The organism is Immundisolibacter sp. (assembly GCF_014359565.1).
In the GTDB taxonomy this organism is placed as follows: Bacteria; Pseudomonadota; Gammaproteobacteria; order Immundisolibacterales; family Immundisolibacteraceae; genus Immundisolibacter.
Genome location: NZ_JACIZD010000003.1, coordinates 280,329 through 323,657 on the forward strand (window position 1 = coordinate 280,329; position 43,329 = coordinate 323,657).

The window sequence follows — 43,329 nt, forward strand, 5'->3', positions numbered from 1 at the left end:
GGCCGCTCAGGCTGAGTGCAACCATCGCCCGGTAATAGTCCGCAAGCTCGCGTCGCTCCGTGAGCAGGCCCGGCGCGAGCGGCACATAGACCCACAGCGAAACGTACAGCCACAGGGCGCCCGGCCAGAAGCCGATCCAGCGATCAGGTGCGGTGACCGGCATCCACGTGACCGGCCACAGGGGAGCCTTGAGCAGCAGGAAGTAACAGGGGAAGAAGCCCAGGGCGAGCAGCCAGGCACAGAACATCTTGAGCCAGAAATGCGCCTTGAACCCGCGCCACAGCTCACCCGCCCAGTTCGTTTGGGCAGCCACGTCAGGGCCGGGATGCCGGTTGCGGTGTCGCCGCAGCGCCGGCCTTGCGGCACACGAGGATGATCTCCGCCACCTTGTCGTCGTCGATCAGACCCGGCACCAGCGCGAGTTTCTTCTGGAAGCGCACGCCCAGCGGCATGAAGACATGGTTGTACCACCACATGGCGCGTTCGCGCCGATGCACCAGGTGCCACATTCCAAGGTCCAGCAGGCGCGAGGATTTCGGCTGCATGCCGTAAACCGCGCTCTGGTCCACCACGAATCCATGCTCGGCGAGTTTCGAGCGCAGCCGCTGTGGCTCGTAACGGCGGCGGTGGCCGACGAAATCGTCGAAGGCTGTCCACTGTGCCGGGTGCAGCGGCACCGACAGCAGCAGCGCGGCGCCCGGCGCCGCCACGCGGGACAGCTCGGACAGGGCGCCGTCGTCATCGTCGACATGCTCGACGATATCCAGCGCACAGACCAGATCGAAGGCGCCATCCGGAAAGGGCAGGGCGGTGATGTTGCCCTGCGTCGCCCGCCCGCCGCGCTCGCGCAGCCGCGCCAGTGCCGGTGCGCTGATATCGACGAACTGCGTGCCGGCGATCGGCAGGCGTGGCCGCAGGCCAGGGGCGACTTCCAGCCGGCGCGGCGACCGGTCCAGTAGTGAACGCACCAGCGGCCAGGTGTTGAAGCGCTCGGGCGTGATCAGGCGCGCGTCGCGCCACAGCGGATCGTAAAACCCGCGGTTGGCGCCCAGCAGTTCCGGGTCGCCGCGGGCTCGCGCCGTGGCCGGCTGCACGGGGATGCCCGCGTTGGGCTGGCCGCTGCCCAGCAGCTCGGACACGGTGACGCACCGCAGCTGCCGCTCGCGCAGGCCCTGCAGGATCAGTTGCAGGGCCGGCGCGCAGGCCGGGCGATGGTGGCCGGGCCGGTCGTGTCCGTCGTGCATCAGCACGATGTCGCCGGGGCGGATCTTGCGCAGCACGCGCCGTGCGATCCGGTGCGGGTCATCGCACTGGCTGTCGCGGCTGTGCAGCGACCAGGCGACCAGCGTCAGCTGCAGGCGCCGCGCCGCCCGGCCCAGCGGCGGACTTTTCAGGCCGATCGGCGGCCGGTACAGCGGCTGTTGCTCAGTGCCGGCGAGTGTGGCAACCGCCTGTGCGCCGCGCTCGATTTCCAGCAGCTGGCGTCGGACGCCGAAAAAATTCTGCCAGCGGGAGTGCTGCCAGGAATGATTGCCCAGCTCGTGGTGCTCCGCCAGCAGGCGCTGCGCCACTTGCGGATGCGCCTCCAGCAAACGGCCGATGGTGAAGAACGTGGCGCGCGCGCCGTATTGCGAGAGCGCATCGAGCACCGCGGGGGTTACCTGCGGGTCCGGTCCGTCATCGAAGCTCAGGGCCACGCGCTGGCCGGTGCGCGGGCCGTGGGTGACGGTCGGGTAGAACAGGCTCGATCCGGGCCGCGCGATGCCGTCGGCGAACAGCGCCAGCAGGATCGCCGCCGGGATGCCGACGCTCAGCAGCGAGAAACCGAACACGCCCACCGACCCGGCGGTGGCCGCGGCATACGCCAGTGCCAGCACATTGGCGCGCGATGACAGCGCTGATCGCGCCGGCAGTCTCACGTGCTCATGCCGCCGTTGACCGAGATCACCTGGCGCGTGATGTAGGCCGCGCCTTCCGACATCAGATAGCCGACCAGGCTTGCGACTTCCCCGGGCTCGCCCACGCGGCGCATCGGGATGTCTCTGAGCAGCTCATCGAGCGGCGCGCCCTCGATCATGTCGGTCCCGATCAGGCCCGGTGCGACGCAGTTGACCGTGATGCCGCGGGTCGCCAGCTCCAGCGCCAGCGCCTTGCTGGCGCCGATGATGCCGCCCTTGGCTGCGCTGTAGTTGACCTGGCCGCGGTTGCCGGCAAGGCCCGCCATCGACGACAGGGTGACGATGCGTCCCGGTTTGCGGCGCCGGATCATGGGCAGCACCAGTGGCCGCAGGACGTTGTAGAAGCCGTCCAGGTTGGTGCCCAGCACGTCATCCCAGTCGTCCGCGGTCAGAGCCGGAAAGATGCCGTCGCGCCGCATGCCGGCGTTGCACACCACGCCATAGGGCGCGCCATGGGCGGCCACATCCGCCTCCAGCGCCGCGGCGGCGGCGGCGCGATCCGCGATGTCGAAATGCACGATGCGGGTCGGCACGCCGGCCGCGCGTGCCTGCTCGGCGGTCTGCTTCAAGTCCGGCGACAGGCTGCGGCCGTGCAGCACCAGACCGAAGCCGTCGCCAGCCAGGCGCAGGGCGATGGCGCGGCCGATGCCGCGGCTGGCGCCGGTGATCAGAATCCACTGACGCGCAGCAGTCATTGCACTGGCCTCGATTCGACCGACAGCGTGTAGCCGGTCTCGAAATTGCTCAGCCACAGCTGGCCCTGCCAGGGGTCCGCGCCCGCGTAGTGGACTTCCGCCACCAGCCGACCGTCACGGCGCAGGCGGCGGGTTGCCGGGGCCGGTTCGCTGACCTGCCAGGCACCGCCCGTCAGCGCCTGCTGCAAGGCGGCCAATGGCCACAGCGCCAGTTGTAGGTCCGCCAGCACGCGAGCGGGGTCCAGTTGCTGCGGCGCCTGTGGGCCGAGCCGAGTGTCCAGCGTCCGGCCGTCATGGTGCAGGCTGAACCAGCGCTGGCCGAGCGCATCCAGGCCGACCACGGTGAAGGCATCCGGGCGGGCGTCAATCACGCACTGAAAGGCCAGGTCATGCTCGCCAAAAGCCGCGTGCAGCAGTTGCCGGGCGCTGTGGGCAGCGCCCAGCGTGGCTGGGGCCAGTACCGGAAATGCCGTCGAGGCCGTGAGCGCCGGCTTCAGGGCGCAGCCGGCCAGGGCCAGCGTCAGGGCCAGTGTCAGGGCCAGTGTCAGGGCCGGGGCGGACAGACGCAGCACCCCCGCCCGGCGTGCAGCAGACCGGCATGCAGCAGACTCGAAGGAATTCACGAAGCATCCATGTGGATCGTCCCGGCCGGCGGGCGCTGCAACAGCAATGCCAGCAAATAGGTGAAACCGACGCCGATCAGCAGCGTCAGGCCAATGGCGCGAATGAACGGCGTGGCGCTGAAGGCCAGCAGGCCGTAGGACAGCGCCGCCCCCACCGTCGACAGCGTAATGGCCAGCACCGTGGTGGCGCGCGAGGCCGCGCCTTCGCGCAGGAACACCGCGTAGTCCACGCCAAGGCCCAGCACCAGGAACAGGCCAAGCACGTGGAACAGGTTGAGTGCGCCGCAGGCGCCCAGCACGCCGGCAGTGAGCAGCGCGGCGCCCATCGGCGCCATCAACAAGCGGGCGGCGTCCGTGATGCCGTAGCGCAGTGCCATCGCGCTGCCGATCAGAACATACGCGGCCGCCAGCAGCAGCAGCGCCAGTCGCCGGTAGTGGCCGAGCAGTTCGGACACGGCGGCCACCTGGTCCACGAACTGCACGCCCGGCAGACCGGTCGCCAGTGCCCGCAGGGCGGCGAAGTCGCGGATCCCGCTCAGGCTGACGATCGAGGCATAGCCGTTTGCGTCTGCGCCCAGCCAAAGATCGCGATAGGGCATGGACACGGCATCGGCGAGCCACTGCGCCACACCCAGCGGTGGCGCGGCGGCCTCGAACTCAGCCAGGCGCTGCGCTACCAGCGCCGGCGGAAAGCCGAGCTCGTCCATCAGCCGCGGACCGATGCCGCCGGGGCGGTAGACCTGCGCCGCCAGCAGGGCATGGTTTTCCTGTTGCCGCTGCGCGGAAGGCAGGCCGCGGCTGATCGCCCGGTAGCTGTCGAGCCCACCGTGGGCGACCACCGGATCGAGGCCTTCCCGCAGGCGCTCCTCGGTCTGCAGCACGGCTTCGGGAGACGGCCCCTGGACAAGGAAGAACTGACTGTCGGGAATACTCTGCAGCAGCTCGCGTATGCGGCTGTCGGCTTCGCGCAGCGGCGCCGGCACGGCATACAGCAGCCTTACATCGTCGGCAAATCGGACGCCGGCCATGCCCAGCACGGCCAGCACGGCGAGGACCCAGGTCGCGCTGCGGGTGTGCCGGCCGCCCAAGCGGCCAAGGCTGCGATCGAGCCACACCGCCCAGCGCAGCGGTAGCGGCTTGCCGCGCCGAGCCGGCGGCCCCAGCACGGGGAACCAGCACAGCACGCCGATGCAGGCCACAACCAGGCCGGCGGCCGAAAACACGGCCATTTGCCTCAGCCCCGGCAAGGGCGTCAGGCCCAGGCTGAGGTAACCCAGCACGGCGCAGCCCATGCCCATGACGATGCTGGGGCCGACATGACGCAGGGCCTGGCGCGGCGTCCAGCCGGCCGGGTTGCGGAACTGGTCGGCCAGGAAGTGGGTGGAATAATCCGCCGCCACGCCGATCAGGCCGCTGCCGAATACCAGCGCGATCAGCGTCACGCGGCCGAATACCAGCTGGCACAGGGTCAAGGCGGCCAACGCGCCGCTGCCCAGCACGACGACGTTCAGCAGCAGGGGGCGCAGCGAACGGAAGGTCAGCAGGATCATCAGCGCCACGCCGAGCAGCGACAGCGTGCCGACCAGGTTGATCTCGGCGCGCGCGCGTCGCGCTGCCTGCGCCGCGTGCAGGATGACGCCGGCCGGGATCACCTGCGCGCCCGCGCCGCGCGTCTGCGCCACCGCGGCATCGATCGCCGGCATGATCCGGTCCTGGGTATCGACCGAGAACGGGTCGCCGCCGATTTCGGCCCCGACCAGCACGTAACTGACGCCGGCCTGGGTGAGCATCAGCATGCCGTGGTCCGGGCGCACGGCGCCCAAGGCGGCCAGCTGCTGCGCCAAAAAGTCCCCGAGCAGGTTGAAGGGGTCCTGCGCCACCGGCAACGCCCGCGGCATGACACCGGGTCCATACAGTCCGGCGAGTGTTTGCGCGCGCAGGCGCTCGGTGCCGCCCGGCTGGCTCAGCAGCCGGCGCTGCGCGTCCGACAGCAGGCCGAAGCGATGCTCCCGGTACAGCGTCAGATCCGCCATCCCGGCATCGGCTTCCAGGCTCACGGCCGTGAACACGTGCGCATCGCGCAAGCGATCGGCCAGCAGCCGGGCCGCCTCACGCGCGCGCTGCGGATCGGCGTCGCCCACCAGGAACAGCAATTTTCGGCCGACCGCATCGGAGTGGCGTTGCTGCGCGGCCGCGGTCTGATCGGCGGCGCCCGGCAGCAGGGCCATGATGTCGGTGTCGATGCGCAGCACCGGGGCCACGCGCAGTGCATAGAACAGCACCAGCGCCGCCACGGCCGCGGTCCACAGCCAGAAGCGCAGGTAAATCCCGCCGGGCTCAGGGCTCAAAGCGTTGGCGCTCGGTGGGCGTGAGGCTGGACCGGGGCTGCGCTGTCGCATCCAGGTCGATCTCGGTACGGTCGCCTGCCGCCTCGTACAGGCGCACCTGTTCCACGCGCGCGCCACCGCTGATGATGGCTTGCTGGAACCAGGCGGCGAGGCTCGCATCGCGCGGTCGCAGGCCCAGCTGCCAGCGCCCGCCGGAGTCGGTCATGAACAGGTCGAAGCTGCGCGCCAGGGTGTCGATGTCGAGCGTGAACAGGGCGAAAAAGACGCTGGCGACGAGCTCCGACCCCGGCTGGCGAAGGCTTGTGCGGTCCGGCGCCGATGGGCCGGCGTCCAGCTGCACCAGTCCGCCATGGGTCAACGTCACGGCGGAGTCGATCGGCGTCTGGGCATGCCACCACACGCCCAGATCGCGCACCAGCAGGAACTCGCCACTGGACGTCAGTGGTTGCGGAATCTCGCTCAGATACTTGCGCTGCTCGAAGCGGCCCCGCAGCACCTGAATCTGGCCCAGATCGGGCATGGCCGCTCGCAGGACGGCCTGCGCCCGGGCCGGCGTTTGCGGGTGATCGAACAGGTCGTCGGCCAGCACCGGCAGGGCAAACAGCAGGGCGATCAGCCAGCGCAACGCATGCTTCATGTCGCCAGTCCGAGTTTTTCGAGCAGCACCACGGGCGAGGGCAGGCACATCTGGCGCGTTTCCAGGTCCACCGCAACCTGCACCGTCTCGCCCTGGGTCAGGCGCTTGCCGGTGGCGGCGTCGGTGATCCGGTAGCGGATGCGCAGCCGGAATTGCCATTCCAGCAGGGTGGCACTGACGTTCAGGCATTGCGCAAACACGGCCGGCCGGATGTATCGCACGCGCAGGTCGATGACCGGCCAGCTGTAGCCGGACGCGGCCATTTGCGGGTAGTTGTAATCGAAGCTCTCAAGCAGCGCGCAGCGGGCGAGCTCGAAGTACTTCGCGTAGTGGCCATGCCAGACGATGCCGGCCGGGTCCAGGTCGTGGAACGGCACCTGCACCTGTACCGCCGCGCTTCGTGCCGCTGGCGCGCTCATGCGGTGCGCCGCCACAGCAGCCGCGGCAGGCGCAGGCACATGCCGACCAGCAGCCGCAGGTGCATCCAGGCCAGGCGCAGGTTCTCGCGCACCATGTGGAAGTGCGACACGCCGTCGGCGGGGTAGGTCACGCGCGTGGGCACGCTTTGCACCGGCACGCCGCGCCAGAACATGCGCACCATGATCTCGGTGTCGAACTCCATGCGCCGGCCGACGTGGCCCTGGTCCCACACCGCCAGCGCGGTGTCCACCGGGTAGACCCGAAAGCCGCACATCGAGTCGCGGATCTGCAGCGAAAGAGTCTGCAGCCAGACCAGAACGTGCGTCAGGTAGCGGCCATACAGGCGCGCCTTGGGCACCGACTCGTCATACACCGGGATGCCGGTGACCAGTGCCTGTGGCTGCGCGCGGGACACCGACAGCAGGCGCGGCAGGTCGCTGGCGTCGTGCTGGCCGTCGGCGTCGATCTGCACCGCGTGCGTAAAGCCGGCGGCGTGAGCCTCCCTGAGGCCGGTCATCACCGCCTCGCCCTTGCCGCGGTTTCGCGCATGGCGGCTCAGGCGCACCCACTGCGCCTCGCGGCTGGCGATCTGTTGCAGCACTTCGCGGCTGGGCTCGCCGCTGCCGTCATCGACGATCCAGCAGTTCAGGCCAAAGGGCTTGAGTCGCTCGATGGTGCCGGCAATGGCGCCTTCGTGACGGTAAAAGGGGATGACGATGCAGGGTCGGTAGGGCGCCGTGCCGCCGTACTGCGTGGGGTGCTCGCCCTGGATCACTAGGCTGCCGCCGAATCCACGGGTGCGGATGCCGCGCCGGCCGCCGTGGCGCTCGGCAGCGCCGCCGAACCGACGCGGGCGCTGAAATAGTCCAGCAGGTGGGCCGTCACGCGGCGCGCGGAAACGGACCTTGGCTCACCGGCCACCACCAGGTCGGCCAGGCGGATCGGCTCGCCGACGCTCACGCACCAGTGCGGTCTTTGCGCCGGCACCCGGTACCAGACGTCGGACTTGGTCAGGGCACTGGGATGGCACACGATGGTGACGGGCAGCAGGTCGCAGCCGGCGACGAGCGCGATGTGGGCCGGGCCGCGTTTCATCTTCAGCGGCTGGCCCGGCACGCTGCGCGTTCCTTCCGGAAACACCAGCAGCGAGTCGCCGGCGCGCAGTGTCGCCAGGCAGTCCTCGATCAGGTGTTCGGGGGTGCTGTTGGGGATATAACCGGCCCAGCGCATCGGCGCACCCAGGAATGGATTGCGCTGCAGCGATTCCTTGACGATGCAGCCGACCTGCGGCATCTGGGCACCGATGAACAGCACGTCGATCAGGCTCGGGTGATTGGCCACCACCAGCTGGCCGGGCGCCGCCAGCCGCTCGACGCCGTGCAGCTCGAAGCTGAGCATGCCCAGCCGGCGCGCCATGCCCAGGATGAAGCGGTAAAACACATGCGTGCAATGGCGCACCCGCCGACGCGTGGTGGCCTCGTCGGGCGAACTCAGGCGCAGCAGCGGATACCACACCACGCTGACCACGACGCAGGCCAGGCCGAAGGTGGCGAAACACAGGCCGGTACTGGCGATCCGCGAGGCGTAATCCAGCCTCTGCCGCCAGCCGCTCATGCGGCTGCCTGCGCCGATGCGCTGTGCGCGGTGGCGGTGAACAGCCCCTCGATCTCCAGCAGCAGGTCGCGGCGGCAGATATCACCGACCAGGCACAGCAGCGGTACCTGGTCGCCAAACAGCTGCCGCACGCGCGGCAGCAGCGCGGGGTCTTCGTGGCCGGGACGGATGTAAACCTTGAGCGCAGCCGCGCGAAAAGGCCCGGCCGCCGGCTCGAACGCGCTGGCCTCACCGAGCAGCGCTTCGACGTTGCGATGAGTTTCGTCCAGCTGGGCCAGCAGGTCGCCCGGATGCAGCGTCCGGTGACCCACCACGCTGGCGGTGCCCGAGACGAACAGGTGACTGCAGTCGGCCCAGCGCTTCAGGCAGGCGCGCGAGAAACTCGGGCTCTTGGGGCCGTAGGTCGGCGGGTAGCGAAAGGCGCTGACCTGGCGCGGGTTCTCGATCTGCGCGCCCGGATCGCGCGCGGCCAGGAAGTACACCGTCATGCCGCCCTCCTGGGTGCCGATGGCGGTGGCGGCCGGCAGTCGGCCTTCAAAACCCGGCTGCCGGGCGAGGGCGTCATGCCGTCCCTGGCTGAATTGGCGGTAGCGCTCGGCGTCGCCTTCGCCGTGGTTGATGTGGCCCAGGAAATTCCACATCCGCAGCCAGCACGGGTAACCGAGGCGCCGCAGCAGCAGGTCGATGCGCAGGTACGCATGCGCGGTGGCGCGAACCAGGTCGGTCAGTTCGCCTTCCTCCAGGCGCAGATGCCCGAACAGCACCTCGCCATCGTGGGCGTAACCGAAGCCGTCGGACCAGCCGTGCTCGACCGGCCGGCGACTGCGCCAGACCTCGGCCACCGGCGCGCCACCGGTCTGCGGCAGCGCGATGTTGACCTCGCGGGGGTCCTGCGCTGTGCTCAGGTGGGTGCCGAAGTGAATCCGCGCCAGTACATCGTGATCGAGCGTCTCGTGCGCGTCCGGCTCGTGGGACAGCTGATAGGAACAGCCGTCGCTAGGTAACGTGGGTGCCATGCGTGGACTCGGTGGTCGCCACCGATTCCTGTTGGTATTTACAGTAAATCAGGGGGGGCTTCCCTTGGAGAAGGGTAGGCGTTGCAGGTGGCGAGGTCTGTCCGCTACCACACACAAAACTTGCGATCCTGTCAGCCATGCCGCCGCCGAGCCGCGGGCCGACCGCACCGTCCTGCGCACACGCATTGACGGGCCAGGTTACGCCCGCAACCGGCGGCATATGTGCGATGCGCAACGTACGTGGTGCTGCCGAACCGGATTATAGTTCAACCACTATGTCAGCCATTGAACCAGCCACTGAAGGGGAATCAGGCATGTCCCCACTGTCCGACGCAGAGCGCGAGATGGCGCAATTTCTGGTCACCGTGCTCAACCTGGAAGGCGTGGCGCCGGACGACATTTCGCCCGAGGCGCCGCTATTCAGCCATGAGGCCGCCGGCCTGGGTCTGGATTCGATCGATGCCCTGGAGATCGCACTGGGCGTGCAGCAGAAATACGGCGTCGAGCTGCGGGCCGACGACGAGGACAACAAGCAGATCTTCGGCTCGCTGCGGGCGCTCAGCGCCTACGTGCAAAGCCGCCGCCCTGCCTGATGCCGGTGCTGCTGCTCGCCTATCCGGTGCTGGTGCACCTGGCCGTGTTGTGGGGCGCGCCGCGCCTTGAATGGCTGGCGCTGGTGGTGATGTGCGCAATCCCGCTGTATCAGGGCCTGCGGGCGCTGCGCCCCGGCCACTGGCTGAGCCTGCTGGCCCTGGCCGGTTTGCTGCACGTACTGACGCGCATGGGCGGCGGCATGTACGCCCTGTTCGTGCCGGCGGTGGTCACGCCGGCCGCCGTGCTGGCGGTGTTTGCCGGCTCGCTGCGCGCCGGTCAGGTACCGGTGGCGACGCGTCTGGCGCAGCTGAGCCGCGACGCGCTGGAGCCGGACGTGCTGGTCTACACGCGGCGCGTGACGGCGCTGTGGGTGCTGATCCTGGCGGCCATCGCGGTCGGCAACGCGGCCCTGGCCCTGTTCGCGCCGCTGCCGGTGTGGTCGCTGTTCAGCAACTTCGTGAATTACCTGCTGGTCGGCCTGGTGTTCGTGCTGGAGTACCTGTACCGGCGGCTGCGCTTCCCGGCCCATGTTCACGGCGGATTTCTGGCCCACCTTCGCCTGGTCGCGCGCACCGACTACAAGGCGGTCTGACATGGTCTTGCACCCGTTCAGGCATTACGCCCAGGATCCCGGGGCGCGGCGCGCGCAAGCCCTGCGCGTGCGCGGAGGGGAGCATTAGCGCCATCGCGCGGCTGCCGCTCATCGATCTCAATCACCCGCCAGGTCCGGTGGCGTGGCGCGGTTCGGATGGCGTGAGCCGGCAGCGATTCCTGATCGACGTGCTCGCCCTGGCGAGCCGACTTCCGGAAGCGACTCACGCGCTCAACCTGTGCGAGGACCGCTACCGCTTCATGACCGCCTTCGCCGCAGTGTGCCTGCGCGGCCAGACCAATCTGCTGCCGCCGAGCCAGGCGGCCGGTGTCATGGCGCAAATCGTCGGTGCGTATCCCGGTTGTTACGGGCTGGCCGACACGGTGCCGCCCGACCTGCCGCTGACATGGATCGCGGTGAGCGACGAAGCGGGCGCCGATATCGCGCCGCACGCGGTTCCGACCCTGCTCCACGACCACATCGCCGCAGTGGTTTTCACCTCCGGCAGCACCGGCACGCCGCAGGTGCATGCCAAGACCTGGGGCACGCTGGCGCGCACGGCGCAGCTGATCGCGCAGCGCTTTCTGGGAGACGGGGCTGTCGCAGCCAACATCGTGGCCACTGTGCCACCGCAGCACATGTACGGCCTCGAAACCACGGTGATGATGGCCTTGGCCAGTGGCTGCGCCGTGCACGTCGGCCGCACCTTCTTTCCGGCCGAGTTGCGCGACGCCCTGGCGCAGGTGCCGGCACCGCGGGTGCTGATCACGACGCCCGTTCACCTGCGCGCGTTCATCGCTGCCGGTGGGTCGTTCCCGGCGTTGCAGCTGGTCGTGTCGGCCACCGCGCCCCTTGCAACGGAGCTGGCGGCGGCCGCCGAAGCCGCGCTCGGGGCGCCGGTGCATGAAATCTATGGCTGCACCGAGGCCGGCAGCATGGCCACGCGCCGTACCATCGCCACGCCGGTCTGGCAGTTGTTCCCCGGCATGCACCTGAGCTGGCACAACGGCACGGACCTCGTGCACGGCGAGCATCTGCCGGCGCCGGTAACGCTGCCGGATCTTGTCGACGACCTGGGTGATGGCCGGTTCCACTTGCGCGGACGCAGTACCGACCTGCTCAAGGTGGCCGGCAAGCGCGCGTCCCTGAGCGAGCTGACGGCGCATCTGCTGCGGATTCCGGGCGTCGTCGATGCCGTGGTGTTCGTGCCCGAAGCGGCGCGGGGCGGCGAGGCGCGGCCCGCGGCGCTGGTGGTGGCGCCTGAGCTGAGTGAGGCGCACATCCTGGCGGCGCTTGGCACGATGGTCGATCCGGTGTTCCTGCCCCGGCCGCTGGTCCGCGTGGCGCGCCTGCCGCGCAACACGGTCGGCAAGCTGCCGCAGGCGGCGCTGCTGGCCGAGCTGGAGCGTGGCCGTGCCTGAGCCGGGCGTGCCGGTGAATGCGTCACCGACCCGCGCCCGGCACTGCGCCAGCGCGCAGGTGCCTGGCGGACATCCGTGCCTGGCCGGTCACTTTCCGGGCAACCCGGTGGTGCCGGCCGTGGTGCTGTTGGATCGGGTGCTGGACGCCCTGCACGCCTGGCGCGGGCCGCAGTGGCGGCTGCACCGCATAGTGGCGGCGAAGTTCGTGTCGGCATTGCGGCCGGACGAGCGCTTCCAGATCGAGCTGACCATGGACGGCACGCGCCTTGATTTTCGCTGCCAGTGCGACGACCGCCTGTTGGCCCACGGCAGCTGGGAAGTGGCGCAGTAGGTGCCCAGCATGCCGGCGCACGAGGTCTGGGAGGCACAGCCCGAGCGCAGCAACCCGCGCACGCTGCGGCTGGTGATCTGGCTGGCGCTGCACCTGGGCCGCACGTTCACCCGCCTGCTGCTGTACCCGATCGTGGCCTATTTCCTGCTGACCGGGGGCGAGCCGGCGCGCGCCTCGCGCAGCTTCCTGCGCCAGGCGCTGGGGCGCGAGCCGACCTGGCTCGACCGCGTCCGTCACTGGTATACCTTTGCCGCCGTGGTGCTGGACCGGGTATTCCTGCTCGGTGACCGCACGCACTACTTCGCGGTGCAGGTAGAGCACGAAGACGTGGTCCTGGAAGCCGCGCGGCAGGGGCGCGGCGCCGTGCTGCTGGTGTCGCATTTCGGAAGCTTCGATGTGATTCGGGCGATCAGCCAGCGTGCGCCGGATCTGCGCCTGCGCATCGTCGTGGACCGCCAGCACGGCGCCATGCTCACGCAGCTGCTCGAAGCGCTCAACCCGACCCTGGCCGCTGGCGTGATCGATGCCTCGCAGCGCGGCCCGCAACTGGCGCTGGTGCTCAAGCAGGCGCTCGATCAGGGCCACGTGCTGGGCATGATGGGCGATCGCGCCTACGCCAATGAGCGCACGGTGCCGGTGCGTTTCATGAACCGCACCGCGCACCTGCCGGAAAATCCCTGGATCCTGGCCAGTGTGCTGCAGGTGCCGGTGTTCCTGGCCTTTGGAATCTATGACGGCGGCAACCGCTACCGCATCCGCTTCGAGCGGCTGGCCGAGCGCGTGGTGCTGCCGCGCGCCACGCGTGCCGCGGCCGTGCAGGGCTACGCCCAGGCCTATGCCGAGCGGCTCGAAACCCAGGTGCGGGCGGCGCCCTACAACTGGTTCAACTTCTACGACTTCTGGACCGATGAAACCGCTGCGGATTAGCGACTACACCAACACCTCGGCGCTGGGCGCGGGCAAGGCGGCGCATCTGGCGGCGTTGCGGGCGCAGCGCAGCGGCCTGCGCCAGACGCCGTTTGAAACCTGCGATCTGACAACCTGGACCGGATACGTCGAAGGTCTGGACACGCCGCTGAGCGGCGAACTGGCCGGCTGGGACTGCCGCAACAACCGCCTGGCCGAGCTGGGCCTGCGTCAGGACGGGTTCCTGGAGTCGGTCGAGCGGCTGCGCCAGCGCCACGGCCCGCAGCGCGTGGGGGTGTTCCTGGGCACCAGCACCTCGGGCATCCAGCAGGCCGAGCTTGCCTACCGCGCCCGCGCCGCCGCAGGTGACGGTGCCCTGCCGGACTGGTTCGACGTCGCCAAGACCCAGAACATCTTTTCCTGCGCCGATTACGTGCGCCGCCGGCTGCGTCTGGACGGCGTCGCGCACGTGATCTCGACCGCCTGTTCGTCCAGCGCCAAGGCCTTTGCCTCGGCCTACCGGGCCATGCACAGCGGCCTATGCGATGCGGCCGTGGTCGGCGGCGTCGACAGCCTGTGCCTGACCACGCTGTACGGCTTCAACTCCCTGCAGGTGCTGTCGACCGACATATGCCGGCCGGCGGATGCGCAGCGCAACGGCATCTCGATCGGCGAGGCCGCCGGCTTTGCCATCGTCGAGTTCTCGGACCAGCCCGGCCCGGCGCTGCTCGGCTATGGCGAGAGCAGCGACGCCCACCACATGTCCTCACCGCATCCCGAGGGACACGGCGCGCTGGCGGCGATGACAGCGGCCTTGCAGCGCGCCGGTCTCACTGCCGCTGACGTCGGCTACGTCAACCTGCACGGCACCGGCACGCCGGCCAACGATCTGGCCGAGGACAAGGCGGTCTGCGCCTTGCTGGGCAGCGCAACGCCGTGCAGCTCGACCAAGGGCTGGACCGGCCACACGCTGGGCGCGGCAGGAATCCTCGAAGCGGCGATCAGCCTGCTGGTGCTCGAACACGGCCTGCTGCCGCGCAGCCTGAATACGCGCCAGCGCGACCCGCAACTGGGCGCGGCGATCCTGATGGAAAACCGCGAGCAAACGGTGGCGCACGTCCTGTCCAACTCGTTCGGTTTTGGCGGCAGCAACTGCAGCCTGCTGTTCGGGATGCAGGCGTGAAAGCGCTGTACATCGACGCCGTCGGCTGCTGCGCGCCGGGGCTCGACGGCTGGGAGCAGGCGCAGCCGGTGCTGCGCGGTGAGCGCCCGTACCAGCGCCAGGATCTGCCGCCACATCAATCGCAACTGCTGCCCGCCAACGAGCGCCGCCGCGCGCCGCTGTCCGTGCGCCTCGCCTTTTACGTGGCCGAGGATGCGCTGCGCCTGGACCCACGCCCGCCGCAGCGCCTGGCGTCGGTGTTTGCCTCGTCGGATGGCGACACGCATATCTCGCACCGCATCAGTCAGGCGCTGGCGCAGCCGCAGCGCGTGGTGTCGCCCACCGATTTTCACAACTCGGTGCACAACGCCGCCGCCGGCTACTGGAGCATCGCCACCCAGGCCAGGCTGCCGTCGGTGAGCCTTTCGGCCTGCCACGCGAGTTTTGCCGCCGGCCTGCTGGAAGCCGGCGGCCTGGCCCAGGTCGAGGATCTGGATTGCCTGCTGGTGGCGTTCGACGTGCGGCCGCCGGACCTGTGGCAGCCGCTGTGGCCGGTTACCGAATCGGCCGCGTTCGCGCTGATCCTGTCGCCGCGGCGCAGTGCCGGTTCGCTCGCGGTGATGCACGTCGAGCCGATCCCGCGCGTGGCCGATACCGGCATGCCGCAGGCCGGTTTGGAAACCCTGCGCCTGAGTAATGCTGCCGCCCGCGCGCTGCCCCTGCTGGCACTGCTGGCGCGCGGCGAGCCGGGCACCGTGCTGCTCGATGGCGCCGGCGAACACAGCCTGCGGCTGGACCTGGAACCGTTGTGAGCGACGCCCGTTTCGACCCGGCCCGGATTGGCGATCTGGCCCAGCTGATTCCCCACGCCGGGCGCATGTGCCTGCTGGAGGCAGTGCTGGTCTGGGACGAGCAGATCATCCGCTGCACCACCCACAGCCATCGCGATCCGCATAACCCGCTGCGCAGCGGCGACCGGCTGGCGGCCCTGCACCTGTGCGAATACGGCGCGCAGGCGATGGCCGTGCACGGCGGCCTGCTGGCGCGACTCGAACACGGCGGCAAGGCCGTGCCCGGCGTGCTGGCCGCCCTGCGCGAGGTGGAGTTCGCCGTCGAGCGCATCGACGACATCGAGGGGCCGCTGACAGTGGTCGCGTACAAAAAGATAGCCGGCCCGACCGGCTGGCTTTACGAGTTCGAAGTCGCTGCGGGCGCCCGCTGGCTCGCCCGCGGGCGGGTGTCGGTGATCCGGCCTCAGCGGCTGGAGGCACCCGCAGCTTGAGCTACAGCCAGTAAGCCACTAGCCGGGCCATCTGCTCTTTCAGTCGGTCCAGCAGCGGCCGCTTTTCCCATTCTTCGAGGGTGATGATGTCCGACTCGGCCAGGTCGGCGGCAAACATGGCTTCCATTTCTCGGGCAAAGCCGCGCCCCAGAACGACAGCGTTGATTTCGTCGTTGTGCAGGAAACTGCGCCAGTCCAGATTGGTCGAGCCGATGGTGCTCCAGACGCCGTCGATGCTGGCGGTCTTCGAATGCATCACCGAACCGTGCCGCTCGTAGATGTGCACGCCCGCGCGTAGCAGCTCGGTGTAGTAGGAACGGCCCAGGTAGAAGACTGGGGCCGAATCGGCGTAGCTTGGAAGCACCAGTTTGACGTCGACACCGCGCCGCGCAGCGTCGCGGAGGGCCTTTCGCAATTGCGGGTCGGGTGCGAAATAGGCAATCGTCAGATGCACCTGCAGTTCCGCGTGGGTGATCGCCGACATCAGGGTCAGATAGATCGGGCTGTTGGCATCGTCGGGGGTGCTGCCGATGGCGCGCACGATTTCGTCGCCCTCGGCAGCAAGTTCTGGAAAGTAGTTCCTGGCCGGTAGCGGCTCGCCTTTTTGCCGCGCCCAGGTGTCCATGAACAGCCGCTGGAAATCGGCGACCACCGGCCCTGCGATCTGAATGTGAGTGTCGCGCCAGCCACTGGCGGGGTCCTCGATCGGAGTGTCCCGTTTTCGGTCACGTCGGCTTTTCGGCGCGCTGGTGTAGGTATCGCTGATATTGATCCCGCCGACGAATGCGATACGGCCGTCGATCAACAGCAGCTTGCGATGGTCGCGGTTGTTGAGCTTCCAGGCCTTCGTGTTGCCGGCCAGAGGATTCACGGGATTGAATTCGAGCACCCGGACACCGGCTTGGCGCAGACGGTCGAAAAACGCTTTGGGCGTCGACAGACTGCCGACACTGTCATAGATGACGTTTACCTGGACTCCGGCGGCTTGCCGTTCCAGCAGCAGATCCGAGAACTGCCTGCCGACTTCGTCGTCAGAAAAAATATAGGTCTGGAGGTTGATGTGGTCCCTGGCGGCGCGCATGGCGGTGAACATCGCCTGGTAGGTGGCTGGCCCGTTCTGCAGCAGGCTCAGTTTGTTGCCCAGCACCAGCGGGGTGTCGGAGTTCACCGCCTGTTCGTAGGCCAGGTGTTTTTCCAGCAGGTCGGAATCGGCGCCCTTGCCCTCCAGCCGGGCAACGATCGCGTCGCTGCGTGCGGCGGAAACCGGGCCTCGCGCACCCTCGAACTCGACCTCCTGCGGGTGCGGTGCGGCCATTTCGGTTTTGGCGTTGGGCAGGCTCGCGCAGCCGGCCACCGCGCACAGGCACAGCACGGTGGCCGCGACATGTCCCGGCGCCGCACCCGGATGCAGCCTGGGCCAGGTTTTCACAGCGGCGTCGGGGCGAATGACGACGGCCCACCCGCAGCCACGCTGGACCGGTCGTCACAGCCCAGAACGGCGATCACGAGATACGGTTCATTGGGCGTTTGTGCCGGCATGGTCCTGCGCGCGCTTTCGCGGGTTTCCCGAATCGGAAAGCGAAGGCGGACGCCGACATTGTCACCCCGCGGTAGCGAGATGTTTTGTGAGATGGCGTATGGATTGCCTGAGCGGCAACCGGCGCGGATGTATAACTGAAACAACCTTACCTTGCTGTCGCGGTGGGGCTTGGCGCTTGCTGGCGCGCAATTTCCCTGCGTTTCATGTCGAGGTACTCGCCGCGTTCCATTTCGTGCAACTGAGCCGGATAACGTTCCACGCCGTCGAACCATGCATTCAGGCGCTTTTCGGCTTGCTGCGCGGCCGGTGCCGACAGGGCGCCAAGGTAGGCTTCGATCGCCAGGTAGTAACGCATGGTGTTGCGCTCGATCACGCCGCGCGTGCCGCCGATGTAAACGGGACGGCCGTCGGCAGTGTGCCCGGTGACGCTGAAACCCAGCTTGTTGCGCCCGATGGTGCCCAGGTAGCCCTGCATGGCGAGGCGGGCGGTCATGCCGTAGGCGTATGCATAGGACAGGTGCAGGAAGCTGCGCCGGGCATCGAGCGGCACCACTTCGAGCACGACGTGGTAGGCACTGGTACCCAGCGGGCCTTCGTCGGCACTTAAAACGACCTGCAGATAATCGGCACTTCTCGTCACCACCCGGTACAGAAACTCGAACCCGTAGGCATCGCCCAGCGGTTGATCGAACTTGCGTCCGATGCTCACGCTCAGCGTGCCGCCGGCCTTCGGGGAGGAAGCGCGGCAGCCTTTCACATTCAGGTGCAGGATCAGGATGTCGCACCAGCGATCCATGCCTTGCAGAGCCGGAGCCATCTCGCCGAAAGGCTGTTCGATCTGCGTGTAGATATCGCCCTGCAGCCGACCGGCAGTCTCGAGGGATTCGAGGTACAGGGGGCGCTTGAACTGGTTGCTGGCCAACTGTTCGCGCAAAGCGGCGTGGCGCGCCGTCAGGGACGCCGCGTCGAGCGCGTGGGCAGGCGCCATGCCGGCCAGCGCCCACAGCAGGACCACACGCTGCCATCGGCATCCGCCCGCCATGCGTGCGCCAAATTTCATGCCTCTGTCGCTCCATGGCCGCGCCGGTGAAGGATTGCCATGCGCCCGCAATGTATCCGATGGACAGGCGGCAAGGCGTGCCGGTTGCCCGTCCTTGGGACAGCCGTGCGCCGGAACGCCAAAAAACCGCCGCGCAATCCCATGCATCGGGATGCGCGGCGGTCTTCCGGTTGTTTTGCGCTAGTTCAGGACCGTGAGGCCCTCGGACCGAACGCTTTTGACGCCACGCACGTTGTCGGCCAGTTCGATGGCCAGGGCACGCTCGGCGCCGCTGTCCACCTTGCCCTTCAGCGTGACGACGCCAGCAGTCGTGCTCACATCGATATCCGAACCGTCGACATTGCTCGAATACATCAAGGTGGATTTCACCTTGGTCGTGATCCAGCTGTCGGAGATGTCCTGCTCAGCCTCTTTTGCGGCACTCTTGGCGCTGTCGGCCACGGTGGGCTTCTTCGGGGTCACGACCAGCTGATTGTCGACCGACGCCACGCCACGGCTGTTCAGGGCCAGCCGACCGGCGAGCGCCTTGGCGTCCTTGCTGTCGGCAGTGCCCTTGAGGGTGACACGGCCGCGATTCGTGTCCACGTCGGCGGCCAGACCATCGGTAGATTTGCTCCACAGCAGCTTCGACTTGACGGTCGCGGTGATCGTCGCGTCGTCGATTGCCTCGCCATAACTGCGGGTCGAAGAGGCCGCCGGGGCGACATAGTCGGGTTGCACCACGATCTGGTTGTCCACTTCCTTGATGCCGTTGACACCCAGCGCGATCTGCTCGGCCAGATCCTTGTTGACGCTCTCGTCGACCTTGCCGGTCAGCGTGGCCTTGCCGTTGTCCACCGACACCTTGAGGTCGTTGGCACGCAGATAGGGACTCAGGGCGTATGTCGTCCAGATCTGGGTTTCCTGCCGCGCTTCGGTGACATCCTGCGACACCGTGTCGGCACTGGCCGCGCCGCTGATTCCGCCAATCGCCAACGCGACCGCTGAGGCGAGTACTGACTTGCGAAATGGTATGTACATGGGGGGTTATCCTTATCAATTAAAAACTAAACTTTCGTGGCGCCGTCGATTTATTTCGATGGCTTGAAATGCGGCGGTTGCTTATCGCTTGATGCGCGTGACTTTGGTGCCTTCGATGCTCAGGCTCGCCATCAGGCCCTGCTGATCGAAAATGAAGGCATAGGCGTCGTCTTTCAGCGTCGAGGTCGAAAGATTCTTCGCTACGCCCTCGTTGACCGCCACCACTGTGGGGCCGACGCCAAGCTCCCAGCCTTCCGACTTGTCCAGATATTCCAGGGCCTTGTCATTCATCAGGAAAACCGCATAGCCAAAGGACTGGGCGCCGATCTGCAGACCCCAGGATGCCGATACGGAGTTGTAGTAGCCGGCGACGGTGTTGCCCTTGATCAGGGCGCCTTCGCCATACGCGCCGCCGAATACGAATCCGGCCTTGACGATGTTCGGGAACACCAGGACTGCCTTGGCTTTCTTCGAAATATCCAGCGCGAGCGGATTGTTCTTGTACAGGGTTTGCAGCGCCTGCTTGGCATCCCGGTCAAGCTCGGCTGCGGTAGATGCCGCCGCCGCCGACCCGCTGAACAGGCCTGCGCACAGGGCGGTGGCGGTTGCAAGGAACAGCGCCAGGGCGCCATGTCGTAGTGTGTTCATGAAATTCTCCAGTTGGATAAAGAGTTGCGGATCGTCCGGCCATCATTGGGTGGGCGCGAATGATCCTGTGCGGATCAAGTGGGCTTGGTTCACATCACAGCGCGTCAATCGCACGGTGGTTTTGGCCTGTTTCAGGGTTTGTTTTTCTCGAAGAATGCCTTGACCTGCGCCATTGCTTCTTCGCGCGTTATGGCATAACGCTCCTGAATCAGACCGGCCAGTTTCTGCTCATGGCCTTCGACTTTCAGCAGTTCGTCCTCGGTCAGATTGCCCCAGGCAATCTTGGCGGCACCGATCTGCTGTTTCCATCGGCCCTTGATTTCGTCGCTGCTAGGTAGGTTCATGATGTATCTCCTGTGTTGTTGGCTTGCCAGGTCGTCAGCGCTCCAGCTGCGTGCAGTCGGATCCGGATTGGGGCTACTTCGAGAACCGGATCAGCGCTGCAATTTCGCCTTGCGTCAGGTTCGACTTGAGAACCTCTGCAAAGTTCACGTCGGGTCGACGCGTTCGAAGTTTCCGCGATGCCGGATAGCGGGCCGGCAATGCCCGCGGCGAGGCGTCTGTTGGTGGTGATTGATTAAGGAATTTCTGAACTCCGCGTAATCAGCAGGCCGGTCAAGGTGCCGTGCACGGTAGCCCCGCGCGTCGCCGGCGTCGGTACGCTGCCGCGCTTATGGCGCTACCGGCGCTTGTCCCGGCCGCCGTATCGCGCCGGGTCTGTGGCGGGGCTTGAAGCCCAGTACAGACCCGGTTCGGGGTCCTGGCGGGTCCAGGAAGCCGGCGGAGTGGCGGCTGGCCGTCTCGTGATTGAGCGCCACGCGCTGGGCCATGGCGTGCAGGTCGCGCCCGCGCCGCCGCTGGGCTTTGCCGCCATAGATCGCCGTGGCGCCGCTGTGGATGAACAGCTGCGTGTGGTTGTCGCGCGCCTCGTGCCCAGCCCGGCGCGCCACCGACCTTGGTGGGTGCGAGCGCATCGACAGGCCTGGGACGTCCTTGCTAGGCTGGAGCCCGGTCCAAATCCAGCGGAGCGTGCCATGACCCGCATGCAAGTGAACGGCAAGACCTTCGAGGTCGATGCCGAGCCGGACAAGCCCCTGCTGTGGGTGCTGCGCGAGGATCTGGGGCTCACCGGCGCCAAGTTCGGCTGCGGGGTGGGGCAGTGCCTGGCCTGTGTGGTGCTCTTGGATGGTCAGCCCGCGCCGGCCTGCATGATGCCCCTGGCGGCGGTCGGGGCGCGGCAGGTGACCACCATCGAGGGCTTGTCGGCCGAAGGCAGCCACCCGGTGCAGCGCGCCTGGAGGGAGCTGAACGTGGTGCAGTGCGGCTATTGCCAACCCGGGCAGATCATGGCCGCGACGGCGCTGCTGGCGCGAACGCCGGATCCGGACGACGCCGCCATCGACGCCGCGCTGCGCGGCAACCTGTGCCGCTGCGGCACCTATCAGCGCATCCGCCAGGCCGTGAAACGTGCCGCCGTGTTGAGCAGGGAGCAGGCCTGACATGGTCGCCCTGACACGCCGCGCGTTTCTGGTCAGCGGCACCAGCCTGGCCGGCGGGCTGTGCCTGGCCTTGCGCCTGCCGTTGGCGGGGGCAGCCGGGAAAGCTGCCGAGGCCGGCTTTGCGCCCAACGCTTTCGTGCAGGTCGCCGGCGACGGGGTGGTGACGCTCACGCTGCACAAATCCGAGATGGGGCAGGGCACGCACAGCGGCCTTGCTGCCATCCTGGCCGACGAGCTGGACGTGGATCTGGCCACCGTGCGCCTGACCATGGCCGACGAAGACCCGGCCTATTACCTGTCCGGGGGCATGATGGGCACCGGCGGCAGCACCAGCATCCGCCTGTCCTGGGATGCCCTGGCGGACGCGGCGGCCAGCGCCCGCGCCATGCTGGTGGCCGCCGCGGCGCGTACCTGGCAGGTCGGGCCGGCCGCCTGCCGCACGGCTGTCGGCAAGGTGCTGGGCCCGACCGGGCAGGCGCTCGGATATGGCGAACTGGCGGCCCTGGCCGCCACCTTGCCGGTGCCCGAGAAAGCGCTGCGCAAGCCGCCGGCCGAGTACCGCTACATCGGCAAGCCCACGCCACGCGTGGACAACCTGCAAAAGATCACCGGGCAGGCGCGGTTTGGCATCGACGTGACGCTGCCGGGCCTGCTGACGGCGGTGGTGCTGCGCCCGGCGCAGTTCGGCGGCGCGCTGGAGAGCTTCGATGCCGCGGCCGCGCAGGCGCTGCCGGGCGTGCGCAAGATCGTCGCCATCGATTCGGGTGTCGGCGTGATCGCGGATGGCTACTGGCAGGCGCGGCGGGCGGCGCAGAAAATCATCGTCAAGTGGCGCCCGGCGGCGCAGGCGATGGACAGCATGGACATCGCCAAGGCGCTCGATGCGGCGCTGGAGCAGCCCGGCAGTCCGGCGCGCCGGGACGGCGATGTCGAGGCCGCGCTCAAGGCCGGTGGCCAGACGCTGGAGGCGACTTATCGCCTGCCGTTTCTGGCCCACGCCTGTCTGGAGCCGATGAACGCCACCGCCCATGTGCGGGACGGACACTGCGAAATCTGGGCGCCGACGCAGGGCCAGACGCGCGCCCGCGACGCCGCCGCCAAGCTGCTGGGCATCCCGCGCGAGCGCGTGACGGTGCACACCACGTACCTGGGTGGCGGCTTCGGGCGGCGTTTCGAGGTCGACTTCGTGCTCGATGCGGTGGCGCTGTCGCGCGCCGCCGCGGCGCCGGTCAAGGTGATCTGGTCGCGCGAGGACGATCTCGCGCACGACTTCTACCGCCCGGCGGCGGTGCACCGGCTGGTGGCGGCGCTGGACCAGCAGACGCCGACGGCCTGGCAGCACCGCATCGCCAGCCCGTCCATCCAGGCCCGTCTGGCGCCGGAGACCCTCAAGGACGGCATCGACCGCTCGGTGGTGGAGGGCGTGCGCGAGCTGCCCTATGCCATTCCCAACGTGGCGGTGGACTGCGCGCTGGTGGAAACCGGCGTGCCGGTCGGCTACTGGCGCTCGGTGGGCAACTCCGGCAATGCCTTCGTGGTCGAGTCCTTCATCGACGAGCTGGCCCATGCTGCCGGGGAAGACCCGCTGGCATTCCGCCGCCGCCTGCTGGCCGAGCAGCCGCGCCACCTGCGGGTGCTGGAGCTGGCCGCCGAGCGTGCCGGCTGGGGCCAGCCGTTGCCCAAGGGTCGGGCCCGCGGCCTTGCCGTGCACAGGAGCTTCGGCAGCTACGTGGCGCAGGTGGCCGAGGTCGAGGTGGTGGACGGCACACCCCAGGTACGGCGGGTGGTGTGCGCCATCGACTGCGGACGCCATGTGAACCCCGACCAGGTGGTGGCGCAGATGGAAGGCGGCATCGTCGACGCCCTGTCGGCGGCCCTGTATGGCGAGGTGCCGATTGCCGGCGGCAGCGCGCGGCTTGGCAATTTCGACACCTATCCTTTGCTGCGGCTGGACCGGATGCCGCGCATCGAGGTGCACATCGTCGGCAGCGAGGAGCCGCCCGGCGGCACTGGCGAACCTGGCGTGCCGCCGCTGGCGCCGGCCGTGGCCAACGCGTTGTTTGCACTGACCGGACAGCGTCTGCGCTCGCTGCCGCTGCGCCTGCCGACCTGATTCCAGCCCGCTTCAGGCGCCCGGCTCCAGCCGCAGCAGCGCGAACAGCAAACCGTGCGGCGTGTGGTCCAGGCGCAGCCGGGCCTGGCCCGCATAGCCCATGCGTACCCGCCAGCTGTGACTCAGCGGCATGCCCAGCACACCGCGTAGCAGCATGGCGATGGTGCCGCCGTGGGCCACCACCAGCACGCGCTGGCCGCGCGAGTCGTCAATCAGGCGCTGCCAGGCGGTCTCGACCCGGGCGCAGAAGTCGGCCAACGGCTCGCCCTGCGGCGGGGGATGGGCCACCGGGTCATTCCAGAAATTTGCCAGCGCAGCGCCGTAGGCGGCCTCCACCTGCGCCGACGTGAGCCCTTCCCACAGACCGAAGCTGATTTCGCGAAAATCGGCCTCGACCCGGCACTCAAGCCCCTGCTGCCGGGCCAGCGCCTCGGCAAACTCCCGGCAGCGGCGCAGCGGCGAGCAGACCACGCGGTCCCAGGCGCCGCCCGCGGTGGCCGATTCCATCTGGGCCCAGCCGGCGGGCGACAGCGGATCGTCCACGGAGCCGCGAAAACGCGGGCCGCCCGCCGGTTCGCCGTGGCGCAGCAGGTCGATGGTGGTGACTGGCGCGTCCATCAGGCCGCCATCAGCGCCGCGCGGTAGACCGCCCAGTCGAAGTGCGGGCCCGGATCGGTCTTGCGGCCGGGCGCGATGTCGCTGTGGCCGACGATGTTCTCGGCCCGAATGGCCGGGCAGGCGGCGCGCACTGCCCGCGTCAGCGCGGTCAGCGCGGCGTACTGGGCGGCCGTGAAGCGGTCGCGGTCACTGCCCTCCAGCTCGATGCCGACCGAAAAATCGTTGCAGCGCTCGCGCCCGGCAAAGCACGACACGCCCGCATGCCAGGCGCGCCGGTGCACGGGCACGAACTGCTGCACCTGTCCCTCGCGGCGGACCAGGAAATGGGCCGATACGCGCAGATTCGCCAGCTCGCCGTAGTCCGGCCGGTGGGTACAGTCGAGCGTGCCCAGGAACAGCGCCGCCACGTCATCGCCGCCGTATTCGCCGGCCGGCAGACTGATGGCGTGGATCACCAGCAGGTCGATCGCAATCCCCGGCGGGCGGGCGTCGCAGTGTGGCGAGGGCAACTGGATCGCGCCCTGCGCCAGGCCGGTTTCGCGGTCGATAGGGAAATCGCAAGCGGCGGGTGGCAGGGGCGCGGTCATGGCGCAAGCTCGGACAAGGGCGATCGTTGCGTGGGGAGCGCATTGTCCCGCCAAAACGGAGCGGCGGCCACGGCCAGGTCCGAGGATTCGCGGCGGGGCGCCGCTCCCACAAGGGCCTCGCACACCCTGTGCCCGGCCAAGCGGATAATTTGCCGCGAATCCCACCCCCGTGACCCCACCTGAAGCCACCGCCATGTCTGCCAATCCCGGTCTCCTGTACGTCGTCTGCGGCCCGTCCGGGGTCGGCAAGACCAGTCTGGTGCACGCCCTGGTGGGGCGTCGGCCGGGGTTGTCGTTGTCGGTGTCCTACACCACCCGCCCGCCGCGGCCAGGTGAGCGGGACGGCGTGGCCTATCACTTCGTGAGCGTGGAGCGCTTCGCGGCCATGCAGGCGGCCGGCGAATTTCTGGAGTGCGCGCAGGTGTTCGACCATCACTATGGCACCTCGGCGGTGGCCGTGGCCCGGTCGCTCAAGGCGGGTGAGTCGGTGGTGCTGGAAATCGACTGGCAGGGCGCGCGTCAGGCGCGGGAAAAGCTGCCCGGCTGCGTCACGGTGATGATCCTGCCGCCGTCGGTGGCGACGCTGCGCGCGCGCCTGGGTGGCCGCGGCGATGATTCGACCGTCATCGACCGGCGCATGCGCGATGCCCTGGCGGAGCTCGGCCACTGGCCGGAGTTCGACTATCTGGTGGTCAACGACGCCTTCGAGCAGGCGCTGGACGACCTGTGCGCCATCACCCGCGCCACGGAACTCGCGCGCGATCGGCAGCGGCCGTGGCTGGCGGCGAACCTGCCGCAGTTGCCGGATCTGTCGGGCTGAGGCCGCGCCGCCGCCGCTCGATCAGCGGCTGGCGGCGACCTGGGTTGTGCGCGCCGAGGCTTCCATCCAGCGGCGCGCCCGGCCGGCATCGCCGACGCGGGTCAGCGTGCCCGACGAGTCCATCAGCACCATCACCACCGGCTTGTTGCCGACGGTGGTGTGCATCACCAGGCAGCGGCCCGCTTCGTTGATGTAACCGGTCTTGGTGACGGCGATGTGCCACTGCGGGTTGCGCACCAGTGGGTTGGTGTTGCGGTACTGGGTCAGGTGCCGCCCGACCTTGACCGTGTACTCGGGCGTGGTGGAGTAGGCGCGGATGGTCGAGTAGCGTGCGGCGGCCTGCACCATGCGCGCCAGATCGCTCGGCGTCGAGCGGTTGTCGCCCGACAAGCCGGTGGCTTCCACGAAGCGCGTGTGGGTCATGCCCAGCGCCCGCGCCTTGCGGTTCATGGCCGCCACGCCGGCCGCCGGGCCGCCCGGGTAATTGCGCAGCAGCGCCGCCGCGGCGCGGTTCTCGGACGACATCAGCGCCAGGCGCAGCAGGTCGCTGCGGGACAGCTTGGTGCCGATGGCCAGACGCGAGGTAGTGCCGCGCAGACGGTCGCGCTCGGCGTCGGTGATGGTCAGTATCTGGTTCATCGGCTGACCGGCATCCAGCACCACCATGGCGGTCATTAGCTTGGTGATGGAGGCGATCGGCAGGGTCTGGTCGGGGTTTTTGGCGTACAGCACCTGGCCGGTGTCGGCGCGCATGATCAGCGCCGCGCGCGAGCGCAGGTCCACGGCGGGTCGGGTCGCCGGCGAGCGGGGTGCTGCCTGGACGGTGCTGAGGCACGCGGCGATCAGCGTGCCGACCATGAGGCGCAATACCGGGGATGGCCGCATCGTTCTCCCTGAAGGTGCTGGTCCGACCGGTCGGGTCGGCGGTTAGGCGCGCCCGGCATCAGGCGCGGCGCGCACAGTATCGCCATTTTTGCGCGTGGCGCCAGTGTCTGCCTTGTTATTCGGGTGATGCCGGGGTGATCGTCGTTGCCTGACGGGCGCCGCCGGTGGCCTGTTGCGGTGCCTCAGACCTCCAGCTCCAGTCCGCGCACCCGGGCGAAGCCGCGCGGCAGCGGCTTGCCGCGCGCGCCGCGCGCGGCGCTGTAGGAGTCCAGATCACTGCCGCGCAGGGTCAGGTGACGACCGCCAGACAGCACCCGAAGCGCCGCACCGTCCGGCAGGGCGAGCACGCACAGCAGCTTCTCTTCGCCGCTGGCGGCCAGCTTGCCGGGGATGCCGAGCAGCTTCACGCCCTTGCCGCGCGCCAGCTCCGGCAGCTCGCGGGCCGGGAACACCAGCAGCCGTCCGGCCGTGCTGACGCAGGCCAGGCGAAGGTCAGCATCGCCGTCGCCATCGACGCGCAGCGGCGCCAGCGGCAATGCGCCCTCGGGCAAGCTCAGTACCGCCTTGCCGGTGCGCTGGCGCGAAATCAGCGACTCCAGCGGTGTGACGAAGCCGTAACCGGCGTCGCTGGCGATCAGGTAGCGCTCGTCCGGCTCGCCGAGCACCACGTGCAGCATGCGCGCGCCGGCTTCCAGCGTCAGGCGCCCGGACAGCGGTTCGCCGTGGCCGCGCGCCGAGGGCAGCGTGTGCGCCGGCAGGGCGTAGGCGCGCCCGGCCGAGTCCAGGAACACCGCCTGCTGGTTGCTGCGTCCGCGCGCGGCGGCCAGGTAGCTGTCGCCGGAGCGATACGTCAGCCCCTGCGGGTCGACATCGTGGCCCTTGGCCAGGCGCACCCAGCCGTGGGCGGACAGCGCCACCGTCACCGGCTCGCTGGGCGTCAGGTCGGCTTCCGCCAGCGCCCGCGAGGCGCCACGCTCGACCAGCAGGCAGCGGCGCGGGTCGCCGTATTTTTCGGCATCGGCCTCGATCTCATCGCGGATCAGGCCGCGCAGCAGGCTGTCCGAGCCCAGCGTCGCCTGCAGCGAATCGCGCTCGGCGGCCAGCTCGTCGCGCTCGCCGGTCAGGCGCGTTTCTTCCAGCCGGGCCAGGTGGCGCAGCTTCAGTTCCAGAATCGCCTCGGCCTGCGCGTCGCTGAGCGCGAAGCGCTCCATCAGCACCGTCTTGGGCCGGTCCTCGTAACGGATGATGGCGATCACCTCGTCGATGTTCAGGAACGCGATCAGCAGGCCTTCCAGGATGTGCAGGCGGTCCTGCACGCGCGTGAGGCGGTGCTGCAGGCGCCGGCGCACGGTGACGGTGCGAAATTGCAGCCATTCCAGCAGCAGCCCGCGCAGGTCGCGCACGCCCGGCCGGCCATCCAGGCCAATGCAGTTCAGGTTCACGCGGTAGCTTTTTTCCAGCTCCGTGGTGGCGAACAGGTGCCCCATCAGGGCCTCGACATCGATGCGCTTGCTGCGCGGCACCAGCACCAGGCGGGTCGGGTTCTCGTGATCGGACTCGTCGCGCAGGTCCTCCAGCCAGGGCAGCTTCTTGGCCTGCATCTGGGCGGCGATCTGCTCCAGCACGCGCGCGCCGGACACCTGGTACGGCAGCGTGGTGATGATGATGTCGCCCTCGTCCAGCTCGTAGCGCGCCCGCGCCCGCACGCTGCCGTTGCCGCTGCGGTACATGTCCACCAGCTCGGCGCGCGGGGTGATGATTTCGCAGCCGGTCGGAAAATCCGGCGCCGGCAGCAGGCGGCATAGGGCCTCCAGGTCGGCATCCGGGTGGTCCAGCAGGTGCAGCACGGCGGCGGCCACTTCGCGCAGGTTGTGCGGCGGGATGTCGGTGGCCATGCCCACGGCAATGCCGTGGCCGCCGTTGAGCAGGATGTTCGGCAGCCGCGCCGGCAGCAGCTGGGGCTCGTCCAGCGTGCCGTCGAAATTGGGCGTGAAATCCACCGTGCCCTGGCCGAGTTCGGCCAGCAGCACGTCCGCGTAGCGCGACAGCCGCGCCTCCGTGTAACGCATGGCAGCAAACGACTTCGGATCGTCCGCGCTGCCCCAGTTGCCCTGGCCCTCGACCAGCGGGTAGCGGTAGGAGAAGTCCTGCGCCATCAGCACCATGGCCTCGTAGCAGGCGCTGTCGCCGTGCGGATGGAACTTGCCGATCACGTCGCCGATGGTGCGGGCCGATTTTTTCGGCTTGTTGCCGGCGGCCAGGCCCAGCTCCGACATGGCATACACGATGCGCCGCTGCACGGGCTTCAGGCCATCGGCCAGGTGCGGCAGGGCGCGGTCCAGGATCACGTACATGGCGTAATCCAGGTACGCCTTCTCGGTGAAGGTCTTCAGCGGCAGGCGTTCGATGGTGTCGTCGAGGCTCATTTACGCGGCGCGGGATCGGCGAAAGGGGCGCGTATGGTGACGCAAGCGGCTCGGCGCTGCCCAGTTTCGGTGAGCTGGTTCATACTTTCCGGGCGAATTCGACGTGCGGGCCTGCGACCCGCGCTCACGCCACGGATGGCGGCCAATCCAGCTTTCCCAATCAAGAGGAACCCGCCATGTCCGCCGTTCTGAAATCCACCCTGCGCTCCAGCGACGTGCCCATCGATTTTCGGGAGCACATACAGAACCTGCGCGCCCGCGACCTGCTGTGGGAAATCGACGCGCCGATCACCATCGAGACCGAAGCCCATCCGCTGGTCAGGCTCCAGTTCCGCGGCCTGAAGGAAGACCAGCGGCGCGGCTTTCTGCTCAAGAACGTGCGCAGCGCCGACGGGCGCAGCTTCGGCGGCGATCTGGCCATCGGCTGCCTGGCGGCGTCGCGGAAAATCTTCGAGACCGGCCTTGGCATGCAGCCGGGCGACAACCTGCTGGAGCTGGTGTCCCACGCGCTGCGCAATCCGCTGCCGCCGGAAGTGGTCACCAACGCGCCGTGCCAGGAAGAAGTCCACATGGGCGCCTCGCTGACCGAGCACGGCGGCCTGGGCGAATTCCCGATTCCGATTTCCACGCCCGGCTACGACAACGGGCCGTACACCACCTTCTCGCACTGGGTCACCAAGGACCCCGAGACCGGCATCTACAACATCGGCAACTACCGCGGCCAGGTGAAAGCCCCGGACCGCATCGGCTGCTTCACCTACCCGCCGCAGCACCTGGGCCTGCACTGGGTCAAGTGCAAGCGCCTGGGCATTCCGCTGGAAGCGGCGCTGGTCATCGGCGTGCCGCCGTACGTGTCCTACGCCGCCAACGCCAAGATTCCCTACGAGGCCGACGAGCTGCACGTGGCCGGCGCCCTGTCCGGTCGGCCGCTGCCGGTGGTGCAGGCCAAGACCGTCGACCTGCTGGTGCCGGCCTACGCCGAGATCGTCATCGAGGGCCGCATCTCCACCATGGAGCTGGAGCCGGAAGCGCCGTTTGGCGAGACCCACGGCTTCATGTCCCAGCCGGTCATGTCCTACTTCATGGAAGTGACGGCCATCACGCACCGCAAGAAGCCGACCTGGTGCTCCATCCTGTCGCAGTTCCCACCGTCGGAGAGCACGCGCCTGCGGTCCATTTCCTTCGAGGCCTCGTTCTTCAAGCACCTGAAGTACGACTGCAACCTGGCCGGCGTGCTCGACGTGCACTTCCCGCAGCAGACCTCGGCCTACTACACCTGCTTCATCAAGATCCGGCGCAACACCAAGGCCGACCCGTGGCAGGCGCTGTACGCCGCCGCGGCCTACGACCCGTTCGTCAAGATGTTCGTCGTCACCGACGAGGACGTGGACATCCACGACCCGGAAATGATGCTGTGGGCCACCGCCACGCGCGCCATGCCGCACCGGGACATGCGCATCATCGACGGACGCATGTCGGCCATGGACTTCTCCGCCATCCGCGCGGAAGAGGCCGAAGGCTTCAAGTACATGGAGCCGAACGGCTCGTCCGCCATCCTCATCAACGCCTGCCGGCCGTGGGCCTACCCGCCGGTGGCCCTGCCGCGCAAGGACTTCATGGAAAACGCCATCCAGCGCTGGCAGGAACTCGGCCTGCCGGCACTGGAACTGAAAAAACCCTGGCACGGCTATGACCTGGGTTTCTGGTCCGAGCAATGCGAACGCGAGGCGCAGATGGCCGTCGAAGGCCGGCACTACGAGATCGGCGAAGCCGCCAAACTGCGGCGCGTGAAGGCGACGGATGAGAATACGGGTGGGGTGACGTGACAGGAGGACGGGCAGGGTCGGCCGGATGGGTTGCGGCCTGATGGCTTCCACCCATCCTATGGCGGGCTTGTCCCACTCCATCGGGTGGCGCTTGCCGTGAAAGTAGATGTATATTTTTCACTCACTGAGCATACGCACGCTCGGTACGCAGGCTGTAGTGCTTCAGCCGGGTAAGATACCAAAGCTGATCGAGCAGCCGGGGCACCGAAGGATCGCCAGGAGCCTGTTCATGTGTAGGCCCAGCTTATCGGACATGGTGAATGTTATGAATCATGAGGTTGGCACACGACGCCCAGGTTACCGGACGTGTCCGATAATTTATTTACCCTGATAAATTCCGGATAACTCATGTTAGCCACAGTGCAGGAGGGCAGATGACGGATCGAAGCGATATCTTGCGGTACTTCATTGACGAGTACTTTGAGGGAGACGCAAAGAAAGCCTCTGAAGCGACAGGCTATTCCGTCGCTCAGTTTAAGGCTTGGATTTCGAGGCAGCGTTTGCCCCGGAAGAGTACCATTGAGTACTTAGTCCACTGCGTCTTTACGCCTGAATTCAGGGTAATTGTCGAGTTTGGTGAGTTCAATCAATCTGAGCCGATCTTAACCCAGCTTCGGAGATTACTGAAAGGTCACGAAGAGCGACCGGGTATTTATGCTTTTTATGACTCCATGGCGAACCTCGTATATATAGGAAAAGCAACCAAACTTCTACGTGAATGTGACAATGCAATTCGGCGCGAGGTGCACGTCCGTTTTCCGAATGACGTAAAAAACAAGCCAGAGAATAGAGCGGAAGTTGTACGTTACATCTCTGCTTACGATGTTGGAAAATCTAATTGGGTAGATTACCCAAAGCATGTTGAATCGCTCATACTTCGAATTTCAAAGCCTGTTTTAAACAAGAATATAGGCCAGTTAGAAAAGGCGTATGTGATTCCAGAGGATGGGTAAGGGTGTTTGCAAATTCAGGCAGTGGCCTAGCTCGGCGAAATATTCGGCACCCCGGAGGCGTAAAAATGACGTCTTTTGGGGTATCTATTTATAGTTAGGTGCTTATGCCTAGTCAGTCTTTTTTCTTGGTTTATGTCGGTTCCGAAATTGAGTCTTCGGAGTTCGCCCACCTTCATCGCTTCCTTCATCCCGGCTCGCAGCATGAGAGTGGGTGGAAAGCCTTTGTTTGTTCCGAGGTGACGCCAAGCAACCACCCGGGATTTGTTCTCCTTCAAGCGAAGGACTTTGCGGGAAAGGGCACAAAAAGCCTCCATCTACGCTATAGCCTTGTTGCGTCAATACTTGAATATCAGTTTCAAAAAAACCCAATTGGGTTTATTGGCCCAGAGAATTTCCTATAACAATCAAAGGTTCGTCGTCCATGTTCATTCGCCACTCACCTAACATGGCGGTCAAGCGGACACCGGAAAGCTGCATTTCCCGGCACCCTCGCTCCGCCCGGTGCCACTTACCTTTATGTTGGCTTTCTTCAGGACATGCTCATGCTCGATGAAATTCTTGTGGATAGTGTTACTACCGTACCAGCGGAGAACCACCCGCCCTTTGCAACGAAAATTGACTATGATGCGGAGAGCAAGAGGCGGGAAGCAGTCATAAAGAAGTGGGCTGCTCTTCCCAAAGATGATCGAGCCAACTTTAACGATAAGCTGGAGCAATATCTCAGCAGTGAAGGAGTTCTCAACCTAAAAGACCCGTCGGTCGTTTCCTCGAAGAACTACTATCTCCTTCAGCGTGAGATCGCCGCCCGCGTCTCCGCTGAAAACCTCTTTGAGCCGCTTCCGATCGACGAACTTCATTTTGAAAACGCCTTGATGGAGTTGATAGAAAACATCGAGAACGTCGCTCACATCAAGGAACTCTATAAATTGCGCAAGCGCACGGTGGGCAGCACGAAGAACGCTGGTATTACCACGGAAGACGCCGGGCGACTCAAGAACTGCATGAGGCAGGGGCGCGAACTCTATTTATCCGGGAGGTTTGGCTCCTTAATGGTCAAACCCTTGAACTTCTTTTACTCGCTGACAGCGTACGCATATGCAGTCGTCATTCTCAATAATCCAATCCGGTACTCGCTGGACGGGCTCCCGGGTTCGCATGGAATTAACTATCTTCCGGATGGAGTGAAGACGCAATTTGGTGGAGATATGCCCCATGGGACATTCAGTGACCTGTTCGCCGCCTTCCCAACAATGTCATTGCGCAACCATCAGTTTGAAATTACGCAGGACTGTAAAGACTCCTTGCTCACTTTCTACAAGGTCAGAACTACAGTAAGTCCCGGTACCTTGCTCAGCATGATTCCTGAGCTTCGCGATTACTACAAGCTAATTACAGGCCGAAACAGTAGAGCGCACCCATTGGAGTTATCCATTACCAACGATACTCGATCCGTTAAGTGGGAGTTTCAAATCGGGGATGGCGAGTTCCGCCCACCGCTGGGCGGCGTTGAAAAAGCATTCGACGGTTTTAATTTTTCCGAGCGGTACGGCAAGATCATCGTAGCGGTCCCCGGGTCGGACGCACATCGTATTAAGGCATGTATCTACTCGGACGCTAGAGGGAGGTTTTGGTATATCGAGAACCCGTTCTTCCCAATCATCTTGCCAGAGGTTTGCGTTCATTTCCTACTGAGCAATTCGTTTAGCAACATCATGCGCTACTCTCCAGACCGATGGGGGAATATCCTCCTCAACGAAGCAGACTCAAACGTTTCGTTGATTACGAGAAAGTATTTGTCTGCCTTTGAAAATAAGTTTCCCTTTCTCGTTCTTCGGTCAATATCGAGATTCCAGCCCTATGTAGCGGCATAAAAAAAGAAATCGTATGAATCGTAGCCTGGATGGAGCGCAGCGGAATCCGGGATGATCGGGCGGCCAGGCCGCGCCAAGCGCCAAAATTGATTGTTTCGTTCGATTCGACCAGACTTCACTCATTCTCCTGCTGACTGCCGGGTGACCCATGCAGACCTTTATCGCCAACGAAGCCAAAACCCGCTTCGGTGAATTGCTGGACCGCGTGCAGCGTGCGCCGGTGCAGGTGACGCGGCACAACCGCGTGGTCGGGGTGATGGTGAACGCCGAGGATTACGAGGCCATGCGCCGGTTTTATGCCGACCGCCTGCGCAAAACGCTGCACGATACGGCCGACGAAGCCGCAGCGGCCGGGTTGACCGAGGAAAAGCTGGCGCAGTTGCTGGCCGACGAAAGCTGATCAGTCATGCTGGTGCAAAAATCGTAGCCTGGATGCAGCGTAGCGGAATCCGGGATTCCCATCACTCCCCGAACTGCCCTTCGTCCACGCCGACGGCACAGTCGGGCGGAACACTGCCCTGCCGGATGTAGCGGTGCAGGGGGACCACCGCCAATCCACGGATCGCTGTGCCAGGCCGTGCTTCACCATGAGCAAGGAAGTCCCGGATTCCGCTGCGCTGCATCCTGGCTACACGCTGGCGTTACCCGAGTCGTCACCGGCGGTTTCAGGGGTGTTTAGGCAGGTGACCGGCCAGGCCCGCCCTTCGCGCACCGATCAATCGTCACGCCGCTTTTTGAGGACGCTGATACTTCCGTCGGCTTCCAGATAGGCCCGATGCATTTCCTCTTGCCGGCAATCGGCCTCGCGCAGCGACTTGTGCATGTCCGCTTCGCTGATGCGATGTCGCCGCAGTACGTCGGTCAGGATGGTGCCATCTTTTCCAATCAGCACGGCTGTGCCTTCGACGAGCTGCTCGAACTTGCGACTACGGGAGGCAACGAATCCCACGACCGCGTTCAGCAGCACAAGTGTTGCGGCGGCAATGAGCCCGCCCGGCACGGAGCTGTCATCCCCGGTAAGTCCGGGGCTCACAGATTCGCTCAGCAGCATGATGACGAGAAGATCGAACGGCGTGAGCTGGCCAAGGGAGCGTTTTCCCGATAGGCGCATCAGCAGCAACAGAATCAAGTAGATCGCCGTGGCCCGTATTGCAGGCTCCCACCAAGGGATGCTGATGTCCAACATTGGACGCCTCAATCAAGCGGCAGGAGCATTATTTTAGCCCGCGAAAGAAATCGTACCCTGGATGCAGCGCAGCGGAATCCGGGATCCCCACCACGCCCCGAACGGCCCGTCGTCCACGCCGACGGCACAGTCGGGCGGAACAATGCCCTGCCGGATGTATCTGTGCAGGGAGGACCACGCCCAATCCACGGGTTGCTGCGCCAGGCCGTGCTTCACTGGGTTGAAGTGCATGTAGTCCGCGTGCTGGGTGAAATCCGTGCCGTCCCGAATCAGGTGCTCCCAGAACCTGCCCGGCACAGCCGCACCTTGCGCGTGTTGCCGGACCGGAAATAGCCAAACAGCTGCATTGTCTGTGCTCCCGCCAATGCGCTGCGGCTGTATGTCGCATTCTCAAATGCCTGCCGCGTGGCCACACTCCCGCCCCGTTTTTTAACAAGGGAGCTTGAGCGCATGCGCAACCACATTCTTGCCACCGTCCTGCTGGCCTGCCCGCTGGCATATGCCGATGCGCCGCAGACCGGCCGCGCCGACGGCCACGCGCCGATCGGCGTGATGGCCGATCACCTGCACCGTGGCGGCGAATGGATGGTCGGCTACCGCTTCATGCGCGCCTGGCAGGACCAACTACGCGATGGCACCGACCGCGTGAGCAAACAGCGTGCGTATTCCAGCACGGCGGCGGGCGGCTATGGCTACCACGACGCCCCGACGCGCATGGAAATGAACATGCACATGTTCGAGGCCATGTACGGCTGGTCGGACCGCATCACGCTGATGCTGATGGCCAATTACATGGACATGAGCATGGATGCCGAGCTGCATGCGCATGGTCACGCAGCGCCAGTCCAGTACCGCATGGACTCCAGTGGCTGGGGCGATATGGAAGTCGCGGCGCTGTTTGATGCGGGCCACACGACACGGGCGCTGGGTCGGCAAGCTCGGCCTGAGCCTGCCTCTCGGCAGCATCACCGAGCGCGACGGCATGCCGCACGGCGCGCTTGGCGCGATGATTCCCGTGCGCATGGAATACAGCATGCAGTTGGGTTCCGGCACTTACGACCTGCGTCCGGCCATGACCTATTCCGAGCAGCGCGACGGCTGGTCGTGGGGCGCGCAGGCCAGCGCCGTGCTGCGCCTGGGCGAGAACGACCAGGATTACCGCCTCGGCCACCGGGGCGAGCTGACCGCCTGGGCCGCGCGGCTGTGGACGCCGGCGGTCAGCACATCGCTGTGCCTGCTCGGCTCGCGCTGGGGCAACATCCAAGGCCGCGACGATGCCATCGACGCGGGCATGTCGCCCGCCGCCGATCCGGATGCCCAGGGCGGACAGCGTGTCGATGTCGGGCTGGGCATGAACCTGTACGCGCCAACGGGCGCACTGAAGGGCCAGCGTCTGGCGCTCGAAATGCTGCGCCCGGTGTATCAGGATCTCGACGGACCACAGCTGGCCAATGACTGGACCCTGAACGCCGGCTGGCAATTCGCGTTCTGAGGTCGGCGCGCGGCGCAGGGACGCGCCGGCGCGATCGGCAGCGGCTGCTGATCGTGGCGCCGATCGACAACCGGTGGCGCTCGGCTGAGCCGGGGGCTCATTGCCCGCGCGTGGCGCACCGCCAGTAGGCTTTCAGGCGGCGTTTGTAGCTGGCGCTGCGTTCGGCATACAGCCGCCGGCAGATATCGAGCGCCTCGGGCGCCAGGCTGTCCTGGCGCTTTGCCGCGAGTGTGTCCACGCGCATCCGGTCGGTTGGCGGCAGGGTGCTGCTGGCAAGCCGCTCGCGCAGCACGGCGCAGTCGTGGTGCAGGCCAAGCAGGTCCGCGGCCCGGTCGGCCTGCGCGTGCAGGGCGCCCAGCGGCCCGGGCCATAGCGGTTGCAGCAGGCGCAGCTGGTAGATGTGGTGTTTCAGCTGCCGGCGCAGGGCGTGCAGGCGCTCGGCGTCGGGATTGCGCAGCGCCCGCTTCAGGGCACGGCGGCCGGCCCGGTAGGTGGTGGCGAATCCCCGGGCCAGCGTGTCGAAGTCACAGGCGCCTGCCGCAGGCCCGGTCAGCGTGGCGGCGGATTCCTGCAACGCGAGGCGCGCGGTCATCAGGTCCCCGGCGTCCAGCTGGGGGGTGCCGGGGGTCTGCCAGGCCTGACGCATGGCCTGCAGGGCACTGGCAGTCGCCTTCGGCGGGCGCGCCCTGCTCAGCGTGTCGATCGTGCGCAGCAGCACGGCGGCGTCGCGGCTGGGTGCCAGGGCACGACCGGCCGCGCGCAGTTCGTTTTCGCAGCGGGCCAGCGCGCGCGCGTGCACATCGCCGTCCAGCAGGCGCAGTGTCGCGCGGGCTTTCTTTATGTGCCGACGGGCGGCGTGGATGGCCGCCTCGTCGGGCGTACCGGCCAGCTCGCCCAGCGCGCCGCCGATTTCGTCCTGCAGCAGGCGCAGCAGCTCCGCCGCCAGGGGCCGTCCGATGTGCAGTTCGAACGCCACGTGCCGGCCCCTACAACACCCGGCAGAAGGCCACTTTCAGGTAATCCGCCTCCGGCATGCCCGGCATCTGCGGGTGGTCGGCGCCCTGGTGGCCGCGTTCCAGCATCTGCAGACGGCGGTTCAGGGGCAGCGCCGCGCGGCGCAGCAGATCCCGGAAATCGGCCTCCGGCAGGTGATGTGAGCAGGAGGCACTGACCAGAAAGCCACCCGGCACGACCAGCTGCATGGCCAAGCGATTCAGGCGCTGGTAGGCCTCCATGCCGGCCTCGGCATCGCGCTTGCGCTTGATGAAGGCCGGCGGGTCGACGGCGACCAGATCAAAACGCTCGCCCGCGTCCAGCAGGGAGGCCAGCACGTCGAAGGCATCGCCCTGGCGGCTTTCGACGGTCTCGCCGAGCCCGTTGTGCTGCGCATTGCTGTCGAGCAATGCCAGCGCCGGCGCGGACGCATCGACGCAGATCACTTGCCTGGCGCCTGCCGCCGCGGCTTGCAGTCCCCAGGCGCCGACGTAGGAGAACGCGTCCAGCACCCGTCCGTCGCCGACGTAGGCGCGCAGGCGCTCGCGATTGGGACGCTGGTCGAAGTACCAGCCGGACTTCTGGCCGCCGTGCAGCGGTACCGTGAAGTCGAGCCCGCCTTCCAGCACCTGGCCGAACTCGGGCACGCTGCCGTACAGCACCTGCGGTTCGCCGGTCTCGAGGCCTTCCAGCTCGCGTCCGAAGCCATCGTTGCGGGCCAGGATGCCGGCCGGCCTGAGCAGCTCGACCAGGGCGCCGACGATAGCGTCGCGCAGGGCTTCCATGCCGGCGGTGCTGACCTGCATCACCAGGTGGTCGCCGTAGCGGTCCACGACCAAGCCCGGCAGGCCATCGCCCTCGGCGTGGACCAGACGGTAATGCGGCGTGCGGTACAGGCGCTGGCGCAGCGTCAGCGCGTCGGCCAGGCGCCGTTGCAGCAGTGCCGTCACCGCATCGGCGTTGCCCAGCACCCGGCGCGACAACAGACGCGCGCAGATCAGCGAACGCGGGTTGACGTAAGCCGTGCCCAGTGGCCCGCCGCGGGAACTCTCGACGGTGACCAGTTGCCCCGGTGAAAAGGCCGTCAGCGGCGTGGCGGCGATGTCCACCTCGTTGCTGAACACCCACAGGTGCCCGGCACGCAGGCGCCGCTCTTCGTTACGTTTCAGGCGCAGCGGTGCAAAGCTCACGGTGGGCGGTCCGACTGATGGGTGGAACGGAATTATGAACGGTTCGTTACGAGACGGCTGGCGGCGGCGCAAGGGCGCCTCGCGATCTGGCGACGGCGGGCCTGCAAGAGACTTCCCAGACCGTGCTGGCGCGGGCCGCTGGCCATGCGGAAAGTCGGCAGCGCGGTGTGCCGTCAGCCTGTCGCGGGGCGTCTTCGGGCGCCGGCCGTGAGCCTGCATCCGGCCCTTCTGAACTTGGCCTACCGCCGCATCCAGGCCAGCAGCGCGATGTCGTCCGATTGTTCCGCCCCGGCCGCAAAGGCGTGTATGCCATCTGCAACTGATGCCACCAGGTGATGCGGCAATTGGCTGGTAGAGCCGGTCAGCAACTGTGCCAGCCGGGCGTCTCCAAAGGCCGTTCCGCCGCTGTCGAATGCCTCGGTGACGCCGTCCGAGTACGCCAGCAGGCGGGCGTGCGGCGGCACGTCGACAGTTTCCACGCGGATTCGGTAGCCCGGCATCACGCCCAGCGGCAGGCTGGGCGAGACGCCAAGCGTCTGGACCGAACCGGGCGTGCACAGGTACGGGGCCGGATGCCCGGCGCAGGCGTAGCTCAGGCGGTCGGCGTGCAGGTCCGCAATGCCCAGGAACAGGGTGACGAACTGCGCGCTGTCGTTGGCCTCGGCCAATGCCTCGTTGGTTTCGGCCAGGATCGCGGCCACGGCCTGGGCCGGATCCTGGCCGGCGCGCCAGTGTTGGCGGGCGGTTGCACGCAATAGGCTGACGGTGCGGGCCATGTACAGGGCCGCTTCCGCGCCCTTGCCGGACACGTCGCCAAGCGCCAGCAGGTAATAACCGTCGCTCAGCGGGAAGTGGTCGATCAGGTCGCCGCCGATTTCCCGCGCCGGCTTGAGCCGGGCCGCCACGCACAGCGGTCCATGCGGGCCCGGTTCCAGCTGGTCAGGCGGCACCATCGAAAGCTGCAGACGGCGGGCGGCCAGCAGGTCGCGACGCGTGCGCTCCAGTTGCGCCGCCATCAAGTCACGCAGCTGCTTGCGCTCCAGGGTCGCGCGCACGCGCGCTTCCAGCAGCGGGGCATTGATGGGTTTGGTCAGGTAGTCCTGCGCCCCCAGTTCGATGCAGCGAATCACGCCGGCCATTTCGTCTGCCGCCGAGACCATGAGCACCGGCAGTTCGGGCAGCTGACCTTCGGCACGCAGGGTAGTGAGCACGCCGTAGCCGTCGAGCACCGGCATCATCAGATCCAGCAGCACCAGGTCGTAGGCGTGCGCGCGCAGGCACTCGAGCGCTGCCTCGCCGTTGTCGACGCAGTCCACCCGCTCCAGGCCCATGCGTCGCAGGCGGCGCGCAAGCAGATCGCAATTGAGTGGGTTGTCATCCACCACCAGCACGCGCTGCGTACGCGGTTGCGGCGTCGGCAGCGTCTCGCCGCTGGCAGGGGTCATGTCGCGCCTAGCCAGCCGGACTGAAGCGCAGTCGGTTCCAGGCGCCGACGCGTGCGTAACTGAGCTGGCGCGTGAACTTGCGTACCAGGTCGATGCCCAGGCCGCCGATGTGCACATCGGAAAGCTCGGTGACGGCCGGCGGCGCGGCCTGTTCCAGGGGATTGAAAGCTGGCCCTGCGTCCCAGAGGGTGACCTCGACCGTGTCGGTAGCGGGCGTGGCATCCACCACGATCGATGCCGGTCCGGCCGCCGGGTAGGCGTATTCGATGATGTTGGTCACCAGCTCGCACAGGCACAGATCCAGTGCGTGGGCGCCGCGCGGGCTCAGTTGATGGGTGTCCGCCACGCGCGCGCACCAGCTGGCCAGATTCGCCAGCGCCGAGTAATCGCCGTTCAACACACAGCGCTCGGCGCCGGGCGGTTGCGGCGGCAGCGCGGGCGACTGTGACACGCGGCCCGTCCCGGGGCGGGTCAGCTGTCGTTCAGCAAGGCCGCACAGGCCTCGTCGAGGGTGGCAAAGACGTTGATGATCTGCTCCACGCCGGTCGCATCCAGTACCGCCCGCACATCCTCCTGGGGGGCTGCCAGTACCATTCTGCCGCCCCGCCGCTGCAGGGTGCGCGCGTTGGCGAAAAACAGCCGCAGACCGACCGACGCCAGAAAATCGACCTGTGACAAGTCGATTACAACCGGGGCTTTGCGCGTGGCAGTCGCGGCCGTGAAGGGCATGGCAATGTCCTCGACCCCAAGGGCATCCATGCGCCCAACCAGGCTTATCTGGACAAGGTCATCGCTTCGATCGGCGACAGCCATTTTCATGAGTGATCCTCTGCTGCTGCAGCGATTTGGTGAGCCCGACCCAGTCCGGCAGTGTACGTATTCATTTATGACAGTCTGATGACAAGGCCCAGCGTGGGTTGGCGCTTGCTCATGCCGGCCTGAACGGCGGCCTTGCCGAACGCGCTAGCAGCCTGTCGGACTTGAAAACGCGGGCTACCTGCTGCGTGCTGGTGCGGTCATTTTTTGACCGCCATGATCTGGGCCGGATTCGCGCAGCGGGACGAAAAGCCGCGTGCAGGGCATGAAACCGGACCTTTCCTTGGCTTTTCTCATCCGTTCAAGAGCGCCATCCGCTTCAGGTTGAACGCCAGGCACACCAATCCCCATTCAGCCTGGACGTTTTTGAGGCCCCGCACCAGGAATTGTCGGAAGCGCATCACCTGTTTGATGATGCCGAAGGTGGGCTCGACCGTGCACTTGCGCAAGCCATAGGCGGCCTTGCCTTCAGGCGTGGCAAGGCGATGGCGCCTCTTCTCCAGAGCGGTGGGGGTGTCCGGCATCGCGGGCGTCGGCGCCAGACGCCGATCCAGCCAGCCCGAATGCGATTCACGCTTCTGGGCGATCAACGGCGTGATCTTCGCGGCCTCGCAGGCTTCGACATTGGCCTCACTGAAGTAGCCGGTGTCGGCCGCCAGCGCGATGGGCGTGTCTTTGTCCTCGCCGATCTGCTGCGGCAGCGCCCTGAGCGGTTCGAGCATCGGTGTGATCTGCTGCTTGTCGTTGGCAGCTTGCACGCAGTCGTAGGCCAGAATCAGCATCGAGGCGGCATCCACCGCGGCCTGGGCGTTGTAGCCCTGCACGAAGTCCGAACCCGCCGGCAGAATCCGGGATTCGGGGTCGGTGAGATTGATCTGGTCGCTGTCCCTGGGGCCGCCCTGCGGCGGCTGGGGTTGTTTACCACGGGGCTTCTGGCCCTGCTGGCGCTGTGCCTCGCGCGCCTGGACCTTGGCCTCGTATTCCGCCTGGGCTGGCGCATCGCGCTCGGCGGCACGGGCTTCGATATCGGCCTTGGCCTTTCGGATCGCAGCCAGCCGATCCTCCCGGCGCTGCAGTTCTTCTGGCAACGACAGATCGTCGGGCAGGCCTTCCGCCGCTGCAGCCCGGCGCTTCAGTTCCGCGATCTCGGCCTGGATCTGCGCCTCCAGCTTCTGCGCGTGGCCATACGACAGCGCCGAGTGCTTCGAGGCATTGGCCTTGATCCTGGTGCCGTCCAGGCTGACGACGCCGAACTTCACCAGCTTCATCCCGGCCGCGATTCGCAGCACCTGCCGGAACGCCGATTCGATCTCGCCACAGAACAGCTTGCGGAAGGTATTGATCGTGTCGTGATCCGGATGGGTGTTGGCGGCCACATAGCGAAACGCCACCGAGTCGTACGTGGCCCGCTCGATCGCCCGGCTCGAATACACGCCGGTGGCATAGCCGTAGATCAACAGGCCCAGCAGCATCGACGGGTGATACGGCATCGAACCGCGTCCGGCGTACGCCGATTCCAGCCGCGACAGGTCCAGCTGATTGACCACGTCCACGACAAACCGCGCCAGATGGCCGTCAGGCAGCCACTCCTGCACCGAGGGCGGGAACAGATACTCCGTATCGCGATCCACCGGGACGAATCGGGCTGCCATATAAACCCCTAAATCGTTATCGTATCAATGCCTTATGATACAACACCCACACCGGATTCAAGGCCCGGGACCACGGCGAAAGTCCGACAGGCTGCTAGACCTCGCAAAGCCGAAGTCGGCTTGCGGCAGGTGTCTGGCGCCCGGAAATCCAGAATGGATTGCTTCAGATACTGTCTTCCTCCGATCATGGCAAGCCGATGGCTGGGTCGAAGGGACGCCCGGATTTGAGAACGCCCCAAATCAGGTGTACGAGCTTGCGCATGGCGGCGACCACGACTTGCTTGGGACGTTTGCCCCTGGCCGCAAGACGCTCACAAAAGGCGCGTAGCACCGGGTTGTGCCGCTTGGCCACCAGGGCCGGCATGTACAGGGCCTTGCGGATGGCGCTCGAGCCTTGTTTGCTGATCGGGCTTGCCCCGGTCCATTGCCCGGACTGGCGTACCCGCGGGTTGAGACCGGCATAGGCCACCACCTGGCGGACGCACTCGAACCGCTCCAGCGGCCCAAGATAGGCCAGCACACGGCCGATGGTTTCCTGGCCGATGCCCGGAATACTTTCCAGCAGTGCGGCCTTGTGGCGTTGGTCCGGGTCGTGGTCGATATGATCCCGGATCGCATCACGCAGGCGCGCGATCTCATCCTCCAGGGCCTTGAGGACGTTGGCCACCGAGCGCAAGGCCTCGCCTTGCACCTGCTGCGCGCGCGCCTGCTCCATCGTGCGCATCACCAGCAGGTCGTCCAGACGGCTGACGAGCGCGTGCAGGCGCTCCTCCTGCGCGCTGGGCGGTATCCAGCGGCGGGGCGGGTGCTGCCTTGCATAGCGGGCAATCAGCCGCGCATCGGCCCGGTCGGTTTTCACCCGTGCCCCGAGCAGGCGGGCGAAGGCCTGAATGCGGGCCGGGTTCTCGATGGCCACCACCACCCCGGCCTCGTGCAGTGCGCACGCCAGGGGCTTGCCGTAGGGGCCGGTGGCCTCCAGACACACCCCGGTCTGCATCCAATCCACCCCCTGCGCCCGACCCCAGGCAAGCAGCGCCGCGAAGCCTTCGGCATCGTTCGGGAACACCTTGCTCTTGCCCCGCCCGTCGGG

The 43,329-nt window shown here is 66.9% G+C and carries 43 protein-coding genes and 1 pseudogene (1 of these 44 cut by a window edge); 16 read left to right on the top strand and 28 right to left on the bottom strand.

Going from position 1 to position 43,329, the window contains the following annotated elements:
- The 11 genes and pseudogenes from H5U26_RS07395 to H5U26_RS07440 form a co-directional block, all read right to left on the bottom strand.
- Positions 1 to 313 carry the 5' end (the start) of a phosphatase PAP2 family protein gene (locus H5U26_RS07395; RefSeq protein ID WP_290618186.1) on the bottom strand. 386 nt of this gene lie to the left of the window's left edge, so only the first 313 of its 699 coding nucleotides appear in the window; it begins with the start codon at positions 311 to 313; its stop codon lies off the left edge, out of view.
- 1 nt (position 314) lies between these two features.
- The gene (locus tag H5U26_RS14900) at positions 315 to 1,094 is read right to left on the bottom strand and encodes a class I SAM-dependent methyltransferase (RefSeq protein WP_366055915.1); all 780 of its coding nucleotides are present in this window, start codon (positions 1,092 to 1,094) and stop codon (positions 315 to 317) included.
- 261 nt (positions 1,095 to 1,355) lie between these two features.
- Positions 1,356 to 1,919 (bottom strand): annotated as a pseudogene (locus H5U26_RS14905) (polysaccharide deacetylase family protein); the annotation flags it as partial.
- The gene (gene fabG / locus H5U26_RS07405; protein ID WP_290618190.1) at positions 1,916 to 2,653 is read right to left on the bottom strand and encodes a 3-oxoacyl-ACP reductase FabG; all 738 of its coding nucleotides are present in this window, start codon (positions 2,651 to 2,653) and stop codon (positions 1,916 to 1,918) included. The pseudogene H5U26_RS14905 and the gene fabG, both read right to left, overlap by 4 nt.
- Positions 2,650 to 3,225, bottom strand: a complete 576-nt coding sequence (locus H5U26_RS07410; RefSeq protein ID WP_290618192.1) for a DUF3261 domain-containing protein — start codon at positions 3,223 to 3,225, stop codon at positions 2,650 to 2,652. Before H5U26_RS07410 ends, fabG begins: the two co-directional genes overlap by 4 nt.
- Positions 3,226 to 3,272: 47 nt before the next feature.
- On the bottom strand, positions 3,273 to 5,624 hold the full coding sequence (locus H5U26_RS07415) for an MMPL family transporter (RefSeq protein ID WP_290618194.1): 2,352 nt from the start codon (positions 5,622 to 5,624) through the stop codon (positions 3,273 to 3,275).
- Positions 5,614 to 6,261 (bottom strand): outer membrane lipoprotein carrier protein LolA, encoded by a 648-nt coding sequence (locus H5U26_RS07420; protein ID WP_290618196.1) that lies wholly within the window; start codon positions 6,259 to 6,261, stop codon positions 5,614 to 5,616. Before H5U26_RS07420 ends, H5U26_RS07415 begins: the two co-directional genes overlap by 11 nt.
- Entirely contained in the window at positions 6,258 to 6,680 is a 423-nt protein-coding gene (locus H5U26_RS07425) for an acyl-CoA thioesterase (protein WP_290618198.1), read from the bottom strand. Before H5U26_RS07425 ends, H5U26_RS07420 begins: the two co-directional genes overlap by 4 nt.
- Positions 6,677 to 7,456, bottom strand: coding sequence for a glycosyltransferase family 2 protein (locus H5U26_RS07430; protein WP_290618200.1), 780 nt, complete (start codon positions 7,454 to 7,456; stop codon positions 6,677 to 6,679). The genes H5U26_RS07425 and H5U26_RS07430 overlap by 4 nt, the downstream gene beginning before the upstream one ends.
- Entirely contained in the window at positions 7,456 to 8,295 is an 840-nt protein-coding gene (locus tag H5U26_RS07435) for a lysophospholipid acyltransferase family protein (RefSeq protein WP_290618202.1), read from the bottom strand. The genes H5U26_RS07430 and H5U26_RS07435 overlap by 1 nt, the downstream gene beginning before the upstream one ends.
- Positions 8,292 to 9,311, bottom strand: a complete 1,020-nt coding sequence (locus H5U26_RS07440; protein WP_290618204.1) for a hypothetical protein — start codon at positions 9,309 to 9,311, stop codon at positions 8,292 to 8,294. Before H5U26_RS07440 ends, H5U26_RS07435 begins: the two co-directional genes overlap by 4 nt.
- 314 nt (positions 9,312 to 9,625) lie before the next feature.
- On the opposite strand from H5U26_RS07440, the gene H5U26_RS07445 reads away from it, so the two are divergent.
- From H5U26_RS07445 to H5U26_RS07480, 8 genes are all read left to right on the top strand, one after another.
- The gene (locus H5U26_RS07445; protein ID WP_290618206.1) at positions 9,626 to 9,904 is read left to right on the top strand and encodes a phosphopantetheine-binding protein; all 279 of its coding nucleotides are present in this window, start codon (positions 9,626 to 9,628) and stop codon (positions 9,902 to 9,904) included.
- Positions 9,904 to 10,497, top strand: a complete 594-nt coding sequence (locus H5U26_RS07450; RefSeq protein ID WP_290618208.1) for a hypothetical protein — start codon at positions 9,904 to 9,906, stop codon at positions 10,495 to 10,497. The genes H5U26_RS07445 and H5U26_RS07450 overlap by 1 nt, the downstream gene beginning before the upstream one ends.
- A 161-nt stretch (positions 10,498 to 10,658) precedes the next feature.
- Positions 10,659 to 11,918, top strand: a complete 1,260-nt coding sequence (locus H5U26_RS07455) for an AMP-binding protein (RefSeq protein ID WP_290618210.1) — start codon at positions 10,659 to 10,661, stop codon at positions 11,916 to 11,918.
- Positions 11,905 to 12,249: a hypothetical protein gene (locus tag H5U26_RS07460; RefSeq protein ID WP_290618212.1), complete on the top strand. Its 345-nt coding sequence runs from the start codon at positions 11,905 to 11,907 to the stop codon at positions 12,247 to 12,249. The genes H5U26_RS07455 and H5U26_RS07460 overlap by 14 nt, the downstream gene beginning before the upstream one ends.
- A 9-nt stretch (positions 12,250 to 12,258) precedes the next feature.
- Positions 12,259 to 13,176, top strand: a complete 918-nt coding sequence (locus H5U26_RS07465) for a hypothetical protein (protein WP_290618213.1) — start codon at positions 12,259 to 12,261, stop codon at positions 13,174 to 13,176.
- Positions 13,157 to 14,338, top strand: a complete 1,182-nt coding sequence (locus H5U26_RS07470) for a beta-ketoacyl-[acyl-carrier-protein] synthase family protein (protein ID WP_290618215.1) — start codon at positions 13,157 to 13,159, stop codon at positions 14,336 to 14,338. The genes H5U26_RS07465 and H5U26_RS07470 overlap by 20 nt, the downstream gene beginning before the upstream one ends.
- A complete protein-coding gene (locus H5U26_RS07475; protein ID WP_290618217.1) occupies positions 14,335 to 15,129 on the top strand; it encodes a beta-ketoacyl synthase chain length factor in 795 nt (264 codons plus the stop codon). The genes H5U26_RS07470 and H5U26_RS07475 overlap by 4 nt, the downstream gene beginning before the upstream one ends.
- Complete coding sequence (locus H5U26_RS07480; protein ID WP_290618219.1) at positions 15,126 to 15,599, top strand: hypothetical protein; 474 nt, start codon at positions 15,126 to 15,128, stop codon at positions 15,597 to 15,599. Before H5U26_RS07475 ends, H5U26_RS07480 begins: the two co-directional genes overlap by 4 nt.
- Position 15,600: 1 nt before the next feature.
- On the opposite strand, the gene cls is transcribed toward H5U26_RS07480, so the two are convergent.
- The 5 genes from cls to H5U26_RS07505 all read right to left on the bottom strand — a co-directional run bounded on the left by cls (position 15,601) and on the right by H5U26_RS07505 (position 20,211).
- Positions 15,601 to 17,028 (bottom strand): cardiolipin synthase, encoded by a 1,428-nt coding sequence (cls, locus tag H5U26_RS07485; RefSeq protein ID WP_290618221.1) that lies wholly within the window; start codon positions 17,026 to 17,028, stop codon positions 15,601 to 15,603.
- A 256-nt stretch (positions 17,029 to 17,284) separates the two neighbouring features.
- Positions 17,285 to 18,199 (bottom strand): hypothetical protein, encoded by a 915-nt coding sequence (locus tag H5U26_RS07490; protein WP_290618223.1) that lies wholly within the window; start codon positions 18,197 to 18,199, stop codon positions 17,285 to 17,287.
- 180 nt (positions 18,200 to 18,379) lie between these two features.
- A complete protein-coding gene (locus H5U26_RS07495; RefSeq protein ID WP_290618225.1) occupies positions 18,380 to 19,219 on the bottom strand; it encodes a BON domain-containing protein in 840 nt (279 codons plus the stop codon).
- An 81-nt stretch (positions 19,220 to 19,300) separates the two neighbouring features.
- Complete coding sequence (locus tag H5U26_RS07500; RefSeq protein WP_290618227.1) at positions 19,301 to 19,867, bottom strand: lipid-binding SYLF domain-containing protein; 567 nt, start codon at positions 19,865 to 19,867, stop codon at positions 19,301 to 19,303.
- A gap of 131 nt (positions 19,868 to 19,998) precedes the next feature.
- Entirely contained in the window at positions 19,999 to 20,211 is a 213-nt protein-coding gene (locus tag H5U26_RS07505; RefSeq protein ID WP_290618229.1) for a CsbD family protein, read from the bottom strand.
- Positions 20,212 to 20,901: 690 nt separating this feature from the next.
- Between H5U26_RS07505 and H5U26_RS07510 the strand changes: the two genes are divergently transcribed.
- Both H5U26_RS07510 and H5U26_RS07515 read left to right on the top strand, forming a co-directional pair.
- The gene (locus tag H5U26_RS07510; RefSeq protein ID WP_290618231.1) at positions 20,902 to 21,366 is read left to right on the top strand and encodes a (2Fe-2S)-binding protein; all 465 of its coding nucleotides are present in this window, start codon (positions 20,902 to 20,904) and stop codon (positions 21,364 to 21,366) included.
- A gap of 1 nt (position 21,367) precedes the next feature.
- The gene (locus tag H5U26_RS07515) at positions 21,368 to 23,479 is read left to right on the top strand and encodes a molybdopterin cofactor-binding domain-containing protein (protein WP_290618233.1); all 2,112 of its coding nucleotides are present in this window, start codon (positions 21,368 to 21,370) and stop codon (positions 23,477 to 23,479) included.
- A 12-nt stretch (positions 23,480 to 23,491) separates the two neighbouring features.
- On the opposite strand, the gene H5U26_RS07520 is transcribed toward H5U26_RS07515, so the two are convergent.
- A complete protein-coding gene (locus H5U26_RS07520) occupies positions 23,492 to 24,097 on the bottom strand; it encodes a histidine phosphatase family protein (RefSeq protein WP_290618235.1) in 606 nt (201 codons plus the stop codon).
- Positions 24,097 to 24,684, bottom strand: coding sequence for a 1,6-anhydro-N-acetylmuramyl-L-alanine amidase AmpD (gene ampD, locus H5U26_RS07525; RefSeq protein WP_290618237.1), 588 nt, complete (start codon positions 24,682 to 24,684; stop codon positions 24,097 to 24,099). Before ampD ends, H5U26_RS07520 begins: the two co-directional genes overlap by 1 nt.
- Before the next feature lie 169 nt (positions 24,685 to 24,853).
- Here ampD and gmk point away from each other — a divergent pair, with 169 nt between their 5' ends.
- Positions 24,854 to 25,504 (top strand): guanylate kinase, encoded by a 651-nt coding sequence (gmk, locus tag H5U26_RS07530; RefSeq protein ID WP_290618239.1) that lies wholly within the window; start codon positions 24,854 to 24,856, stop codon positions 25,502 to 25,504.
- Positions 25,505 to 25,525: 21 nt separating this feature from the next.
- Here the strand turns inward: gmk and pbpG are convergent, their stop codons facing one another.
- Both pbpG and parC read right to left on the bottom strand, forming a co-directional pair.
- Complete coding sequence (gene pbpG / locus H5U26_RS07535; RefSeq protein WP_290618241.1) at positions 25,526 to 26,389, bottom strand: D-alanyl-D-alanine endopeptidase; 864 nt, start codon at positions 26,387 to 26,389, stop codon at positions 25,526 to 25,528.
- A 182-nt stretch (positions 26,390 to 26,571) separates the two neighbouring features.
- Positions 26,572 to 28,815 carry a DNA topoisomerase IV subunit A gene (gene parC / locus H5U26_RS07540; protein ID WP_290618243.1) on the bottom strand — a complete coding sequence of 748 codons (2,244 nt, stop codon included), beginning with the start codon at positions 28,813 to 28,815 and terminating at the stop codon, positions 26,572 to 26,574.
- A gap of 176 nt (positions 28,816 to 28,991) precedes the next feature.
- Between parC and H5U26_RS07545 the strand changes: the two genes are divergently transcribed.
- The 4 genes from H5U26_RS07545 (at position 28,992) to H5U26_RS07560 (ending at position 33,865) form a co-directional block, all read left to right on the top strand.
- Positions 28,992 to 30,641 carry a UbiD family decarboxylase gene (locus H5U26_RS07545; protein WP_290618245.1) on the top strand — a complete coding sequence of 550 codons (1,650 nt, stop codon included), beginning with the start codon at positions 28,992 to 28,994 and terminating at the stop codon, positions 30,639 to 30,641.
- Between the two features lie 374 nt (positions 30,642 to 31,015).
- Positions 31,016 to 31,594, top strand: a complete 579-nt coding sequence (locus H5U26_RS07550) for a hypothetical protein (RefSeq protein WP_290618246.1) — start codon at positions 31,016 to 31,018, stop codon at positions 31,592 to 31,594.
- Between the two features lie 542 nt (positions 31,595 to 32,136).
- Positions 32,137 to 33,465 carry a YaaC family protein gene (locus H5U26_RS07555; protein WP_290618248.1) on the top strand — a complete coding sequence of 443 codons (1,329 nt, stop codon included), beginning with the start codon at positions 32,137 to 32,139 and terminating at the stop codon, positions 33,463 to 33,465.
- Positions 33,466 to 33,613: 148 nt separating this feature from the next.
- Entirely contained in the window at positions 33,614 to 33,865 is a 252-nt protein-coding gene (locus H5U26_RS07560) for a type II toxin-antitoxin system Phd/YefM family antitoxin (RefSeq protein ID WP_290618251.1), read from the top strand.
- Positions 33,866 to 34,180: 315 nt separating this feature from the next.
- Here the strand turns inward: H5U26_RS07560 and H5U26_RS07565 are convergent, their stop codons facing one another.
- Entirely contained in the window at positions 34,181 to 34,651 is a 471-nt protein-coding gene (locus tag H5U26_RS07565) for a YetF domain-containing protein (protein WP_366055906.1), read from the bottom strand.
- 901 nt (positions 34,652 to 35,552) lie between these two features.
- On the opposite strand from H5U26_RS07565, the gene H5U26_RS07570 reads away from it, so the two are divergent.
- The gene (locus H5U26_RS07570; RefSeq protein ID WP_290618255.1) at positions 35,553 to 36,143 is read left to right on the top strand and encodes a hypothetical protein; all 591 of its coding nucleotides are present in this window, start codon (positions 35,553 to 35,555) and stop codon (positions 36,141 to 36,143) included.
- A gap of 97 nt (positions 36,144 to 36,240) precedes the next feature.
- On the opposite strand, the gene H5U26_RS07575 is transcribed toward H5U26_RS07570, so the two are convergent.
- The 7 genes from H5U26_RS07575 to H5U26_RS07605 all read right to left on the bottom strand — a co-directional run.
- On the bottom strand, positions 36,241 to 37,119 hold the full coding sequence (locus H5U26_RS07575; RefSeq protein WP_290618257.1) for a CHAD domain-containing protein: 879 nt from the start codon (positions 37,117 to 37,119) through the stop codon (positions 36,241 to 36,243).
- A 10-nt stretch (positions 37,120 to 37,129) separates the two neighbouring features.
- On the bottom strand, positions 37,130 to 38,326 hold the full coding sequence (locus H5U26_RS07580; protein WP_290618259.1) for a class I SAM-dependent rRNA methyltransferase: 1,197 nt from the start codon (positions 38,324 to 38,326) through the stop codon (positions 37,130 to 37,132).
- Between the two features lie 239 nt (positions 38,327 to 38,565).
- Positions 38,566 to 39,771, bottom strand: a complete 1,206-nt coding sequence (locus tag H5U26_RS07585; protein ID WP_290618261.1) for a fused response regulator/phosphatase — start codon at positions 39,769 to 39,771, stop codon at positions 38,566 to 38,568.
- A gap of 7 nt (positions 39,772 to 39,778) precedes the next feature.
- Positions 39,779 to 40,222, bottom strand: coding sequence for an ATP-binding protein (locus tag H5U26_RS07590; protein WP_290618263.1), 444 nt, complete (start codon positions 40,220 to 40,222; stop codon positions 39,779 to 39,781).
- A 20-nt stretch (positions 40,223 to 40,242) separates the two neighbouring features.
- Positions 40,243 to 40,590 (bottom strand): STAS domain-containing protein, encoded by a 348-nt coding sequence (locus H5U26_RS07595; RefSeq protein ID WP_290618265.1) that lies wholly within the window; start codon positions 40,588 to 40,590, stop codon positions 40,243 to 40,245.
- Positions 40,591 to 40,880: 290 nt separating this feature from the next.
- Positions 40,881 to 42,239 carry an IS1182 family transposase gene (locus tag H5U26_RS07600; RefSeq protein ID WP_290618267.1) on the bottom strand — a complete coding sequence of 453 codons (1,359 nt, stop codon included), beginning with the start codon at positions 42,237 to 42,239 and terminating at the stop codon, positions 40,881 to 40,883.
- A gap of 184 nt (positions 42,240 to 42,423) precedes the next feature.
- Positions 42,424 to 43,329 (bottom strand): IS110 family transposase (locus H5U26_RS07605; RefSeq protein ID WP_290618269.1); only part of this gene is annotated, 906 nt, incomplete at its 5' end.

Excerpts from the sequence above, each read along its gene's own strand:
- fabG (WP_290618190.1), bottom strand. The coding sequence starts at position 2,653 with ATGACTGCTGCGCGTCAGTGGATTCTGATCACCGGCGCCAGCCGCGGC.
- H5U26_RS07420 (WP_290618196.1), bottom strand. The coding sequence starts at position 6,261 with ATGAAGCATGCGTTGCGCTGGCTGATCGCCCTGCTGTTTGCCCTGCCG.
- H5U26_RS07425 (WP_290618198.1), bottom strand. The coding sequence starts at position 6,680 with ATGAGCGCGCCAGCGGCACGAAGCGCGGCGGTACAGGTGCAGGTGCCG.
- H5U26_RS07435 (WP_290618202.1), bottom strand. The coding sequence starts at position 8,295 with ATGAGCGGCTGGCGGCAGAGGCTGGATTACGCCTCGCGGATCGCCAGT.
- H5U26_RS07440 (WP_290618204.1), bottom strand. The coding sequence starts at position 9,311 with ATGGCACCCACGTTACCTAGCGACGGCTGTTCCTATCAGCTGTCCCAC.
- H5U26_RS07445 (WP_290618206.1), top strand. The coding sequence starts at position 9,626 with ATGTCCCCACTGTCCGACGCAGAGCGCGAGATGGCGCAATTTCTGGTC.
- H5U26_RS07450 (WP_290618208.1), top strand. The coding sequence starts at position 9,904 with ATGCCGGTGCTGCTGCTCGCCTATCCGGTGCTGGTGCACCTGGCCGTG.
- H5U26_RS07465 (WP_290618213.1), top strand. The coding sequence starts at position 12,259 with ATGCCGGCGCACGAGGTCTGGGAGGCACAGCCCGAGCGCAGCAACCCG.
- H5U26_RS07470 (WP_290618215.1), top strand. The coding sequence starts at position 13,157 with ATGAAACCGCTGCGGATTAGCGACTACACCAACACCTCGGCGCTGGGC.
- H5U26_RS07490 (WP_290618223.1), bottom strand. The coding sequence starts at position 18,199 with ATGAAATTTGGCGCACGCATGGCGGGCGGATGCCGATGGCAGCGTGTG.
- H5U26_RS07495 (WP_290618225.1), bottom strand. The coding sequence starts at position 19,219 with ATGTACATACCATTTCGCAAGTCAGTACTCGCCTCAGCGGTCGCGTTG.
- H5U26_RS07500 (WP_290618227.1), bottom strand. The coding sequence starts at position 19,867 with ATGAACACACTACGACATGGCGCCCTGGCGCTGTTCCTTGCAACCGCC.
- H5U26_RS07505 (WP_290618229.1), bottom strand. The coding sequence starts at position 20,211 with ATGAACCTACCTAGCAGCGACGAAATCAAGGGCCGATGGAAACAGCAG.
- H5U26_RS07510 (WP_290618231.1), top strand. The coding sequence starts at position 20,902 with ATGACCCGCATGCAAGTGAACGGCAAGACCTTCGAGGTCGATGCCGAG.
- H5U26_RS07515 (WP_290618233.1), top strand. The coding sequence starts at position 21,368 with ATGGTCGCCCTGACACGCCGCGCGTTTCTGGTCAGCGGCACCAGCCTG.
- H5U26_RS07520 (WP_290618235.1), bottom strand. The coding sequence starts at position 24,097 with ATGGACGCGCCAGTCACCACCATCGACCTGCTGCGCCACGGCGAACCG.
- ampD (WP_290618237.1), bottom strand. The coding sequence starts at position 24,684 with ATGACCGCGCCCCTGCCACCCGCCGCTTGCGATTTCCCTATCGACCGC.
- pbpG (WP_290618241.1), bottom strand. The coding sequence starts at position 26,389 with ATGCGGCCATCCCCGGTATTGCGCCTCATGGTCGGCACGCTGATCGCC.
- parC (WP_290618243.1), bottom strand. The coding sequence starts at position 28,815 with ATGAGCCTCGACGACACCATCGAACGCCTGCCGCTGAAGACCTTCACC.
- H5U26_RS07545 (WP_290618245.1), top strand. The coding sequence starts at position 28,992 with ATGTCCGCCGTTCTGAAATCCACCCTGCGCTCCAGCGACGTGCCCATC.
- H5U26_RS07550 (WP_290618246.1), top strand. The coding sequence starts at position 31,016 with ATGACGGATCGAAGCGATATCTTGCGGTACTTCATTGACGAGTACTTT.
- H5U26_RS07555 (WP_290618248.1), top strand. The coding sequence starts at position 32,137 with ATGCTCGATGAAATTCTTGTGGATAGTGTTACTACCGTACCAGCGGAG.
- H5U26_RS07560 (WP_290618251.1), top strand. The coding sequence starts at position 33,614 with ATGCAGACCTTTATCGCCAACGAAGCCAAAACCCGCTTCGGTGAATTG.
- H5U26_RS07565 (WP_366055906.1), bottom strand. The coding sequence starts at position 34,651 with ATGTTGGACATCAGCATCCCTTGGTGGGAGCCTGCAATACGGGCCACG.
- H5U26_RS07570 (WP_290618255.1), top strand. The coding sequence starts at position 35,553 with ATGCGGGCCACACGACACGGGCGCTGGGTCGGCAAGCTCGGCCTGAGC.
- H5U26_RS07585 (WP_290618261.1), bottom strand. The coding sequence starts at position 39,771 with ATGACCCCTGCCAGCGGCGAGACGCTGCCGACGCCGCAACCGCGTACG.
- H5U26_RS07595 (WP_290618265.1), bottom strand. The coding sequence starts at position 40,590 with ATGAAAATGGCTGTCGCCGATCGAAGCGATGACCTTGTCCAGATAAGC.
- H5U26_RS07600 (WP_290618267.1), bottom strand. The coding sequence starts at position 42,239 with ATGGCAGCCCGATTCGTCCCGGTGGATCGCGATACGGAGTATCTGTTC.